Genomic DNA, 57,671 nt, shown 5'->3' with positions numbered 1-57,671 from the left:
CTCGCCGTCGACCGGCTCGACGACATGGCCGGTGAGCTCGCCCGGCCGGTACTGGACGGCACCCTCGAGGATCGCCCCGTGCTGGTCGTGGTGGCCCCCGGGGCGTCCGACGAGGACGTCAGCGCCGCCGTCGACGTCATCGGTGCGGCCGGCGGCATCGCCGCAGGACGGGTGACACTCACCGACAAGGCCGTCGACCCGGATGCCGACGCCGAGGTCCAGGCACTCGTGGCCAACCTGCCGATCGGAGACGCACCGGCCACCGATGCGGACCTGGGGACCCAACTGGGCACCGCCGTGGGCCGTGCCGGGTTGCTGCGGACCGAGGACGCGGAACCACACCTCGACGACGACGACCGCGAGACGGTCCTCACCACCCTGTCGGACGCGGGACTCGTCGAGTTCGAACCCGGCACCCTGAGACCAGGTCAGCTGGCGCTGGTCGTCACAGGCCCCGGCGAGGCCGAGTCGACCGCGGTCCGGGTGGCCTCGTTCGCGCGGACCCTGGACCGCGAGGGCGCGGGAGCGGTCGTGTCGGCCGAACTCACGGGCGCTCAGGGGTACGACGCGGTCACCGTGCTGCGCTCCTCCGGCGAGGACGGTGTCTCGACCGTCGACTCCGCGGGCTCGGACTCCGGCCGGCTGGCCACGGGGCTCGCGCTGGCGGAGCAGCTCGCGCGGGGGCAGGGACACTACGGGCTGCGCCCGGATGCGACCGCGGCGGTGCCGTCGCTCCCCACCGCGCCCGCTCGGTGATAGCCTGAAGCCCCGTGGGGTGCACCGGAGCCACACCAGCATTCATCCATTCCGGCGTCTGGACACGGGAGTCCCCTTGGCACTGAACCGAGCCGCATCGCGGTCCGCGACCAAGCACATCTTCGTCACCGGTGGCGTGGCGTCGTCGCTGGGTAAGGGGCTCACCGCCTCCAGCCTGGGGCAGCTTCTGACCGCGCGCGGACTCCGCGTGACCATGCAGAAGCTGGACCCGTACATCAACGTGGACCCGGGGACGATGAACCCGTTCCAGCACGGGGAGGTGTTCGTCACCGAGGACGGTGCGGAGGCCGACCTCGACCTGGGGCACTACGAGCGCTTCCTCGACCGCGACCTGAGCGCCAACGCCAACGTCACGACCGGCCAGGTGTACTCGGCCGTCATCGCCAAGGAGCGTCGCGGCGAGTACCTCGGGGACACCGTCCAGGTGATCCCGCACATCACCGACGCGATCAAGGAACGCATCATCGCGATGGGCGCGCCCGATGAGCAGGGCCGCCGCCCCGACGTGGTGATCACCGAGGTCGGTGGCACGGTCGGCGACATCGAGTCCCAGCCCTTCCTGGAGGCCTGCCGGCAGGTCCGCCACGAGGTCGGACGCGAGAACATCTTCTTCCTCCACGTCTCACTGGTCCCGTACCTCGCACCGTCGGGTGAGCTCAAGACCAAGCCCACCCAGCACTCCGTGGCGGCGCTGCGGTCCATCGGTATCGTCCCGGACGGCCTCGTCCTGCGGTGCGACCGCGAGGTGCCGGACGGGCTCAAGTCCAAGATCGCGCTCATGTGCGACGTGGACCTCGAGGGCGTGGTCTCCACCCCCGACGCCCCGAGCATCTACGACATCCCGAAGGTGCTCTTCGGTGAGCATCTCGACACCCACGTCATCCGCAAGCTCAACCTGCCCTTCCGGGACGTCGACTGGACCGTGTGGGGTGAACTCCTCAAGCGAGTCCACGAACCGCGCGAGGAGGTCGAGATCGCCCTGGTGGGCAAGTACATCGACCTGCCCGACGCCTATCTGTCGGTGACCGAGGCCCTGCGCGCAGGCGGGTTCGCCCACCGGGCGAGGGTCAACATCCGGTGGGTGGAGTCCGATGCCTGTGCCACCGAGGCCGGCGCGCGGGAGGCCCTCCGGGGCGTCGACGGCATGCTGATCCCCGGCGGTTTCGGTATCCGTGGGATCGAGGGCAAGCTGGGCGCCATCTCGTGGTCGCGGAAGAACCGCATCCCGTTGCTCGGACTGTGTCTGGGCCTGCAGTGTTCGGTCATCGAGGCGGCCCGGTCGGTCGGGCTCGACGGGGCCTCGTCCAGTGAGTTCGAGCCGGACACCGAGCATCCGGTGATCTCCACGATGGCGGACCAGGTCGACGCGGTGGCCGGCAACGCCGATCTCGGCGGGACGATGCGCCTGGGTGCGTACCCGGCGGTGCTCACCAAGGGCTCGCTGGTGGCGGAGGCGTACGGCGCCACGGAGATCTCGGAACGGCACCGGCACAGGTTCGAGGTCAACAACGCCTACCGCGACAAGATCGCCGAGTCCGGTCTGCGGTTCTCCGGCACCTCGCCCGACGGTCACCTGGTGGAGTTCGTCGAGTACCCGCCGGAGCAGCACCCCTTCTTCGTGGCCACCCAGGCCCACCCCGAGTACAAATCGCGGCCGACACGCCCCCACCCGCTGTTCGCCGCGTTCATCAAGGCGGCCCTGGACTACGAGAACGAGATGCGGCTGCCGGTCGAGCCGTGGCGGGCCGATCAGTCGGGGGAGTCCGCTCACGCGACAGTCGCCGCGCCGGACGCCGAGACGTCCAGCGTGCGCGCCGATGACGTCGCCGCCGGGCTGACCTCCGACGTCCGCTCGGGCGGGAGCTGATCGCCGGTGTCGGATTCCGGTGCCCCCGGGTCGCACGAGTACCGCACCGTCGCCAGTCGGGAGGTCTTCGACGGCCGGATCGTCCGGCTGCGGGTGGACACCCTCACGATGCCGGGCGGGGGCACCGCCGACCGTGAGATCTGCGGTCACGACGACGCGGTCGCGGTGATCGCGCTCGATGACTCCGATCAGGTGACGCTCGTCCGCCAGTACCGCCACGCGGTGGGGGAGCGGCTCTGGGAGCTGCCGGCCGGGCTGTGCGACGTCGACGGCGAACGGCCGGTGGAGACCGCGCAGCGCGAACTGGTCGAGGAGACCGGTCTGGAGGCGAGATCCTGGGAACCGGTGATCTCGATCGTTCCGTCACCGGGGTTCTGTACCGAACGCGTCCACGTGTTCCTGGCCAGGGACCTGCGTGAGGTGACCCGGCCGGAGGCCCGGCACGAGGAGGCGGACATGGAGGTGGCCCGGATGCCGTTCTCCGAGGCCGTGGACGCGGTCCTGGACGGGCGCATCGTCAACGGCATCGCAGTGGCCGGGATCCTCGCCGCGCGCGCGTCGATCGCCGGGCGCTGACGGGGCGTCCCCCGATGACGCCGGCCGTACCGCGATGACCCGGTCGGACGGCGCCGCGGTCCAGATCCGCGGATACCTCGACCACCTCGCCGTCGAACAGGGGGCCTCCGCCCACACCCTGGCCGCCTACCGTCGTGACCTCGAGAAATACCGGCTGTACCTCGCGGAGTCGGGCGTCGGGGACCTCGGGGCGGTGACCGAGTCCCATGTCGAGGAGTTCCGGGCGCGGCTCGCCACCGCGGATCCGGACGCTGGTAGGAGGGCGCTCGCGCCCAGTTCGGTCGCCCGTGCCCTGGCTGCGGTCCGGGGACTGCACCGGTTCGCCACCAGGGACGGGGTGACCCGTGTCGACGCCGCGGCGGCCGTGACCCCGCCGCGGCCACCACGACGGCTGCCCAAGGCGCTACCCGTGGACCGGATCATCGCGGTGATCGAGGCCGCCGGCGGGACCGAGGTGGACACCGACCCCGCGCGATTACGGGACCGGGCGATGCTCGAACTCCTCTACGCGACCGGCGCGCGGGCGGCCGAGCTCGTGGGTCTCGACGTGGACGACCTCGACGGTCTCGACCTCCCCGGCGGGGGCACGGTGATCCTGCGCGGGAAGGGGGGCAAGGAGCGGGTGGTCCCGGTGGGGCGTCCTGCCTGCGATGCGGTCGGCGCCTACCTGGTGCGTGCCCGTCCCGCACTGGCGGTCCGAGGCGGCCCGGCGCTGTTCCTCAACGCCCGGGGCGGCCGCATCACCCGGCAGTCCCTGTGGAACGTGGTGTCGGTGTCCGCGGAGCGGGCGGCGGTCGGCCCCGACGTCTCGCCGCACTCCTTCCGACACTCCTTCGCGACCCACCTGTTGGACGGCGGGGCGGACATACGGGTGGTCCAGGAGCTGTTGGGGCACGCCTCGGTCACCACGACGCAGGTCTACACCCTCGTCACCGTCGACACGCTCCGCGAGGTCTGGGCCGAGTGCCACCCCCGGGCACGGTAACGTGACCGGGGACCGGCCTGAGCGCAGGTGACGACGAAGCGAGAGGAGACGCGGGTGGCGCAGGACTCTGGGACGATGGATCCCGCACTGTTCTCCCGCGCGGAACTCCTCGGCGCCGACGACCCGGCGGCGGGCGAGGGCTTCTCGGCCATCCCCGAACCGCAGCCGCTGACCTCCCACGGCCCCGCCATGGTGCTCTCGATGTGCAACCAGAAGGGCGGGGTCGGCAAGACCACCAGCACGATCAACCTGGCCGCCGCCCTCGCGGAGTACGGCCGCCGGGTCCTCGTGGTGGACCTCGACCCCCAGGGCGCGCTGTCCGCGGGCCTGGGCATCCCGCACCACCAACTCGACCTGACGGTCTACAACCTCCTGGTGGACACCACCGTGTCGACGGAGGAGGTGCTGGTCCGCACCCGGGTGGAGGGGGTGGACCTCATCCCCGCCAACATCGACCTGTCCGCCGCGGAGATCCAGCTGGTCAACGAGGTGGGGCGCGAACAGGCGCTGGGCCGTGCGCTGTACCCGGTGCTCGACCGCTACGACTACGTCCTGATCGACTGCCAGCCGTCACTGGGGCTGCTCACCGTCAACGCACTGGCCTGTTCGGACGGCGTGTTGATCCCGATGGAGTGCGAGTACTTCTCGCTGCGTGGGCTCGCCCTGTTGACGGACACCATCGACAAGGTCCGCGACCGGATCAACCCGCGTCTGCACCTGACCGGGATCCTGATCACGATGTTCGACCGCCGGACGGTCCACGCCCGCGACGTCCTCGGCCGCGTCGTCGAGGTGTTCGGTGACCAGGTCTTCGACACCCTCGTCACCCGTACGGTCCGCTTCCCGGAGACCACCGTCGCCGGCGAACCCATCACCACGTGGGCGCCCAGATCTGCAGGTGCGCAGGCCTACCGGGCGCTGGCTCGCGAGGTCATCCAGCGCGGCAGGTGAGCGGTCCGGTGACCGGGGTCGGGCACCCGCCGGGGGAGGGACCCGGCGAGGTAGACGCCGCCCAGGTTGATGCCACCGAGGTCGAAGACCCGCGCGCGTTCACCGTCCACCTGACCAACTTCACCGGCCCGTTCGACCTTCTCCTGAAGTTGATCGACTCGCGCCGTCTCGACGTGACCGAGGTCGCCATCCACTCGGTCACCGACGAGTTCATCGCGCACGCCCGCGAGCTGGGTCGGGAGGCGGGCCTCGAGGAGGTCACCGAGTTCCTGGTGGTGGCGGCCACGCTGCTCGACCTCAAGACCGCACGCCTCGTGCCGTCCGGTGAGGTCCAGGACCTGGAGGATCTGGCGCTGCTCCAGGCTCGGGACCTGCTCTTCGCCCGTCTCCTGCAGTTCCGGGCGTTCCGGCAGGTGGCCGAGTTGTTCGCCGAGCTCGACAGGACCGCCCGTCACTCCCACCCGCGGACGGCGGGTCCGGACGACGAGTTCCTGGACCTGCTGCCCGAGGTGGAGCTGGGCGTCGACGTCGAGCAGTTCGCCACCATCGCCGCCGTGGCGTTCCGACCCCGGCCGGTGGAGGAGGTGGGGGTCTCGCACGTCCACACCCCGGCCGTGTCCGTCCCCGAGCAGGCCGCCCGCGTCCTGGAGTTACTGAAGTTCCGGGGCCGGGACCAATGGGTCGACTTCCGGGAGCTGGTCTCCGGGTGCGGCGAATCCCTCGTCGTCGTCGCCAGGTTCCTCGCCCTGTTGGAGTTGTACAGGGCGCGCGCCGTGGCGCTCGCCCAGGACGAGGCGCTCGGTGACCTGTTGGTGAGTTGGACGGGCGAGGAGGCGGCTGAGGTGACGCGCGGGAGGGACGAATGGACGTGACGGAGGACGACGACGTGCGTGCGGTGGGACCGAACGGTGACGACGACGACGAGCTCGACGAGCCCGGGGCCCCGCCGCTGCGTGCCCGACTCGAGGCGCTTCTGCTGGTCGTGGACCAGCCGACCGCCGAGGGGTCGCTGGCAGCCGCGGCGGGCTCGACGCCCGCGGAGGTGGCGGCCGAGATGCGTGGGTGGCGGGATGACCTCACGGCGGTGGGCAGCGGGATCGACCTGAGGCGGACCGACGAGGGCTGGCGTCTCTACACCCGTCGAGAGTACGCACCGTACGTGGAGCGCCTACTCACCGACGGCACCCGGTCCACCCTCACCCGTGCGGCGCTGGAGACCCTGGCGGTGATCGCGTACCGCCAACCCGTCACCCGGGCGCGCGTGGCGGCCGTCCGCGGGGTCAACGTGGACGGCGTGATGCGGACCCTCGTGGCCCGCGGTCTGGCCGTGGAATGCGGCACCGACGCGGACACCGGGGGCATCCTGTATAGGACCACGGAGCTATTTCTGGAAAGATTGGGACTGACGTCGCTCGACGAGCTCCCGGACATCGCCCCGTTGCTGCCGGATGTCGACCTGGTCGACGAGATGAGCGACGATCCCGCGGAGGACCCGCGGATACCCCTGGGGCGGCGCAGGACCGCTGCGCCCGACCCCGCCCATGAACACCAGAACGAAGAGATGTGACGCACTCATGACTGAGTCCGCTGGCCGAGACGGCTCACCGGTCCGCCTCCAGAAGATCCTGGCGCAGGCCGGGATCGCCTCCCGCAGGGCCTCGGAGGACCTCATCGCCCGCGGGCGGGTGGAGGTCAACGGGAAGATCGTGCGCGAGATGGGCGTCAAGGTCGATCCCACCACCGCGGTGATCCGCGTGGACGGCACCCGGATCGTCCTCGACGACGACCTGGTCTACCTGGCGCTCAACAAGCCCCGCGGGTACCACACCACCATGTCCGACGAGATGGGCCGGCCCTGCGTGGGCGACCTGGTCGCCGACCGCGTCGACGCCGGACAGCGGCTCTTCCACGTAGGCCGCCTGGACGCCGACACCGAGGGGCTGCTGTTGGTGACGAACGACGGCGAGCTCTCGCACCGGCTGATGCACCCGTCCTACGAGGTGTCCAAGACCTACATGGCCACCGTGACGGGAGTCGTCGGCAAGGGCGTCGGCAAGAAGCTCCGCGACGGTGTGGAGCTCGAGGACGGCCCGGCCAAGGTCGACCAGTTCGCGATCGTCGACGTCCACGAGGGACGCTCGCTGGTCAAGGTCGTGCTCCACGAGGGGCGCAAGCACATCGTCCGCCGACTTCTCGACGAGGTCGGGTATCCCGTCGAGTCGCTGGTGCGGATCCGCTTCGGCGCCGTGGCACTGGGCGACCAGCGCGCGGGGAGCTTCCGCAAGCTCAACCGCAAAGAGGTCTCGGATCTCTACGCCGCGGTGGGCCTGTGAGCGCGCAGGCCGGACCCACCGGCGTCCCGCGGCGACGGATCGCGATCGACGGTCCCGCCGGCACCGGTAAGTCGACCCTCGCCCGGACGCTCGCCGAGCGGCTCGGCGGGGCGTACCTCGACACCGGTGCGATGTACCGGGTGGCGACGCTGCAGGTGTTGCGCGCCGGGATCGACCCGGAGGACGCCGCCGCGGTGATCGCCGCGTCCGCCGATCTGCCGATGGAGATCGGCACCGATGCGGGATCCGAGCGGATCCTGCTCGCCGGCGAGGACGTGAGCGACGAGATCCGCACCGCCCGCGTCACCGCGGGCGTCTCGGCGGTCTCCGCCGTACCGGAGGTCCGGGCCAATCTGGTCGGGCTCCAGCGTCGGCTGGCCTCCGGGGGCGGCACCGTCGTCCTCGAGGGCCGCGACATCGGCACGGTGGTGCTCCCCGACGCCGAGGTGAAGGTGTACCTCACCGCGAGCCCGGAGATCCGGGCCCGTCGCCGGACCGAGCAGGACCTCGCGGCCGGACGTGACGCCGACTACGACGAGGTGCTCGCCGCGGTGATCGAGCGTGACCGCAAGGACTCCACCCGCGCGGCGAGCCCGCTCCGGCCCGCCGAGGACGCGATCGTCATCGACACCTCAGACCTCACCCTCGACGAGGTGCTCGACCGGTTGGTCGCACTCGCGGAGGGCGCCGACGCGTCGCACGGCGACGCCGCAGAAGGGAACACACAGTGAGCAGCAACGAGGACTTCGACCTCCCCACGGGCCCGGTCGAGGAGACCGTCGAGGACGCCTGGAACGACGACACGGACTGGGACGCCGTGGCCGAGGAGTGGGCCGACGAGATCGGCGCCGAGGTCGACGGGGTGGAGATCCTGCCCACCGTCGCCATCGTGGGGCGCCCCAACGTGGGCAAGTCCACCCTGGTCAATCGGATCATCGGCCGTCGCGAAGCCGTGGTGGAGGATGTCCCCGGAGTGACCCGGGACCGCGTCTCCTACGAGGCCCTGTGGAACGGCCGCACTTTCATGGTTCAGGACACCGGCGGGTGGGAGCAGGACGCCAAGGGCATGCACCGCTCCATCGCGCAGCAGGCCGAGATCGCCATGGGCACCGCCGACCTCATCGTCCTGGTGTGCGACGGGAACGTGGGGATCACCTCCGCGGACGAGACCGTGGCCAAGAGCCTGCGCCGCTCGGACACCCCGGTGATCCTGGCGGTCAACAAGGTGGACAGTGAGAAGGCCGAGCTGCAGTCGGCGGAGTTCTGGGGGCTGGGCCTCGACCAGCCCTATGCCATCTCCGCCGCGCACGGCCGCGGCACCGCCGACCTGCTCGACGAGATCCTGCGCCAGCTGCCCTCCAAGGCCCGGATGCGTGAGGCGACCAACGCGCCCCGGCGCGTGGCGCTGGTCGGCAAACCCAACGTCGGCAAGTCGAGCCTGCTCAACAAGCTCACCGGCGAGGAGCGGTCGGTGGTCGACAACGTCGCCGGCACCACCGTCGATCCCGTGGACTCGTTCGTCGAACTCGGCGGCAAGACGTGGCGCTTCGTCGACACCGCCGGTCTGCGGCGGAAGGTCAACCAGGCGTACGGGCACGAGTACTACGCCTCGCTCCGCACCCGCGGTGCCATCGAGGCCGCCGAGGTCGTGGTGCTGCTGCTGGACGCCTCGGAACCGATCACGGAACAGGACCTGCGGGTCATCTCCATGGTCGCCGACGCCGGTCGGGCACTGGTGATCGCCTTCAACAAGTGGGACCTGGTGGACGAGGACCGCCGGTACGACCTGGACAAGGAGATCGACAGGGAGCTGTCCAAGATCCTCACGTGGGCCTACCGGGTGAACATCTCGGCCACCACGGGCCGCGCCCTGGCCAAGTTGGTGCCGGCGATGGAGGGTGCACTCGACTCCTGGGACAAGCGCATCCCCACGGGGCCCCTCAACACGTGGATGAGCGAGGTCGTGGCCGCCACCCCGCCGCCGATGCGGGGCGGGAAGCTGCCGCGGATCCGCTTCTGCACCCAGGCCACCACCCGGCCCCCCACGTTCGTGTTCTTCTCCACCGGATTCCTGGAGGCGGGTTACCGGCGATTCCTGGAGCGGCGGCTGCGCGAGACCTTCGGCTTCGACGGCTCTCCGGTCCGGGTGAACGTGCGCGTCAAGGAGCGTCGACAGCGCAAGTGACCAGGCGATTGGAGCGCTCCTACAGGCGTGCGCTAGTCTGATCCAGTCGCCGCGCGAGACGCGGTGGCGGGCGGGCTGTGGCGCAGCTTGGTAGCGCACTTGACTGGGGGTCAAGGGGTCGCAGGTTCGAATCCTGTCAGCCCGACACAACACACGAGCAGGGCGGTCTTCCACGAGGGAGACCGCCCTGTCTCATTTCTCGCCTCGGGGCAGCACGCCGGTGTCTAGATGGGGCGACGGATCACCGAGGAGTCCGGGGGAGACGTCCGGGTGCCGATGCGGGCCGGGGATCCGCGCGAGACCTAGTGCCGCGAGGCGGGACGTCCGGCGTCTCACCTCCGAGCGAGTCCAGCCCGGTGGGCACGGCGGCGGCTGCTCGTGGCGTGGCAGTGCTGCCCGGACGCCCGCACGAGGGGCTATCTGCTGATAGCGCCGTGATGTAGCTCACCTGAGAGTACGGTCGGGTCACCGAGGCGGCCGTAGGGTCAGTCGGTCGTCGCCGCCATGAGGAGGCTTCATGCCCGAGGTGACTCGCGATCCTGTCCCGGACTCCGGGGACTGGGCGGGCGTCGATCGTCCAGCGGTCGACGCCGCCGTCGCCGACGCCGTCGCGGCGGCCGAGGCGTTCCGTGCCCTCGACCAGCGGCAGGTCGACACCATCGTCGAGGCGATGTCGCGGGCGGGTATCCGGGCGGCAGGGGAGCTCGCCGCCACCGCGATCGAGGAGACCGGTTTCGGGGTGTTCGAGGACAAGGTGGTCAAGAACTACGTGGCCACCGAGTTCCTCTACGACTACCTCCGGGACAAGAGATCCGTCGGAGTGATCGAGGAGGACATCTCCCGCAACATCGAGCTCGTCGCCGAGCCGATCGGGGTTGTCCTGGCGATCACGCCGGTCACCAATCCGACCTCGACCGTCCTCTACAAGGCGATCGTCGCGGCCAAGACCCGCAACGCGGTCATCTTCCGCCCGTCGCCGATGGCCGTGCGGTCGTGTGAGCGGACCGTGGAGATCCTGCGCGAGGCGGCGGAGGCAGCCGGAATGCCGCCGGGCGCACTCCAGGTGCTCCCCGATGCCGCGCACGAGGTCACGCACTACCTGTTCACGCACCCCGGGATCGACTTCATCTGGGTGACCGGTGGGCAGAAGATCGTCGCCCTCGCCAACTCTGCCGGTAAACCCGCGCTGGGGGTGGGGCCCGGGAACGCGCCCATCTACCTGCACCGGACGGCAGACATCAAGGGCGCCGTCGTTGACATCCTCATCTCCAAGACGTTCGACGCGTCCGTCATCTGCCCCGCCGAACAGACCTGCATCATCGACGAGCCGATCTATGACGAGACGGTGGCCGAGTTCCGGCGGATGGGCGCGCACCTTCTCTCGGACGAGGAGGCCAGGGCACTGGCGGACTTCGCCTTCGGGTGCGGCGACAGGGTGAACGTGGAGGCGTTGGGCCAGCAGGCGCCCGAGTTGGCCGCGCGCGCGGGCATCACAGTTGATCCCGCAGTCAAGATCCTGCTGGCGGAACTGCCATCGGATCTGGAGGCACTCGCCGCCCACCCGTTGGTGCAGGAGAAGCTCATGCCGGTACTGGGTCTCGTCAGGTCTCCGGACTCGGCCCACGGCATCGACGCCGCCGTGCTCGTGACCGAGCACGGGGGACTCGGGCACACCTCGGCGATCTACGCGCGGGACTCCGATGTCATCGACGCGTACGGGCTGGCCGTCCGTACCGGGCGGATCCTCGTCAACGCCCCCACCGCGGTCGGCGCGCTCGGAGGTATCTACAACAACCTGACCCCCACCTTCTCCCTGGGGTGCGGCACGTGGGGAGGCTCGAGCACGACGGAGAACGTCAATTACATGCAGCTGCTCAACATCAAGACCGTCTCCCACCGACGCACCCCGCCCCAGTGGTTCCGTGTCCCGGCGAACACGTTCTTCAACGCGGGTGCGCTCGAGAACCTTCGCGAGGTGCCGTGCACCAGCGTGGTGGTGGTCACCGATGTGCTCAGCGAGCAGCGGGGGGTGGTCGACGAGGTGAGGCGGCACCTGCGGGTGGAGCGGCTGCGGGTGTTCAGCGAGGTGGAACCGGAGCCGGACGAGGCCACCATCCACCGAGGTGTCGACATGCTCCGGGAGGCCGGTCCGGACCTGCTCATCGCGATCGGCGGCGGCTCGGTGATAGACGCGGCCAAGGCGATCCGACTCTTCTACGAGCACCCGGAGGTCACCCTGGACAAGCTCGCCCTCCCGTTCCTCGATCCCCGTAAACGGATGGCGGACTATCCGCAGGAGCCCCACACCCTGCGGCTGGTGGCGGTCCCGACGACTTCCGGGACGGGATCGGAGGTGTCGCCCGCCGCGGTCATCACCGTGGGCGACCGCAAGGAGACCCTGGTCGACTACTCGCTGGTGCCGGACATGGCGATCGTCGATCCCATGCTCACGCTGTCCATGCCCCGCACCCTCACGGTCGACACGGGCGTGGACGCACTGACCCACGCGCTCGAAGCGGCGGCGTCGATCTTCGCCTCGCCCTATACCGACGCGTTCTGCGTGCAGGCCGCCCGGCTGATCTTCGACGCCCTCCCGCGGGCCTATGACCACCCGGACGATCTCGAGGCACGGACGGACATGTCCAACGCCGCCACCCTCGCCGGCCTCGCGTTCTCCAATGCGTTCGTCGGGGTCAACCACGCCCTCGCGCACGCGGTCGGCGCCCGGTTCGGCATCGCCCACGGTCGTGCCAACGGGATCTTCCTGCCGCACACTCTCAGATACAACGCGAGTCTGCCGAGCAAGTTCATGCCGGCACCGGGGTACTCGGCCTACATCGCGCCGGAGAAGTACGCCCAGCTCGGCCGCGTCGTGTTCGGCGGTCGCGAGCCCGAGGAGAGCCGGCGTCGGCTCTTCGACGGAGTCGACGCGCTCCTGCGCCGTCTGGAGATTCCCCGTACGCTCGCGGAACTCGACATCGCCGAGGACAGGTTCCTCGAGGCGCTGCCGGGACTGGCGATGACCGCCTTCCAGGACCTGAGCAATCGCACCAACCCGCGCATGCCGATGGTCGCCGAACTCACCGAGCTGCTCCGGCTCGGCTACTACGGGGAGGCCTCCGGTGCCCACTGACACCGCACACCGGACGGTCGAGATCGCCGCGCCACTGGCCACGGTCCTCGACACGATCCGCGACCTCGAGGGTCAGACGGAGTGGGTCCCCGAGATCCTCGAAGCCGAGGTCCTCGAGGTCTACGAGGACGACGGGCTGCCCGCCACCGCCAGGTTCAAGGCGTCGGCCACGGTCGGCACCGACGCCTACACCCTGACCTACGAGCACCGGGACGACGGGATGGACTGGTCGATGGTCGAAGGCCGCCTGCAGACCGGGCAGGAGGGGGTGTACGACCTGGTGGAAACCGGCCCGGAGTCGACCTCGGTCTCGTTCCGGCTCACCATCCACCACAACCTCCCCATCCCGGGACTCCTGCGCCGACGGGTGATCAGAGGACTCGTCGACAACACGGTCAACGGACTGAGAGAGCACCTCGAATCCTGACGGTGTGACCTGCGCCCCCCGATGGTGGCACCGGGGAACACGGGGCCGCAGCCTACAGTTGTAACCGGTGAGGCAGACCCGTGACACTTGACGCGCCCACGGGGCGCGGGGCGAGGAGAGGCGCATGGTTGACGAGCGCACGCCGCAGACGGCCCGGGAGGGGATCGTGTCGGACGTCGACCGGATGTGTCGGGGAGTCGGTGCGGCTCCGGTCGCGGAGCTGTCCGACCGTGCCGCGCTCCTGGTCGCCTGCGGGCTGGTCGAACCGCGGATCGTCGACGTGGTGCTGGCACGCCTCCACCGCAACCTCCCCTTCCCGTCCGTCGGCGGTTTCCACCAGGTGCGGATCATCGAGGAACAACGCCACGACCTCAGGCGCATCCTCGGCACCCCGGTCCCGTCAGTTCTCCGCGTGGCGCTGCGCACGCGCCTGGCAGACCTCGACCGGAAGTACCTCGTCCTGCGCACCGGTTTCACCCGAGGCGCGGGTGTGTTCGCGTTCCGGATCAAGGACATCCGGGTCGACCGGAGGCGCGGCGTCCATCTGGACACCGACGACCGGGGTCGGCTGTTCGACGCCCTCGCCTCCACCCCCACGATGGCGCCGGTGCCGATGGTGCCCAGGACCATCACCGAGCTGGGGACAGTGGCGGCCGCCTACGGGCAGCGCGAGATGGGGCGGGTGGTCCTGCCGCACCGTGTCCAGGCAGTGGTGGAGTCGTTGCCCTCGCTCCCACGGATCCGGGCGGACAACCGCCGACTCCCCGAGATGTACACCGCGCTGCTCATGGAGGTCGGCGGTCTGTACGACCGACTCATCCGGGCCTACGTCCGCGGCGGGCGGTCGGTGGAGGAGATCCGGTTGCAGTTCGACGCGGAGACCGAGGTGGTGGGGCTCGCCGGAGACCTCTGCCGGCTGCGGGAGACGGCGGCGACGCCGGGTGTCCCGCCCGCGCGTGACGGGTTCACCACCCTGACCGGTATGGGTGCGGCGATCGACGAGGTCTGGGCCGAGGTGGTCGAGCGGGCGGTCGCGTTCCGCGAACTGGTGGAGTCGGTGGAGACCCGCGCCGACGCCGCGGTGTCGGAGGCCGCGCGGCTCGACGACATCGCCCGCGAGCACGGTGTGAGGCCTCCGTCGACCGTGCACGCGCCCAGTCCCGCCGACCTCACGGCCGAGCACCTGGCCGCACGCGCCGGTGACCGGATGCTCTCCACCGAGGCCATGCGCAGGCTGCGCGGACAGATCGACCCTGAGCGCTGACGCAGAGACCAGCGGGGTGCGCCGCCGACCCCGTCAGCCCCTGCGTACGGTGGCATCAACTGTTCTGTAGACCGGGAAGGACTCCACGCGTGGGATTCGCCAACCGCTTCTGGAAGCTGATGGGCTCCACCCAGGGCCGGGACACCTCGCGCGCGCAGAGTGCGGTCGAGGCGTCCCACGGCTTCGACGACTGGGCCTCGGGAATGGAGGACACCGAGTTCGCGGACGCCGCCCACGATCTGCAGCTCTTCGGCGAGTCCCCCGAGGACCTCGCACGATTCCTCGCCCTGGCCCGGGAGGCCGCGTCCCGGGCCGTCGGACTGAGGCCGTTCGACGTCCAGCTCCAGGGCGCACTGAGGATGTTCGCGGGGGACGTGGTGGAGATGGCGACCGGAGAGGGCAAGACCCTCTCTGGTGCGGTCGCGGCGGCCGGGTACGCACTCCAGGGGCACACCGTCCACGTGATCTCCGTCAACGACTACCTCGCGGCCCGTGACGCGCGGTGGATGGGGCCGATGTTCGAGCTCCTGGGGCTGACGGTGGGTCATGTCACCGAGTCGTCGACGCGCGAGGAACGTCGCGGTGCCTACGCCTGCGACATCACCTACGGGTCCGTCTCCGAGATCGGTTTCGACGTCCTGCGGGAGCAACTGGTCACCGATCCGGCGGACCTCATCGCGCCCACGACCGACGTCGCCCTGGTCGACGAGGCGGACTCGGTGCTCGTAGACGAGGCGTTGGTCCCCCTGGTCCTCGCCGGGTCCACCTCCGGCGAGGCGCCCACGGGGGAGATCCTCTCCGCGGTCCGGAAGCTGCGAGCGGGCCGTCACTACGAGACCGACTCCGAGCGGCGCAACATCTTCCTGACGGACGACGGTGCCGAGGCGATCGAGGGCGAACTGGGGATCGGGGACCTCTACGACGCGGAGCATGTCGCCACGACGCTGGTCCAGGTCAATGTCGCCCTACACGCCTGTTTCCTGCTGAGGCGGGACGTGGACTACATCGTCCGTGACGGGCGGGTCCAGCTGATCAACGCCTCGCGGGGTCGCGTCGCCGAACTGCAACGGTGGCCGGACGGACTGCAGGCGGCGGTCGAGGCCAAGGAGGGGGTCGCGGTCTCGGAGGCCGGTCAGATCCTCGACAGCATCACGGTCCAGGCGTTCATCGGCCGATACGACCGCGTGTGCGGAATGACGGGAACGGCCCTCGCGGCCGGGGCGCAGCTGCGCGAGTTCTACTCACTGGGCGTGTCCCAGATCGACCCGAACACCCCCTGCGTCCGGGTCGACGAGGCCGATCGAACGTATATCGACGTCGACAGCAAGACCCGCGCCGTCGTCGAGCACATCGCCGCCGTCCACTCGACCGGCCAGCCGGTGCTCGTGGGTACCCACGACGTCGCGGAGTCGGAGGAACTCGCCGCACGACTGTCCGAGAAGGGCGTGGAGTGCGTGGTGCTCAACGCCAAGAACGACGAGGAGGAGGCGGCCATCATCGCCGAGGCGGGGGACGTGGGCAACGTCACCGTCTCCACCCAGATGGCGGGCCGCGGCACGGACATCAGACTGGGTGGGTCCGACGAATCCCGCCGCGACGAGGTCGTCGAACTCGGTGGACTGCACGTGGTGGGGACCGGGCGGCACCGGACGGAGAGGCTCGACAACCAGCTGCGCGGGCGCGCCGGACGCCAGGGAGACCCCGGAAGTTCGGTGTTCTTCGCCGCGATGGACGACCCGGTCGTGACCTCGGCCCTGGAACCCGAGAAGATCCCCACCGCGCACGACAGGATCAGCGGGCTGCTCAAGGGCAACCGTGGCCGGGACGCGGTCGACCACGCCCAGCGTGTCACCGAGGGCCAGATGCTCGCGATCCACTCCAACACCTGGCGGTACAGCCGACTCCTCGCCGAGCAACGCGCCATCCTCGCCGAGCGTAGGGCGGCCCTGTTGGTCACGGAGAAGGCGTTCGAGGAACTCACCGCGCACGATCCCGGGCGCAGCGCCGAACTCGTGGAGACGCACGGCCGTGACGCCGTGGTGCAGGGGTGCCGGGACATCATGCTGTGGCACCTCGACCGGGGCTGGGCCCGTCACCTGGAGACGATGAACGACGTCCGCGAGTCCATCCACCTCAGGGCCCTGGGGCGGGAGAACCCCCTCGACGAGTTCCACAGGATCGCGATCGATCACTTCAGGGACCTCGCCTCGGACGCGGTCCGGGAGTCCGAGACCACGTTCGCCGAGATCGAGTTCACCGATTCGGGGGTGGATCTGGTGGCCAACGCGATGGCGCGGCCCACCTCGACGTGGACGTACATGGTCCACGACAACCCGATGGCGGCGGGTGGCAACGTCTTCTCCGGGATGATGTCGACCTTCCGATGAGCGCGGCGCGGGAGGGAAGGCGTGAGACCGATCTGCGCGAATGGCGGACCGGCGAGGGCAAGGTTCTCGGTGCGCGCATCCCGCAACCGCGCGACGGGCACCTCTCCGCCGCGGTGCCACCCGGTCTCGGGTACGAACCGCCGCCGCGTGACCCCCAGGTCAGCGACAGATTCTGGACGCTCCCCAACGTCATCTCGCTGGCGCGCATCGCGCTGATCCCGGTGCTCGTGGTGAGCATCCTGGTCTGGGACGACCCGCCGCTGGCGCTGTGGCTCCTCGGCGCGTTGGTCGTCTCCGACTGGCTCGACGGCAAGATCGCACGACTGTGGAACATGCGGTCCACCTGGGGCGAGCGTCTCGACCCCCTCGCCGACCGCATCCTGGTGGCCGCTGTGCCCGTGGCCTTCGCCGTCGCCGGGTACATCCCTGTCTGGGTCGTGGCGATCCTCCTGGTCAGGGACGCGCTGTTGGTGGGGACCGTCCCCGTGTACCGCCGGAGAGGGATCGAACCGGAGGTCACCTACCTGGGCAAAGCCGCCACGTTCGCGCTGTTCTGGTCCCTTCCCCTGCTCCTCGCCGGGTTCGCGGGAGTCCCCGGCGGGGAGGGTTTCCTGATCCTCGGAGAGGCGTGCCTGTACTGGGGTGTGGGCCTCTACTCCTGGAGCGGGTCGATCTACCTGTGGCAGGCCTGGAGGATCGCGCGGTCCGTCCCCCCGCGCCGTCCCGGATCTACTGCAGTGGGGCCGTCCGGCGGTGTGTAATGTCGCCAGATGTACACGCCAAGTGAGCCACGCGAGAAGGGCACGTCAGTGAGTGACCAGAACATCCCCGACCAGCTCCGGTACACCGACGAGCACGAGTGGGTGGAGCGGGTGTCCGACACCCGAGTTCGCATCGGCATCACCGAGTACGCGCAGTCCAAGCTGGGGGACATCGTGTTCGTCCAGCTCCCGGACGTGGGCGGGGAGACCGAGTCGGGTGAGCCGTTCGGCGAGGTCGAGTCGCCCAAGAGCGTCTCCGACCTGTACGCGCCGCTCAGCGGGAAGGTCGTCGAGGTCAACACCGCCCTCGAGACCTCTCCCGAGCTGGTCAACTCCGATCCGTACGGTGAGGGGTGGATCGTCGTCCTCGAGATCCCGGACGTCGACGATCTGGAGACGCAGCTCGAGCAGACGCTGGACTCGGACGGATACGCCAAGATCACGGAGGGCTGAGGGGTAGGGACCGCCCCCGGCCCCGCGCCCGGGCGGTCCGACATAGAATCGCAGGCACCGCATGGTGAGCCCCACGCCCGGGCTCGGACGAGGAGAGACGAACGTGACCGAGAACAAGAACATGCCCGAGGCGACCGCCGAGACCACCTCGGTGTTCCGCGCGGAGCTTCTCAACGAGTCCGATCAGCAGGCGGCTCAGTCCGAGCCCACCGTCACCGGTGTCGAGGGACTGCCCGAGGGGCAGGCGCTCCTGGTGGTCAAGCGAGGGCCCAACGCGGGCTCCCGTTTTCTCCTGGACCAGGCAACCACGTCGGCCGGCCGTCATCCGGACAGCGACATCTTTCTCGATGACGTCACCGTGAGTCGTCGTCACGCGGAGTTCCGGAGCGAGGGCGGTACCTTCAACGTCGTCGACGTCGGATCCCTGAACGGGACGTACGTCAACCGTGAGCCCGTGGACTCCGCCTCGCTGTCGAACGGCGACGAGGTGCAGATCGGCAAGTTCCGCCTCGTCTTCCTGACGGGTACGCCCGGGCAGTGACAGCCGCCGGACACGGCGCCACCGAGGAGGGACACCTCTCCATCGGCGGCGTCATCGCACTCCTGAGTCCGGAGTTCCCGGACCTCACGGTGTCGAAGGTCCGGTTCCTCGAGAACGAAGGACTGGTCACCCCCGAGCGGACCGCCAGCGGGTACCGCCGGTTCAGCGTCGGGGATCGTGAGCGGCTGCGCTATGTCCTCACGGCGCAGCGCGACCGGTACCTGCCGCTCAAGGTGATCCGCGAGGAGTTGGAGGCACTCGACTCCGCGATCGCGGACGGGTCCACCACCGCCCTGCTCCCGCGCCCCGGTGGGGACGGTGTCCCGGGGTCGACCCCGGACGATTTCCGCAGCGACACCGTCCTGCGACTCACCCGTGAGGACGTGGTCGAGCAGTCGGGGGTGGACGCGGAGCTCGTCGGTTCCCTCGTGGATGCCGGGCTCATCGTGGCCGGCCCCGGTGGCTTCTTCGACCCCGAGGCGGTCCTGGTCGCGCGGACGGCGCACGACCTCGCCGGCCACGGCGTGGACGTTCGTCATCTGCGGGGCTTCCGGACGGCCGCCGACCGGCAGACGGGCCTCATCACCCAGATCGCCGGCCCGGTGGCACGGCAGGGCGACGCGGATGCACGGGATCGCGCGGCCGAGTTGGCCCGGGAGATCGCCGCGCTGTCGGTGGCTCTGCACTCCACGCTCGTCACCGTGGCCGTCCGGCACGCGCTGGAGTCCTGACGCACGCGCCCCGGGACGGATCGGGGCTAGGCTGGACCCGTGGGAGAGGCGGAGGACATGGGAAAGAACATGCGAGAGGTGAGCGTCGTCGGCATCCGTTTCGAGGAGCCGGAGTACGCACCAGTACTGATCCTGCACGAGAAGGACGGTGGGCGGTACGTCCCGATCTGGATCGGGGCGTCCGAGGCCGCCGCGATCAGTCTCCGACAGCAGGGCGTGCAGCCGGGGAGGCCGCTGACCCACGATCTCGTGGCGACGCTCCTCGAGACCTTCGCCCACCCACTCGAGCAGGTCGAGATCGTGGGGGTGTCCGAGGGGACGTTCATCGCGGAGCTCGTCTTCGAGGGCACGCGGATCTCCGCCCGACCGTCGGACGCCGTCGCCGTCGCACTGAGGACCTCGTCCCCGGTCCTGGTCAGCCGTGAGGTTCTCGACGAGGTCGGGATCTCGCTGGTGGAGCAGGGCGAGGAGGAGGTGGAGGCGTTCCGCGAGTTCCTCGACCAGGTGAGCCCGGACGACTTCCTCGGCGGCGGAGACGCGCCGCAGGAGCCCGGCGGCCCCACGCCCTGAGCGCTGCGACCAGGTATTTCCGCCTCCACAGGAGTCACTCCAGCACCAGTGCGCAGGTCGCGGCCAGGTCTCAAGTTCAACTTGAGGTTGAGGTTTACCGCGTGTCCTATTGATCGCGGACCCTCACGGGCCTAGCGTTGCTCCCAGTGAACTACACCGATGGTGTTCACGCGTTCGAGGATCCGGACTCGACAGAGTCCGGCACCGTGTCCCCGCGACAGCGGCGGCACCCCACAGCTTGAGGGAGCAATCGTGGCCGACCACACCCGGGATCCGGAGTCGTCCTCCACCGGTACGCACACGGAGGGTCTCTTCGGAGGCGACGTCGAGGCCACCCAGGCCACGTTCGACGAGGTGCAACCGGGACTGTTCCCCGACGACGGCATCCCGGACGGCACGAGTGGATACCGCGTGCCGATCGCCTGCCAGATCGCCGGCATCACCTACCGGCAACTCGACTACTGGGCCCGGACCGATCTGGTGGTGCCGTCGATCCGCAACGCCGCCGGGTCCGGCAGCCAGCGCCTGTACTCGTTCAAGGACATCCTCGTCCTCAAGATCGTCAAGCAACTGCTGGACACCGGGATCTCGCTGCAGAACATCCGGAAGGCCGTGGACCAGATCCGGTCCCGGGGAGTGAAGGACCTGGCCACCATCACCCTCTTCTCCGACGGTCGCACGGTGTTCGAGTGCACCTCGAAGGAGGAGGTCTTCGACCTCCTCCAGGGTGGTCAGGGAGTCTTCGGTATCGGGATCGGTGGTGCGATGCGGGAGCTCGCGGGGTCGATCTCCGAGTTCCCCGCCGAGACCGTGTCGCCCGAGGACGTCATCGAGCCCCTCGAGGACGAGTTGGCGGCCCGTCGGCGCGCCCGCGCCTCGCGGCGTACGGGCTGATCGAGGGAGTCGTCTAGACTCGGCGGTGCGTTCACGCGACTCACGGGAGAGTCCCGCGGTATCCACCGCGGGCGCCGAAGGAGCAACTCCTCTCCGAGAATCTCTCAGGCACCCGGACCGTGTAGTCGTCGAACGCCTCTGGAGAGCGGTGGAACAGACCACCCGCCCACGGGGAAAGCGCGGCCCGCAGGCGGGCCCCGTGAATCTCTCAGGCGCCGGCGTCAGCCGGTTGGGGACAGAGCGGAGAGGGTAGCACCGGCCCGCAGGCCGCCCGTCCGGGCGGCCCCGCCCTTCGAGGAGCACCTGTGACGACGACCCCGCACACCGCCCGGACCGGAGGCGAGTTCGTCGCCCGCCATCTGGGACCCGACGCCGACGGCCTGGCCCACATCCTGCGGACCATCGGAGTGGACTCGCTCGACGAGCTCGCCGAGCGCGCGTTCCCGTCGGTCATCCTCGACGAGGTGGGTCCCGACGGCCGGGCAGCCGGCATCGACGCGTTGCCCGAGCCCCTGTCGGAGGCCGACACGCTCGCGGCGCTGCGCGTGCTCGCCGACCAGAACGAGGTCTCGGTCTCCATGATCGGGCAGGGATACTACGACACGCTCACCCCGGCCGTGATCCGCCGCAACGTCGTCGAGAGCCCCGCCTGGTACACGGGGTACACGCCCTACCAGCCGGAGATCAGCCAGGGCCGACTCGAGGCTCTCCTCAACTTCCAGACCATGGTCGCCGACCTCACCGGCATGGACATGGCGGGCGCCTCGATGCTGGACGAGGGGACCGCGGCCGCCGAGGCCATGACGATGCTCCGCAGGGCCAACCGGTCCTCGAAGAGCCCCCGCTTCGCGGTCGACACGGACGTCTTCGGACAGACCGCCGCCATCCTCGCCACCCGCGCCGAGCCGCTGGGTATCGAGATCGTCACCGCGAACCTGATCGACGACGGGTTGCCGGAGGGCGACTTCTTCGGAGCACTCGTGCAGACGCCGGGTGCCTCGGGCCGCGTCGCCGACGTCGCCGGGCTGATCGACCAGTGCCACGACCGGGGAGTCCTCGTGGCGGCGGGCGTCGACCTGCTCGCCGCGACCGTCCTCACCCCGGCCGGGGACAAGGGTGCGGACGCCTGCTTCGGCTCGTCCCAGCGCTTCGGTGTCCCGATGGGCTTCGGTGGCCCCCACGCCGGCTTCCTCTCCTGTCGCACCGCCCACGCCCGTAACCTCCCGGGCCGCCTCGTGGGCGTGTCGACGGACGCCGACGGTCGGCCGGCCTACCGGCTGGCGCTGCAGACCCGCGAGCAGCACATCCGCCGCGACAAGGCCACGTCCAACATCTGCACCGCTCAGGTCCTGCTCGCGGTGGTCGCCGCGATGTACGCCTCGTACCACGGAGCGGAGGGCCTGGCGGCGATCGCCCGGCGCGTGCATTCCCATGCCGCGGTCCTGGCCGACGGCCTCGTCGCCGCGGGTGTCCAGGTCGTCCACGCCGACTTCTTCGACACCGTCCTGGCCAGGGTGCCCGGCCGCGCCTCCGAGGTGCTCGCCGCCGCCGCCGAGCGGGGGGTGAACCTGTGGAGGGTCGACGACGACCACGTGTCCGTCTCCTGCGACGAGGCCACCACCGGGGACCACCTCGCGCTCGTCCTCGAGGCGTTCGGCGGTGACGTCGCCGACATCGCGGACGCCGGACAGCTGGAGATCCTCGTCGATCCCGCCTACGGCGACCGGACCTCGCGCTTCCTCCAGCACGAGGCGTTCGTCAGGTACCGGACCGAGACCGCGATGCTGCGCTATCTCCGCGCCCTGGCGGACAAGGACCTGGCGTTGGACCGCACCATGATCCCGCTGGGCTCCTGCACCATGAAGCTCAACGCGACCACGGAGATGGAGCCCATCACGTGGCCGGAGTTCGCCGGACTCCACCCCTTCGCGCCGGTCGAGCAGACCCGCGGGATCCGCCGGCTCGTGGCCGACGTCGAGCAGTGGCTCGTCGACATCACCGGCTACTCCGCGGTGAGCCTGCAGCCCAACGCGGGCAGCCAGGGAGAGTACGCGGGCCTGCTGGCGATCCGGCAGTACCACCGCTCCCGCGGCGACGAGGATCGCAGGGTGTGCCTCATCCCGTCCTCGGCACACGGGACCAACGCCGCGTCCGCGGTGATGGCGGGGATGAAGGTCGTCGTCGTCGGATGTCGACCCAACGGTGACGTGGACGTCGACGATCTCCGCGAGAAGGTCGGCCGACACGCGGCCGAACTGTCGGCGATCATGATCACCTACCCCTCGACCCACGGGGTGTACGAGCACGACATCGAGGAGATCTGCGCGATCGTCCACGACGCCGGCGGCCAGGTCTACATCGACGGGGCCAACCTCAACGCGCTCGTGGGGGTCGCCCGTCCGGGGCGGTTCGGTGGCGACGTGAGCCACCTCAACCTGCACAAGACCTTCTGCATCCCGCACGGTGGTGGCGGTCCCGGGGTCGGCCCGGTCGCGGTGGCCGAGCACCTGCGTGAGTTCCTGCCGGGCCACCCGTACGAGGAGGGTCTCGGTTCGGGCGCGGTGGTCTCGGCCGCGGCCTTCGGATCCGCCTCGATCCTCCCCATCACGTGGGCCTACGTCCGCATGATGGGTGCGGACGGGCTGCGGCGCGCCACCCTCACGGCGATCGCGAGTGCCAACTACCTGGCCCGGCGGATCGGGCCGGACTTCCCGGTGCTGTACTCCGGGGACGGCGGGTGGGTGGCGCACGAGTGCATCCTCGACCTCCGGCCGCTCATCGACTCGGTCGGCATCTCGATCGACGACGTGGCCAAGAGGCTGGCGGACTACGGCTTCCACGCGCCCACGATGAGCTTCCCGGTGCCCAACACGCTCATGGTGGAGCCCACCGAGAGCGAGGACCTGGCCGAGCTGGACGCGTTCTGTGACGCGATGGCCGCGATCCGCGCCGAGATCGACCGGGTCGCCTCAGGGGAGTGGACCGTGGAGGACAATCCGCTGCGCGGGGCGCCCCACACCGCCGAGAGCGTCTCCGCCGACGAGTGGGAGCACGCCTACCCGCGCAGCCTGGCGGGCTACCCGCTGGGGTCGGTGTGGCGCCCCAAGGTCTGGCCTGCGGTGCGGCGGATCGACGGCGCGTACGGCGACCGCAACCTGGTGTGTTCCTGCCCTCCGCTGGAGGCGTTCGCCGAGCACTGAGGCGGCGGGGGCCGGTGTTGTCGTACCCGCGTGACAACCTGCGGAGCATGACGACGACCGGTTCCCGTCCCGTTCCAGACCTCCCCTCTTCGTGCCTGACGTGGTGTCGCGCCCAGCCTCCGGCACTGCTGGTGGCGGACGAGTACGTGGAGATCGACCTCGACCTGTGGAACCTCAGGCTTGCGGAGCGAGGAGTCGACCTGCGACTGGTCGCCGGCGGCCCGGACGGCGGCCGGGTCGAGTCCGGGAACGGATACCTCCGCAGGAGTGACCTCTGGGCAGCGGGCCGAAGGGCGCGCGGCAGCCTGGAGGAGTCCGTGGTCGCGCTCTACATGTGTGCGGCCTGGCTTGCCGGGCATCCGCAGCGATCGGGCGTCCGCAGGGGATTACCGGACTTCCGTGTGCCGGAGCGGGACCGCCCGGCGTGGCGCTCGGTGTCTCCTCACGGGTATCCCCTGGTCCTGCACGAGGTGGCGGACTGGTTGGACGCCCCGGCGGAGGCCATGAATCTACTGCGCAACGGGGCGCCGTACGGCAGGGCCGGCAGGGGGGTGCCCGATCTCGGTTTCCCGCTCGCCTCGCTCTATCTGTCGTCCCTGGGCATGGCGTGGTCGGAGCAGAGCATCGTTCCCGTCGATTCGGCCGGGGTCGCCACGCTGGTCCACGCGGGATGGACCGAGATCGACTCGCTCGGTCGGATGACACCGCGCCGGTATCAGCGGTATCTGGATGTGATCTCCGCGTGGGCGGACGAGGCCGCTGTCGACCCGCTCGTGGTCGAGATGTGGTTGGTGCGCGACTGGCATGACCGGCGCTCGATGGTCGCGCCGACGGGGTCGTCTGCGGAGAGTCCACCCGGCGGCCGCCCGCGGTGAACCACCGGAGAGGATAGTGTCCGCTCCATGGAACCGCAGAGCATGACCGTCGAGATCCCGGTCGGCACCCTCGACGTACTGGACTGGCGTACCACCGGGCCCGAGCGCGGGACCGTGTTGGCGTTGCACGGCTTCCCGGAATCCCCGTGGGAGTGGGAGGCGGTCGCCGGGGTGCTGACGCAGCAGGGACTCAGGGTCGTCGCTCCGGCCCAGCGGGGGTACTCGGCCGGTGCACGCCCGGACGACGTCGGGGCCTATGCGATCGAGCACCTGAGCGCGGACGCCCTGGCGATCGTCGACCATCTCGGTCTGGAGACGGTGCACGTGCTCGGCCACGACTGGGGGGCATCGGTCGCATGGTGGCTCGCCGCCCACAACCCCGGGCGGGTGTCGAGCCTGACGGTGGTGTCCGTCCCCCACCTGTCGGCCTTTGCGTGGGCTCTGCAGTCCGACCCGGACCAGCAGGCCCGATCGGCCTACTTCGCCCTCTTCCGCCAGGAGGGGAAAGCCGAGGACGTCCTGCTCGAGGACGGAGCCCGACGTCTGCGGGCGATGTTCGACGAGCACGTGTCTGACGAGCTCATCGCCAAGCACCTCGAGGTGGTCGGCACGCGGGCGGGGCTGACGGGAGCGCTCAACTGGTACCGCGCGATGCGGCGGTACGACCTGCCGGACGTGTCGGTTCCCACGACCTATCTGTGGGGTGAGGACGACCTCGCGATCGCGCGTGCAGGCGCCGAGGCCACCGCCTCCCGGGTGACGGGGGAGTACCGTTTCGTTCCGCTGTCCGGCATGGGGCATTGGCTCCCGGAACAAGCGCCCGAGGAGGTGGCCGCGGAGGTCCTGGCCCGGATCGGCTGACGCCGGCGACCCCGGTGGGTTGCCGAGGTCCCGGCGTCAGGTCTGGCGCAGTTCCCGCTTGAGGAGCTTGCCCGACTGGTTCCGGGGCAGCTCGTCCACGAAGACGACCCGCTTCGGCACCTTGAACGGCGCGAGATGGGCGCGGGTGCCGTCGATGATCTCGGATTCGGTGGCGTGGACGTCGTCCCTGAGGACCACGATCGCGGTGACGGCCTCGATCCACTTGTCGTCCGGTGTGCCGATCACGGCCACCTCCGCCACGCGCTCATCCTGATAGACCGCGTCCTCGACCTCCCGGGACGCCACCAGGACACCACCGGTGTTGATGACGTCCTTGATGCGGTCGACGACCTCGATGAACCCCTCCGGGTCACGCACCACCAGATCGCCGGAGTGGAACCACCCGTCGCGGAACGCCTCGGCGGTGGCGTCGGGCTTGTTCCAGTAGCCCGTGCACAACTGCGGAGACCGGTAGACGATCTCGCCCCGCTCGCCGTCCGCGACCTCGGCGCCCGACTCGTCGACGACGCGGGCGTCCACGAAGAACACCGGTCGGCCCGCGCTCGCCGGACGGGCGTCGTGCTCCTCGGGGCGCAGGACACTGGCCAGAGGGCCGATCTCCGACTGTCCGAAGCAGTTGTAGAACCCGAGGTCGGGGTACTTCCCCCGCAGTCTCTGGAGCACCGTCACCGGCATGATCGAGGCGCCGTACTGGGCCTTGCGCAGACTCGACAGGTCCCGGGACTCCAGGCCCGGATGGGAGGCCAACGGCACCCAGACCGTCGGGGCGAGGAAGAGTGAACCGATCCTGTCGACCTCGACCCGGCGGAGGATCTCCGTGATGTCCGGGGCGGCCATGAGGTGCACCGTCGCCCCCAGCGAGAGGTAGGGGAGCGCGAACACGTGCATCGCGGCCGAGTGGTAGAGCGGCATGGTCACCAGCGGCTCGTCGTCCGCGGCCAGGTCCAGGGCGAGAATGCAACTCACGTACTCGTGGACGAGCGCCGAATGGGTCATCATCGCGCCCTTGGGGCGTGAGGTCGTCCCCGAGGTGTAGAGGAGTTGCGCCAGATCGTCACCGGTGGCGGGGGACTCCACCGGGGTGCACGGGGAGTCACCCGTCGCCGAGCCCAGTACGGTGCCGTCCGCGGTCTCCCCCTCACGGGGCAGCAGAGGCAGGGAGCGCAGCCCCGGCATGGTCTCGAGTACGTCCGACAACGTGGCGGCCTGTGCCGGGTCCACCAGGACCAGGGACGCCCCCGAGTCGGTCAACAGGTACTCGAGTTCGCCGCCGGTCAGGGCGTAGTTGACGGGCACGTGCGTGAACCCGGCGCGGGAGGTGGCGAGGAAGCCGATGAGATAGGCATCGGAGTTGACCCCGTAGCCGGCAACCCGGGCGCCGTCCTCGAGGCCCTGACCGGCGAGGGTCGTGGCCACCCGGTCGACCGCGGAGTCCAGCGCCGCGTAGGTCCACCGGCGTTCGGCGAAGGTGAGTGCCACGCGGTCCGGGAACCGGGCCGCCGAACGTCTCAGGACGGCGTCGATCGTCGCGGAACTCACGGCGGGACCGGGGAATCGAGGGGGTGTGGTCATCGTCTCAGCCTAGAGGTCAGCCGGCGAGGTCATGGCTCGGCGGCGACGATCTCCAACACCTCCGGGGGGACCGCCCCGTTGCTGTCCCGCGGGGTCCAGTGCTCGCTCGGGACCCACTGGGATCCGCACCCCCGACACGCGAACATGGGCTCCCCGCGCCGTTCCACCGGGGTTCTCGTCCACTCGCACAGGTCGCGGCACGAGCGGACCCGTAGGGGGACGCCGTCGGGATCGGGCTGTCGCCGGGGCCGGAAGGGCAGTGCACGGAAGCTGGACATCTCTGGGCTTGAGGATAACCGGTCGTCGTGTGGGTAGCCTGATCGCGGATGCGGGTGGACGGAGGAGGGCGACGTGAACGCATGTCCCTGTGGGAGCCGGCGCCCGTTCGATCGCTGCTGCGGACCGCTCGTCGAGGATGGTGTCCCGGCCGAGACCGCGGAGCAACTGATGAGATCGCGGTACACGGCCTTCGTTCTGGGTCGGGAGGACCACCTCTGGCGCACCTGGAGCCCGCGGACGCGGCCGGCCCGGGTGGAGGCAGGTGACGTCGAGTGGACCGGCCTCGCGATCCTCGACGTGGTTGCCGGTGGCCCCGCCGACCGGACCGGGACGGTGGAGTTCGAGGCCCGGTATGTCGGGCCCGAGGGCCCCGGTGTCATGCGCGAGCGATCGGCGTTCGAGCGCAGAGGTGGTCGATGGACGTATCTCGAGGGCACGGGATCGTCCTGAGCCCTAGGTGGCGGTCGGGTCTTCCGGCTGGCGGGTCACGGTGACCGAACCGATCGTCCTCGGGGCGGTCACGTCGATGCGCCCGATACGGTTCCCTCTGGGCATCGTCCAGGCGACCATCCCCCGGATCTCCTCGCCGGGGAAGCTCAGGACCGAGGGTACGAGGGGGTCCTCGACCGTCCCCGCGGGGTTCTCGATCCGCTCGAACGGCCGCCCCGACGGGTCGAAGGCCGAGAAGTCCTCCGGGCCCAGTTCCGGCTGACCGGACGCCTGCACCGCGCGGACGTCCACCACCACGACCGCGTCCGAGTACGTGGTCGAGGGCACGATGCGGAGGTCGGACAGGGTCACGGTGGCGTCCCACGATTCTCCGGCCACGGGGAACGGCCTGTCGAACTGCTGCGACGAGGGCAGGGGTCCGGACTGCTGGGCGGTCGGGACGGGGACGCCCGCGGAGTCGTCATCGCCGAACAGGGAGGCCGGTGAACAACCCGACGTGGAGACGGCCGCGGTCACGATCACTGCAGCGAGGACGGCGCGACGCATGTAGGCGCTCCTGGGGCGAGTTCTCACACCGGGCCCGTCCCGGCACGGTCTCAGATCCTACTGCTCACCGGGACGGTGGTCATCAGAGGCGCGCAGGTCACGCCATCGTCTGCCCGCGACCCGGTGCGCGAGATCCGAGTAGACGTCGTCGAGTTCGGCGGAGATCTCGGCCAACTGGATCTTGAAGTTGACCGGGACGAACACCCGGTCGACGAACTCCGCCTCGGCGGAGATCGTCTGGCCGTCGAACACGTACCTGCACCACAGCGAGTCCCGGTTGAGGATCGCGACCTCGGTCTCCGCGGCCGCGGGATCCTCCACGGAGGACACGAGTGGGCTCCGGAACACGACGAGGGGGAGCGAGCGGTGCGCACGGACGAACAGCAGGACACACCCGGCGGGAACGGTGAACACGTCATGCTCGTCGGGTGTGACCCGACGCTCGTAGACCTCCGACAGAGCCGACTGTAGTGCTCTGGTCGCCTCGTCCGGGGTCGCGATGGGCTGCGACCGGAAGTCGGCGTCCGCCGACACGGGTTCACCCGAACCGGCCCCGGTCGCGTCCTCCGGATCGGACACGTCATGGAGGAATACCGGGTGGGGGATCCCGAAGACGCGCTCCATCGTGCCGGCGACCAGGTGCGCCACCTCGGGTGCACGGTTTACCGGGAACGTGAGGTCCGCCCCCGGCGCACCCTGGTCGGTCGGGCGCCGGAGCGCCCAACCGAGGGCCATGAGTTGTTCGAGCCGGACGGGCCCCAGCGGCTCCGGCGAATCCTCGGACCCGCCGCCGGAGACCTCCGCGTGGACGCTGCCGCCGCCGGTGGCGGTGAAACGCACGTACGGGGTGCGGGTGGACGGCGACCCGAGGACGGGAACGGCCAGGTCGAACGTGGCTCCCGGGACGAGGTCACGCAGTAGTCCGGCCAGGCGGGTCGCGAAGCGGTTCCACCCGGCAGCGATCGACGCGTCCACGTCGAACTCGAAATCCCGCATGAGTGGCAGTCAACCACCGCACAGCCGAGCACGTCGGTACTTCGGGATGTCCGGTGGGAGTGATCAGCTCCCCGCCTCCGGCCGGCCCGCCTGGTAGTCGGACCAGTACTCGTCCGAACCGTCGAAGCGCACGCGCACCCCGCCACGGTGCTCGACGACCTCCGGCTGGACGGGAACGATCCTGCGCTCGGAGTCCAGTGCTGCCGCGACGTCGGGGAACCCGGCGAGGACGCGGAGTTGGGTCCACGTCGGGGGGAGGAGCATGGACCGGCCGGCACGGAAGTCCTCGAGGAGGTCGACGGGGCGGGCCCACATGGTCAGGTCGACCTCGGTCGTGAGGTCATCCGGTTCCTGTCCCTCCGGTAGCGCGGCGAGGAAGAACCTCGTGTCGTACCTCCGCGATTCCACCGAGGGCGTGATCCAGTGGTCGTAGGGGCGGAGTCTGCCCGCCGCGAGTGAGAGATCCTCGTCGGCGAGGAACGCGCTGAAGGTCAGCCGGTGGCTCTCGAGCTCCTCGCGGCTCGAGTGGTACCGGCCGGCGTCCGCGACCGGGGAGCCGTCGATGTGGTCGGCGAGGAGGACGCCACATTCCTCGAAGGTCTCCCGCGCCGCCGCGCACACCAACCGGCGCGCTCGAGGCACGTCGCAGTCGAACCGCTCGGCCCACCACGCGGGCGCGGGGCCGGACCAGGCGACATCCGGATCGTCGTCCGAGGCGTCCACGCCCCCGCCCGGGAACACCGTCATGCCGCCGGCGAACGCCATCCCGCGGACGCGGCGTGCGACGAACACCTCGGGTCCGCGATCGGAGTCCCGCATCACCATCACGGTGGACGCGTCCTTGATCGGGCGGGCGGTGGGGTCGTTGCCTTCGGTCATGCGGACAAGTCTCACCCGGCGCGGTGGAGGACGGTTCGTCGGGGTGGCCGGACGGCGCCGTCAGTACGCGCTGTCGGAGGACACCCGACGTGCCAGCACTCCGTGCAGGACACGATCGACGTGCTCGCGGAGGTCGGCTCGGTGGTCGCGACCGGGCGACCGGTCGATCCCCGAACGGACGATGCTCATGTACAGGACGTCGAAGACGGTCTGGGCGGGACCGTCGAGGTCCTCCGCCTCCGGTGCCCGCGGGGAGTGCCGGGCGAGCACGAGTCCGATGATGCCCCGGAGTTCCCCGAGGATGCGCTGCGCCTCCGCCCGGTGCGGGCCGGGTTCCCCGAAGACCGTCTCGCGGTGGTAGGCGACGATGTTCTCCGGCTGGTTCTCGAGGGCGGAGAACAGGGGGTCGCACAGTGTGACCAGATCCTCGACGGGGTCCCCGGTATCCGGGACGGTCTCGACCATGGCGCGGAACTCCTCGTTGGCCACCATGCACAGGAGCTCGCCCTTCGACTGGGCGTACCTGAACAGTGTCCCGGTGCCGACCTCCGCCTGATCGGCCACCTCCTGGGTGGTGACCGACGAGTACCCGTTGCGGAAGAACAGGTCGCGGGCGGCGGCCAGTATCCGGCGTTGTTTGTCCGCCTTGTTCAGCTCCCGGCGTCCCGGCTCACGGGCCAGGGTCACGAGAACCACTCGGTGGGCTTGCCCGCCACCAGGAGGAGCGAGAAGACCACGGCCACCACGATGAGGGTCACCACCAGTGCGACGACCGGGGACCGGAGCGCGAAGGCCAGCGTGCGCTCGGCGAGGGTGCGCGACTGTTCGCCTCCGGGCCCGAGCCGCCAGTGTCCCTCGAGCAGCCCGCGGCGCTCGACGGACCTCTCGAACGGCACGGTGGCGTAGGGGATGACCGCGGACGCCAGGCCCATCAGGCCGGTCCCCGCCGACCAGCGCTTGTCCGTCCAGACCGCGATCGTCGCCACGGTGTAGCACAGGAACACGAAACCGTGGATGCTGCCACCGACCGTGGTGGCCCAGTCGAGACCGAACCCGTACTTGCCGACCATGCCCAGGATCAGCAGCGTCCACGTGATCACCTCCGCGAACGCGAGCCTCTTGTACAGGATGCGGGGGGTCACAGATGTCCTCCAGGGGTCGGATCGGTGTTCGTCGGTCATCGTACGGACACCGGATCCGCGGCCCGGTTCAGCCTCCCCGCCGCGTCACCCCGCGAGGGTCAGCGAGGCGAACCGGACCTCACCCGCCTCGTCGCTGGCGCCGAGGTCCACCACACCCTCGACAGCCCAGCCGTGGTCGTTCTCCGGATCGTCGAGTACCTGCCGGACCCTCCATGTTCCCGGTTCCACCCCGTCTCCCGATTCGGTGACGGAGAAGAGGGCGGGTCCGCGTGCCGTGGGCCCGGTTCCGATCGCGTCGTACTCGTCCCAGTACGCATCGATCTCGGCGTCCCAGTCGGGATGGAGGGGGACGTCGGCGTCGAGTCGCACCAACGTGTCGATGTCGTCTCGCGACAGTAGTTCCACGCGCCGGAACATCGCGTTGCGGACCATCACCCGGAACGCCCGCAGGTTGGCCGTGACGGGCCGGGTGGTGCCGCTCGACTGGCCGAAGGCGAGCTCGGCCACCTGGTCCGGGGAGACGTCGGGGTCGGTGAGCAGTTCCCACTCGTCCAGCAGACTCGAATCGACCTGGCGGACGAGTTCCCCGAGCCATTCGACCAGGTCGTCGAACTCGTCGGTCCGCAGGTCGGCCGGAACGGTCTGCCGCAGGGCGCGGTAGGCGTCGGTGAGGTAGCGCAGGACGGAACCCTCCGACCGGCTGAGACCGTACGCGGAGACCAGATCGGAGAAGGTCATCCCCCGCTCGACCATCTCGCGGACGACGGCCTTGGGCGAGGGCTCGATCCCCGCCACCCACGGGTGCCCGGCGCGGTAGGCGTCGTATGCGTCGGCGATGAGGTCGTCGAGAGGCTTCGGCCACGAGATGTCCTCGACCAGCTCCATCCGTTCCGAGTACTCCACCCCCTCTGCCTTGAGCGCCCCGATCGCCTCGCCCCGGGCGGCCCGCTGCTGTGCGTAGAGGATCGGGCGCGGGTCGTCGAGAACGGACTCGATCACCGAGACCAGATCCAGGACCGGGGTGGGGGAGTCGGGGTCGAGGACCTCCACCGCGGCGATCGCGAACGGGGCGAGGGGCTGGTTGAGCGCGAAGTCCCGTTGGAGGTCCACCGTCAGACGGACGTGCCGTCCGTCGTCGTCCGGCTCCGCCATCCTCTCGACGATGCCGGCGGTCTCGAGCCCGCGGAAGAGTTCGATCGAGCGCAGGACGTGGTGCCGGATCCGGGCCCGGGTCTCGTGCGAGGACAGCAGGAGGTGCCGCATGTGGGCGTAGCAGCTCCCCGGACGCGAGATCACGTTGAGCAGCATCGCGTTGTTGACCTCGAAGCGGCTGGTGAGCTGCTCGGGCTGGGCGCCGACGAGTTTGTCGAACGTCGAGCGGGACCAGTTGACGAACCCCTCCGGCGGCTTCTTCTTGGCCGACTTGCCCTTCTTCTTGGGATTGGCGGCCGACTTGGCCGCGGCCTTGGCGTTCTCGACCTCGTGCTCGGGAGCCAGCACCACCACCAGACCCTCGGTATCGAACCCCGCTCGGCCCGCACGGCCGGCGATCTGGTGGAACTCCCGGGCCTTGAGGACACGCTGCCGGCGTCCGTCGAACTTGGTGAGCCCCGTGAACAGAACGGTCCGGATGGGGACGTTGATACCGACGCCGAGGGTGTCGGTCCCACAGATGACGGTGAGCAACCCGTCCTGGGCGAGCCGTTCCACGAGGCGGCGGTACTTCGGGAGCATGCCGGCGTGGTGGACCCCGATGCCGTGCATGAGCAACTTGCGAAGGTTCCGGCCGAACGCGGTCGTGAACCGGAATCCGCCGATCTCCTCGGCGATGGCGGCCTTGCGCTCCTTGGTGGCCACCGCCACCGAGGTCAGCGCCTGGGCCTGCTCGAGCGCCGAGGCCTGGGTGAAGTGGACGATGTAGACGGGCGCCTTGTCATCCCGGAGCAGGAGTTCGACCGACTCGTGGATACTGCGCAGTGCGTAGTCGAACGTCAGGGGGACCGGGCGCTCGGTGCCCCCGACCAGCGCGCACTCCCGTCCGGTCCGCGTGCGGAGATCCTCGATCAGCCAGTCCACGTCGCCGAGCGTGGCCGACATCAGCAGGAACTGCGTGTCGGGGAGTTCGATGAGCGGGACCTGCCAGGCCCAGCCCCGATCGGGCTCGGAGTAGTAGTGGAACTCGTCCATCACCACCTGACCGATGTCCGCGGCGGCGCCCTCCCGGAGGGCGATGTTGGCCACGATCTCGGCGGTGGCACAGATGATCGGTGCGTCGGCGTTGACCGCGGCGTCACCGGTGAGCATCCCGACGTTCTCGGCGCCGAACACCGCGCACAGAGCGAAGAACTTCTCGCTGACGAGCGCCTTGATCGGCGCGGTGTAATAGCTCCGCACCCCGCGGGCCATGGCGGAGAAGTGCGCCCCCAGGGCGACCAGCGACTTGCCCGACCCCGTCGGCGTGGCCAGGACGACATGGCTACCCGCCGCCACCTCGAGGACCGCCTCCTCCTGCGCCGGATAGAGCGTCAGGCCCTGGTCGGCGGCCCACGCCACGAAGGCGTCGAATACCGCCTCCTCCAGGAGGTCGGAGGGGACGTCGTCGAGGTCGGCGAGGAGTTCGGGCAGTTGCACCCGACCGAGCCTAGTCGCCCGGCCGCGACCGTCCGTCCGTGCTAGCGGGCGCGAGGCTCGTCGTCGCCGGTCTGCTCCGCGAGGAACCGCTCGAACTCGGCACCGATCTCGTCGCCGGAGGGCAGCGGTGTGCCGCCGGGGTTGAGCGAGTCGGAGCCGTGGCGGGACTCCATGAACTCGTCGTACTGCTTCTCCATCAGCTCCACGGCGGTCCGGATCTCCGGGCTGTCGGCGATCTGGGCGGTCACCTGTGCGGTGAAGTCCCGGGCGGCGGTCTCGAGCTCACCGGACGGCAGCTCCAGCTGGGAGATCTGGGCGATGTTGCCGACGAGGTTGAGGACCGCCGCGGGGTAGGCGGTCTGCGACAGGTACTGGGGTACGTGGACGGTGAAGCCCGCGGACGGGATGCCGTGCTCGGCCATCCGGAGCTCCAGCAGCGCGCTCACGTTCCCCGGGACGGAGAACTCCCCGGGCCACGCGGTGAAGCCACGGATGAGGTCGACGTCGCTGGCGTGTGCACTCGACTGGGTCGGGCGGGTGTGCGGTACCCCGAGGGGGATGGCGCCGAGACCGACCGACATCCGGGCCCCGAACGACCCGGCGAGGTCGATCACGGATTCGGTGAACCCGTCCCACCTCAGGTCCGGCTCCAGGCCGGAGAGCAGCAGGAAGAAGGTCCCGCCTGCGTCCTTGACCGCGTGCATCTGGATGGTCGGCTCCGAGTATCCGGCGAAGTGGTCGAAGGAGTACCGCACCTGCGGTCGACGCGAGCGGTAGTCCACCAGCTCATCCGCGTCGAACTCCACGATCAACTGGGAGTCCAGGCTCTCCTTGAGGTGTTCCGTGACGCCCTGGATCGCCTGGCCGGCGTCGGAGAAACCCTCCAACGCATGCACGAGCACCGGACCCTGTCCGGATTCCGATCGCAGATCGGGGACGGGCTCGATCAGTCGGTACAGATCGCTGTGCCTGGCCATGTCGACTCCTCTCGTCGCAACACCCCGAGCCGTCCGGTCCGGTCCGAACTGATCGTCCCACCGGGAGGGGGTTTCTCCTCTTTGCCAACGACGGCGGGCCGCAGTTGATTCCCCACCGTGCCGCGGGCTCCACAGCGGGTCGCCCCCCGCGGGTTTCCTCCGGGACACCGCAGGCGGAGTGTCAGAAAGTTGATCCGGTGCACCGGCACCCGCGGGCCGCCCTCGGCCGGGGAGCGGCCGCGAGACGACGAGACAGGTGGACGACGATGACCGCGAACGGACGGATCGGTGACGACGGTGTGGACGACCCTCGGACGGTGGTGATCTCCTCTCCGGAGGAGCTCATCGCGTCCATCCCGTCGATGTTGGGGTTCCCGCCGGGGCCCGGATCGGTGGTGGTGATATGCGGGCGGACCGCGGACGGTCACGCCGGGCCGGTCGTCAGGATGGATGTCGGCCTGCTCGGAGGTCCCGGATCGCCACCCGGGGAAGGAGACGGACGGGACGGTGCGGACGGGCGGGGCGGTGCGGACGGGTGGGGCGGTGCGGAGGACTGCCGCTCCGGGGAGGGTGAGCCCTCACCGGTCGTGGCCGACGACGGTCCGGCTCGTGGGCTGGCCCGGTTCTGCTCGAGGGAGGGGGTGACCGACGTCCACCTGGTGGTGGTTCACGAGGACTGTGCGGACGGGCACTCCGCCGGTCTCCGCGCGGAGGACGCCGCCGCGGCGTTCGAGTACTGGTTGGGGCTGGCCGGGACGCAGGTCGTCGGCGCCTACGGGGTGGGCGAGTTCGCACACGGCTCGCCGTGGGTCGATCTGTTCGGGATGGTCCGGGGAACGCAGGTCGACCCGGACTCGACGGAGATCGCCGCGGTCCACGCGTTCGACGGGCGGGTCCGGGCCGGTTCGCGGGCAGAGATCGAGCGGCTGTACCAGGTGCGGGACCACGGGGCGTGTGACGACGATCCGCACGGTCGGGGACCCGCACGGCTGGAGGGGGCCCTCGAGGTGGACCGCGCGGTGAGGGCGCACGAGGACGCGGAACGCCGCCTGGAGGACGGGGAGGAACTCGACGACGACGAGTTGGCCGGGATCGGACGCGTCCTGCTGGACATCGCCGTGCGGGACGAGGTCTACCGGCGCCTGGCCCACCGAGGTCTGTGCGATCGCGACGGCCGCCGCCTGCTCTGGTGGTCGCTCGCGCGCCGCCGGCCGGGCCGCGAACGCTCGGTGGCGTTGCTGTTGTTGGGAGCCGCGGCCTACTTCGCCGGCAGCGGGGTCCACGCGCGGTCCGCTCTCGAGGCGGCGGTGGCAGCGGATCCGGCGAACTCGCTGGCCCGACTGCTCCTCCACGGATTGGAGAACGGACTCGCGCCCGAGCGGCTCCGACGGGTGGCCGCGGCCTGAGCGGGTCCGACAGGGCGCCGCGGCCCCAGGAGGCCGGCGCGGTCGGGGCGCTCCCGCCCGCGCCGGCCCGGGACTACCGCGGGGCGGAGTGCGCCCGATCACCCAGGGCCGACGTGAACGCCCACGCATCGCGGACGATGGTGCGGAGGTCGGTGCGGGTGGGGGTCCACCCCAGCTCGGTCATCGCCTTCTGGCTGGAGGCCACGAGGACTGCCGGGTCGCCGGCTCGGCGTGGTGCGACCACGTCCGGGATCGGGTGCCCGGTGACCTCGCGGCACACGTCGATCACCTCGCGGACGGAGAAGCCCTCCCCGCTGCCGAGGTTGAGTACGCGGTGGACGCCGGGTCGGTTGGACTCGAGGGCGAGCAGGTGCGCGTCGGCGAGGTCGGCGACGTGGATGTAGTCGCGGACGCAGGTCCCGTCCGGGGTGGGCCAGTCGTCGCCGAAGACCTTGATGTCGGACCGGTGTCCCAGGGCCACCTGGAGCACCAGCGGGATGAGGTGGGTCTCGACGACGCGGTTCTCTCCCACCGGACCGTGAGCGCCGGCCACATTGAAGTAGCGCAGGCTCGTGGCGGCGAGCCCGTGGGCCACCGCGTACGAGGTGATGGCGTGATCGATCGCCAGCTTGGTGGCGCCGTAGGTGTTGGTGGGCCGGGTGGGCATGTCCTCGGTGATCGGGATCTGCTCCGGCTCGCCGTAGGTCGCCGCGGTGGACGAGAAGACGAGGTTGGTGACGTCGGCGGCGCGCATCGCGTCGAGGAGCGCGAGGGAGGTCACGACGTTGCCCTGCCAGTACTCCCCGGGCTTCTCCACCGATTCCCCGACGAGGGAGCGGGCGGCGAAGTGCAGGACCCCGTCGAATCCCGGGTCCAGGACCTCGCCCGCCAGGGCGGCGACATCCCCCTCGATGAACGTCGCCGCCGCCGGGACGCCCGACCTGTTGCCGGTGGAGAGGTCGTCCAGGACCACGACCTCGTGTCCGCGCTCGACGAGTACCGTCGCGCAGACCCCCCCGACGTATCCCGCCCCACCGGTGACGAGCAGCTTCACGGGAGGATCTCGACCTGGATCGCGTGCGCGTGGTCGCCGTCGAGCTCGACGGTGTGACCGTCACCGGAGTCGAGCTCGACGAGGTGGCCCCGCCGGGTCGCGGTCACGGTCCGCAGTGGTTCCACACCGTGTGCGCGGAGCTCGGAGATGAGGTCGGTGTCGATCTGGACGTTCTCGCCGATCGCCTGGATGCGGACGCTGTGCGGGATGTCCGTGTCCAGCGCCGAGAGGCGGGTGAACGCGCGGTCGTCGGCGATCCGGGAGGTGTACCCGATCCGGTCGAGCCCTGGTATGGGGTTGCCGTACGGCGACGTCCTCGGATCGTCGAGTACCTCGATGAGGCGACGCTCCACGTCGTCACTCATGACGTGCTCCCATCGACACGCCTCGGCGTGGACCTTCTCCAGCTCCAACCCGATCACATCGACGAGCAGTCGCTCCGCGAGACGGTGCTTGCGCATCACGTCCACGGCCAGATCCCGGCCGGTCGTCGTGAGCTGGAGATGACGGTCGGGTGCCACGTGTACCAGGCCGTCGCGTTCCATCCGCGCGACCGTCTGGCTCACGGTCGGACCGCTCTGCTCGAGTCGCTCCGCGATCCTGGCCCGGAGCGGGATGACTCCCTCCTCCTCGAGCTCATAGATGGTGCGGAGGTACATCTCGGTGGTGTCCACCAGGTCTTTCACGCTGAATCCTCCACGTCGGATCGTCGCAGACAGTCGCCCCCGGTGGTCGACGGTCCCATCCGGGTTCTCGGTCGAGACTACCGTCGGGCCTCGAACCGGGGTGGGGAGCGGGCAATCGGGGGTCGGGCCGGGTCCCGCCGCGTAGATTCGTGGGGCGCACACCTCGGTGATCCCATCGGATGTGGGCCGCCGGGAACGTCCCGGTGCGACGGGAGGACGGGTGGCAATGGCCGGTATCCGGGACGGCGTCGCGGCCGCGGTGGTGTGGAGTCCCTCACTGATGGAGTACCGGCACTCCGCCGATCATCCGATGAGTCCGCGCAGACTCGATCTGACCATGTCGCTCGCCACGGAACTGGGGGTTCTGCAGGGCGTGGAGATGCTGGACCCCGGTGCGGCCAGCGAGGAGGAACTGCTGCGCGTCCACACCTCCCGCTATATCAGTGCCGTCCGGGCGGCCGGTGACCTGCCGCCCGGGGAGCATTTCGGGATGAGTCACGGTCTCGGCACGGCGGACAACCCGACGTTCCCGGGCATGCACGAGGCGAGCGCCGCGGTGGCCGGAGGAACCTTGGCCGCAGCGCGGGCGATCGCCAGTGGCGCCGCGACGCGGGCGGTCTCCGTGGCCGGCGGCATGCACCACGCCATGCCCGCGGCCGCCGCCGGCTTCTGCGTCTACAACGACGCCGCGGTGGCCATCAGCTGGTTGCTCGACAACGGGTACGACCGCATCGCCTACGTGGACATCGACGTCCACCACGGGGACGGTGTCCAGGCCGCCTTCTACGAGGATCCGCGTGTGCTGACCATGTCCCTGCACCAGCACCCGGCGACCCTGTGGCCGTCGACGGGCTGGGCATCGGAGACGGGGGTGGGCCGCGCGGAGGGGACCGCGGTCAACCTGGCGTTCCTGCCGGCGGTCACCGACGGGCTGTGGATGCGCGGGTTCCACGCGGTCGTTCCCGGGGTCCTGCGGGCCTTCGAGCCACAGATCATCGTCATGCAGGCCGGATGCGACTCGCACCGCGAGGACCCGCTCGCCGACCTGTCCCTCACGGTCGACGGGCACCGCGAGTCCTACCTCCGACTCATCGCACTGGCGGACGAGCTCTGCGAGGGGCGGATCATCGCCATCGGCGGTGGGGGCTACGAGCTGGTCCGGGTGGTCCCGCGATCGTGGACCCATCTCATCGCCGCCGTCCTCGGCGTCCCCGTGGATCCGGGGACCCGGGTACCGGAGGAGTGGAAGGCCATGGCCGCCCGGTTCACCGTTCCGGACAGGGTCCCGCAGACGATGAGTGACGGCGGAGATCCCGCGCACACGCTCTGGGAGCCCGCCGGTGCCGATCGTGGGGGAGAGGTGGACCGGACACTGGCCCGACTCGACCAGTCGATCCTCGACACCCGCCGCTCGGTGTACCCCCTGCTCGGACTCGACCCGGACGATCCCCGGGACTGACCGCACCACCCCCGCGTCGCGGGTGCCCACCATTCACAACAGTTGTCTCATGGAGGACCACGATGGCCAACCCCGGTGACGGAACGACCGACGGCGGCGCCCCCGAGGGTGACGCGCCGGTCGTCAACCCGCCAGAACACGCCTCCACCGACACGGCGGTCGACGACTATCCGGAGGGCTATCCACACGAGTGGGCGGCGGATGTCCTGGGTTCCGACGGCCGGGCGGTGCGGATCCGGCCGGTCCTGCCCAACGACTCCGAGAAGATCACCCGCTTCCACGCCAGCCTCTCCGAGCGGACCCGCTACCTGCGCTACTTCGGCTCCCACGACGTCCTGTCGGCCAAGGAACTGCAGCGGATGACCAACGTCGACTACCGCGACCGGATGGCGTTCGTCGCGGAACTGGGCGCGGAGATCATCGGGATGGCGATCTACGAAAGGCTCCCGGACTCGACGTTCGCGGAGGTGGCGTTCACCATCTCGGACCAGCACCAGGGCCGGGGGCTCGGATCGATCTTCCTCGAGCATCTCGCGGGGTCCGCCGCCGAGTGCGGGATCGACCACTTCGAGGCGGAGGTGCTCTCGGAGAACCGGTCGATGATCCAGGTGTTCCGTCGGGCGGGGTACGAGATCTCGCGCTCCTTCGACGGATCCACCCTGCATCTCGAGTTCGCGATCGACCCCACCGAGGCGTTGACCAACGTCCGCAACGCCCGCGAGACCGCGGCCGAGGCGCGCAGTCTCGCGAGGGTCCTGACCCCCGCCTCGGTGGCCGTCATCGGTGCCTCGGACCAGGTGGGAAAGATCGGCCACACGGTCCTGCGCAACCTCATCGGGAACGGGTTCTCCGGTCCGGTCTACCCGGTGAACTCCGATGCGACCTCCGTGCAGTCCGTCCGTGCCTATGCCAGTGTCCGCGACATCCCCGATCCGGTCGACCTGGCCGTGGTGGCGGTGCCGGCCGCGTCCATGTCCGAGGTGCTCGACGACTGCCTGTCCAAGGGGGTGTCGACCCTCGTCGTGATCTCGGCCGGGTTCTCCGATGTGGGCAGCGCCGGTGTGGTGTCCGAGCGTCGCCTGGTGAGCGAGGCCCGCGCCCACGGGATGCGGGTGGTGGGGCCCAACGCCCTCGGGGTGATCAACACCTCCCCCGACGTCCAGCTCAACGCCACCCTCGCCGAGGTGGTCCCGGGGCCGGGCCGGGCGGGGTTCTTCTGCCAGTCCGGTGCCCTGGGGATCACCATCCTCGCCGCCGCCGCCCGCCGGGGTCTGGGACTGTCGACCTTCGTCTCCGCGGGAAACCGTGCCGACGTCTCCGGTAACGACCTGCTCCAGTACTGGGATACCGACACCGGGACCGAGGTGGTCCTGCTCTATCTCGAGAGTTTCGGCAACCCCCGCAAGTTCTCGCGGATCGCGCGCCGGGTGGCCCGCAACAAGCCGGTCGTGGTGGTGCGCCGGGCCGCCGACGACCTGGAATCGGGAGTCCAGGGTCTCACCGCCTCGGCCATCCGCGGTCTGTTCCGCGACTCCGGGCTCATTCAGGTGGACTCCATCACCGACATGTTCGACACCGCGACGCTGCTCGCCTATCAGCCGTTGCCGGCGGGCGGCCGTCTGGCGATCGTCGGGAACTCGACCGCCGTCGGGCGACTCGGCGGGGACTCCGCGCGGTTGCAGGGATTCACCGTGGCGCACTCGGTCGACCTGGGGGCCGGAGCGCTACCCGAGGACTTCCGGGCCGCGATAGCCGACGTGGTGGCCCGCGACGAGGTGGACTCGGTCCTGACGGTCTTCGTTCCACCGGTGGCCACCGAGCCGGACGCCTACGCCGAGGCCATCCGCGCCGCGGCGGCCGACAGTTCCAAGCCGGTGGTGAGTACCTTCCTCGCCGGCGAGGGACTGCCCGAGGGGCTCACCATCACCGACGAGTCCGGCGTGGCCTCACGGGGTTCCATCCCCTCGTACCCGTACCCCGAGCGTGCGGTGTCGGCGCTGGTGCGCGCCCGCCGCTACGCCGAGTGGCTGGACCAGCCCGCGGAGGAACCGGCCGAGTACGACGACATCGACCGCGCCCGCGCTCGGGATCTCGTCGATTCGTTGTGTCACTCGAACAGCGGGAGCGAATCGTTCGAACTCACCCAGGGTCAGGTCCGCAGTCTGCTGGAGTGCTACGGGGTCGGGATCGTCGACTACCGTGTCGCGGTCGGGGTGGAGCAGGCGGCCATGGCGGCCGAGGAACTCGGATACCCGGTGGCGGTCAAGGCGATGGGGGAGAAGTGGCGGACCCGCAGTGACCAGTCCGGGGTCCGCTTGGACCTGACCGACGCGGGAGCCGTTCGTCACGCGTTCGACGACCTCCGGGCGACCACCGGCTCCCGGGCACTCCACGTCCAGAAGATGGCCACCAAGGGGGTCGCGGCGACGATCCGGGTGGCGGACCACCCGATCTTCGGTTCGCTTATCTCCTTCGGCCTGTCCGGGATGCTCTCTGACCTCCTCGCCGATCGCGCGTTCAGTACCCTGCCGATCTCCCCCTCGGAGGCCCGGTCACTCCTCGATCGTCCACGGGCCGCGCCCATCCTCGACGGATATGCGGGGGACACCCCGGCTGACAAAGACGCCCTGGTGGACCTCATGGGCCGGATGTCGTGCCTGGTGGAGGACGTCCCCGAGCTCAGACGGCTGTCTCTCGACCCCGCGCTCGCGTCCCCCGACGGTGTGTCCGTGTTGTACGCACAGGTCCATCTGGGGCCGCCCCCGCGGTTCAGCGGGGACGAGGGCCCGCGGAGACTGCGCTAGCTGTCGGTACAGCCGGCGCGGCGTGCGCGGCGGGTCGGCCACTGCGCCGGCGCGGCTCGTCGCCCGGTCCGAACACGACGACGCCCCGGCTCCGGTGGCGGTGTGAACCCGCCTGACCGTGGAGCCGGGGCGTCGTGGTGTCCTCGTCCGGCCCGGACCTCAGACCGCGTAGGAGCGGAGCTTGTCGGCGCGGCGCCCTTCACGGAGCTTCGCCATGACCTCGCGCTCGATCTGGCGGACGCGCTCACGCGAGAGCCCGAAACGCTTACCGATCTGGTCGAGAGTGCGGGGCTGGCCGTCGTCGAGACCGAACCGCAGTGTGATGACCTGCTGCTCGCGCTCCTCGAGCGTGGACAGGACCGCACGGACGTCCGAGTGCATGACGTTGGTGACGACCGTGTTCTCGGCGCTGGTGGCCTCGGCGTCCTCGATGAAGTCGCCCAACGGCGCCTCCTCGTCCGCGCCGACGGGCATGTCCAGGCTCACCGGGTCGCGCGAGTGGTCGAGCAGTTCCTCGATCTTGTGCGCGGGGATCCCCGACTCCTCCGCCAGCTCGTCGAGAGTCGCCTCTCGCCCGAGCTGCTGGTGGAGCTCCCGCTTGATGCGGGCGAGCTTGTTGACCTGCTCGACCAGGTGCACAGGGAGCCGGATGGTGCGGGACTGGTCGGCCATCCCCCGGGTGATGGCCTGGCGGATCCACCACGTGGCGTAGGTCGAGAATTTGAAGCCCTTGGCGTAGTCGAACTTCTCCATGGCCCTGATCAGGCCCAGGTTGCCCTCCTGGATGAGATCCAGCAGCGGCATGCCGCGCCCCGTGTAGCGCTTGGCGAGTGAGACCACCAGGCGCAGGTTGGCCTCGAGGAGGTGTGCGCGGGCGGCCTCGCCCTCCGCGACGATCACCTTGAGATCGGCCTTCTTGGTGGGGCCCATCCGCTTCTTGGTGGCCAGGAGATGGGCGGCGTAGAGGCCGGCCTCGATGCGCTTGGAGAGTTCGACCTCGTCCTCGGCGTTCAGAAGAGCCGTCTTGCCGATCCCGTTGAGGTAGACGCGGACGAGGTCCGCGCTGGGGCTCTGGCCATCCGAATCCGCCTCCGTCCGACGGTCCGATCGGGTGGTGGCTGACGTCATGTCTCCTCCTCCTGCCGGCCCGGGGGATCAGAGTCGGCGGTCGGTTGCTGATGGACGGAACGGACGCGTGTCCGGGTCACGGTCACGTACTGCTACAACGGCGGGGGTGCCGGGAATGTTCCCGGGCCCATGACGTCCGTCACGACGTCCGGGAACCCGAGGTGTCGACGAGGACGGTGAACGGGCCGTCGTTCACGGAGCTGACCTGCATCATCGCGCCGAACGCCCCGGTCTCGACCTCGAGTCCCCGCTCACGGAGACCTCGCACCACCGCATCGACCGCGGCCTCGGCCCGAGCCCCGGGCGCCGCGCGGGACCACGACGGTCGGCGCCCCTTGCTCGTCGACCCCATGAGGGTGAACTGGCTGACCACCAGGACGGGCGCGCCGATCTCGACCGCGCCCGCCTCACCCGGCAGGATGCGCAGCTCCGCGATCTTGCGGACCATCGTGGCGACGTCCACCTCGTCGTCGTCGGTCGACACCCCCAGCAGCACCAGCAGCCCGGCGCGGGGGAGTGCGCCCACGATCTCCCCGTCCACGGTGACCGACGCCTCGGTGACGCGCGTGATGACGGCCCTCACCCGCCCACCGGCCCCGGGGTGGCGGCGGCGCGGACGCCGGGCGGGAGCAGCCCGGGGACCCCGGCGGGGACGACGAAGCCGTGGAGGAACAGATCGGCCACGACCCTGCGCACGGGTTCCGCCAGCTCCTCGGGGTCCCGACCGGCCCCCGCGGCGGCGAGGACTACGAGATCCTCCAGGGGTAGTGCTCCCATGCGCACCCCTCGGAGAACCGTCGCGGTCAGCGGGTCGATCTCGTGGCGCCAGCGCGCACCGGTGACACGCTCGACCACCACCCTCGATCCGGCCGGTGCGGAGGACCCGGACGCCTCGTCCCCCGGGTCACCGGAGCCCGGTGCCAGGCTCTCCGAGACGTGCAGGTGGACGTCGGGGGAGACGGTGAACACCGTCGCGTCCAGAGCCCGCTCCTGCCCGCCCTGTCGGTCCGATGCCGCCCGCAGCCACGCCATGCGCGCGAAGTAGGCCTCGGCCTCGTCCCCGAGCCCCTCGTCGAACGGGTGGGTGAGGTCCTCGCAGAGCACCGACGACGCGCCGTCGATCCGCCTGAGGAAGACGTATCCGAACCCGACACCGTCGACGCCCCGGTCCTGGAAGTGGTCGAGCCAGGCGTCCGCGGCGCGAGCGGTGGACTCGTCCCTCGGGTCCATGCCCTCGTCCGTGAGCCATGTCCAGACGTAGAGCTCCGGGTCCGAGGTGTCGCGGCGGAGCACCCAGGCCTCCACCCCGTCCGAGGGGATCCACGACGCCACGTGGGTCCGCCAGTCGGTGTCCCGCCGCTCCACCCAGGAGGCCAGGATGACCGCGGTGCCGCCCTGGGTCAGGTGGTCGTGAGCCCCGGACACGACCGTCCGGCTCGCCCCGTCGAGGGCGAGCCCCGACTCCCGGTACGAATGGCCGGGGTCCGAGGGGCCCACCACGAACGGGGGGTTGGCGACGACCCGGTCGAATCGACGAAGAGCCACGGGCTCGTACCAGGGACCGGCGAGCAGCTCCCCGTCCAACCCGTTGATGGCGAGTGTGGCGGACGCCAGGTCCAGACACCGCGGGGTGATGTCCGTACCCGTCGCCGTCCTCGCGGTCTCGAGGGCGTGCACGAGCTGGATGCCGCAGCCGGTGCCGAGGTCGAGTACGGAGTCCACGGGGGAGGTGGGTGTGATCCGGAGGAGGGACAGCGTGGCCTGCCCGACCCCGAGGACGTGGTCGGGCCTCGTGGTGGCGTGGGCCATCGACCCGTCGACGTCGGAGAAGACCCAGCGGGTGCCGTGACCGGTGTCCACGGGCCGGAGGTCGAGGAGCGCCCGGAGGGTCCCCTCCGGCGAGGTCTGACGCGTCCACAGGCCGGCGTCGATCCCGTCGGAGACGGGTGTCCCGGGCAGGGCCGCCACGACCTCGCCCTCGGGGACCGCGTCACCCAGGATGAACAACCGGACCAGGGTCCCGACCGGCCCGGCGGAGCGGGCGTGCCTGCGGACGGACGCCGAGTCCGAGCGGGCGAGCGCCGAGATCGCCTCCGGCCCCAGCGCGTCCTCCAGCCCGGGCACCGTGAAATGGCACTGCCGGAATGACTCCGCCAGGACGGGGGCCAGACGGGTGAGTGTGGGAACTGTCGGGGTCACCGGGCGGGATCGCTCTCGTCGGGTCGGTCGGCTGGGTCCGGGATCCCCGAGGCGGGTCCGTCGCCCGAGGGGTCCCCGTGTGGCTGGTCGTCGTGGGTCGGGCCGTCGTGGGCCGGGCTCTGGTGCGAGGGGCCACCTGTGAGGCCCGGCGGCATCGCGCGGGGCGTGTGGTTGGCCAGCGCACCGGCGGTGTACATCCGCGCCTGCCCCTTGGGCAGCGGAGGCCTGTCGTTGGCGCTGATCACGGCGATCCACGGGATCGGTATGGACCCCGCGACGATGGCCAGTGCAATCCACGGGTTGTTCCAGAGAGCCAGGGAACCCGCGGCGAGGAGCAACGCCGGGATCCGGATGGACATCAGGAGGAAGTACCGCTTCTTCCGCGCCGCGAGCTCGTCCCGGTAGGACTCCCGCGCGGCGGTGATCAGAACGGGCCTCGCGGTGCCGTCCCGATCCTTGGACCGCTTGCGACGGGAGTCGGGTGCCATGGCCCCCAAGGTACTCCGGCGTTGGCGCGCCGACCGTGGCGTGCGGCATCATGAGGGGGTGAGCACCACCCGGACCAAGACACTAGAGCGCCCCGAGGTCACGACGACCGAGGAGACGCAGGACGACGCGCCCAAGTTCTTCCATTACGTGGACAAGAGCAAGATCGCCGAGAGCGCGGTCATGGGCTCCTACGTGATCGCCCTGTGCGGCGAGGTGTTCCCGGTCACCCGGTCCGCCAAGCCCGGCTCTCCCGTGTGCCCGGAGTGCAAGCGCGTCTACGAGACCCTGAAGCCTGGTGAGTGAACCCGGCGCGGTCCCGGGCACCGAGGAGCAGACCGCAGACCCCGCCGCGACGACGGCCGCGGGCGCCCCTCTGCGCGCCTGGCAGCGGACCGCGCTGCGCAAGTACCTCATGGCGCGGCCGAAGGACTTCCTCGCCGTGGCCACCCCCGGCGCCGGTAAGACGACCTTCGGTCTGCGCGTGGCCTCCGAACTCCTGGCCGACCGGACGGTCGACGCGATCACCGTGGTGGCCCCCACCGAGCACCTCAAGTTCCAGTGGGCCGAGGCCGCCGCGAGGGCCGGTATCGCGCTCGATCCCGAGTACTCCAACTCCTCCGGCGCCCTCGCACCGGAGTACCACGGCGTGGTGGTCACCTACGCCCAGGTGGCGTCACACCCGTTCAAGCACCGCGAGCGGACCGCATCCCGCCGTACGCTGGTGATCCTCGACGAGATCCACCACGGCGGTGACGCCAAGAGCTGGGGAGACGGAATCCGTGAGGCGTTCGACGACGCCGAGCGTCGCCTGTCCCTGACCGGCACACCTTTCCGCTCGGACGACAGCCCCATCCCGTTCGTCACCTACGAACCCGACGGCCAGGGGCATCAGCGGTCCAGGGCCGACCACTCCTACGGATACGCCGACGCCCTGGCCGACGGCGTCGTGCGACCCGTCGTTTTCCTCGCCTACTCGGGTGAGGCGCGCTGGCGGACGAACGCCGGCGAGGAGTTCTCCGCCCGACTCGGCGAACCGCTCAGCGCGGACCAGAATTCGCGCGCCTGGCGGGTGGCACTGGATCCCCACGGCGACTGGATGCCGGCGGTGCTCCAGGCGGCGCACACCCGGCTCCGGCAGATCCGTGCGGGTGGAGTGCCCGATGCCGGCGGGCTGGTGATCGCCACCGACCAGGAGCGGGCCCGGGAGTACGCGGCACTGCTCACGGAGATCACCGGGCGGGCCCCCGTCGTCGTCCTCTCCGACGACCCCACGGCCTCGAGCCGGATCGGCACGTTCTCCGCCTCGACGGACGAGTGGATGGTCGCGGTCCGCATGGTCTCGGAGGGTGTGGACGTGCCGCGCCTGAGCGTGGGGGTGTACGCCACCAGCGCCTCGACGCCCCTGTACTTCGCCCAGGCCATCGGCCGGTTCGTCCGGTCCCGGAGGCCGGGGGAGACCGCGTCGGTGTTCCTGCCCTCGGTCCCGGTCCTGTTGCAGCTCGCCTCCCAGATGGAGGCCCAGCGGGATCACGTCCTGGGCAAGCCCCACCGCGAGGACGGGCTCGAGGACGAGTTGCTGGCGCAGGCCAACCAGCAACACGACGAGCCCGACGCGGACGACGAGGACAAGGGGTACATCTCCCTCGGCGCGGACGCCGAACTCGACCAGATCGTCTACGAGGGGTCCTCCTACGGCACGGCCACGTTCGCGGGGAGCGAGGAGGAGGCCGACTACATCGGTCTCCCCGGTCTGCTCGGGGCGGACGACGTCAAGGCACTCCTGCGTCAGCGGGAGAAGGAGCAGATCAGGCGGTCGTCCGGTGAGGGGTCCTCCGCGTCCGGAGCCGTGGCGGTGGTGGGCGTGGGGACGGACCCGACCATCTCCGGCACCACCCTCCCGGGCAACGCCGGCGGCCCGGGCGCGAACGCGGGTGCGGCTGCCGCCCGCGTGGCCTCCGCGGCCGAGCTGAAGGATCTGAGGCGCCAACTCAACACGCTGGTGTCCGTGTACTCGGGCCGTCTGGGCAAGTCCCACGGAGCGATCCACACGCAGCTGCGTAACTCCTGTGGTGGTCCTCCGGTGCCCATGGCCTCGGCCGACCAGATCCGGGAACGCATCTCGCTGCTGCGTAGCTGGTAGGGGCAGCTGGAAGGGGACGCTGGAAGGGGCTCAGAACCACGCCTCGCCGTCCCTGTCGGATGAGCATGCGAACGAGCCCGGGCCCCGTCGACATCGACGGGGCCCGGGCTCGTCCGGGGTACCGGACCGGCGGGAGATCAGTCCAGGTAGTCGCGCAGCACCTGGGACCGCGACGGGTGGCGCAGCTTGGACATGGTCTTGGACTCGATCTGGCGGATCCGCTCGCGCGTGACCCCGTAGACCTGGCCGATCTCGTCCAGCGTGCGGGGCAGTCCGTCGGTGAGGCCGAAGCGCAGCCGCACCACGCCCGCCTCGCGCTCGGACAGGGTGTCGAGCACCGAGCGGAGCTGGTCCTGGAGCAGCGTGAAGCTCACCGCGTCCACGGCCACCACGGCCTCGGAGTCCTCGATGAAGTCGCCGAGCTGCGAGTCGCCCTCGTCACCGATGGTCTGGTCGAGCGAGATGGGCTCCCGGGCGTACTGCTGGATCTCCAGCACCTTCTCCGGGGTGATGTCCATCTCCTTGGCCAGCTCCTCCGGGGTGGGCTCGCGGCCCAGGTCCTGGAGCAACTCGCGCTGGATGCGCCCGAGCTTGTTGATGACCTCGACCATGTGCACCGGGATGCGGATGGTGCGGGCCTGGTCGGCCATGGCGCGGGTGATGGCCTGGCGGATCCACCAGGTCGCGTAGGTCGAGAACTTGTAGCCCTTGGTGTAGTCGAACTTCTCGACGGCGCGGATCAGACCCAGGTTGCCCTCCTGGATGAGGTCCAGGAACGCCATCCCCCGGCCCGTGTAGCGCTTGGCCAGGGACACGACCAACCGGAGGTTCGCCTCGAGCAGGTGGTTCTTGGCGCGGACGCCGTCCCGCTCGATCCACTTGTAGTCGCGGCGCTGGGCGGTGGTGAGCTTCTCGCCACGCTCGACGACCTGGGCCATGAACCAGGTGGCGTAGAGGCCGGCCTCGATACGCTTGGCCAGCTCGACCTCCTCCTCGGCGTTGAGAAGGGCGACCTTGCCGATCTGCTTGAGGTACGCGCGGACCGAGTCGGCCGAGGCGGTGAGCTCGGCGTCCTTGCGGGCCTGCCGCAGGGCCTCGGACTCGTCCTCGTCCCAGACGAAGTCACCCGACGCCTTGTCCTTGGCGGTCGGACCCTCCTTGGTCTCCTCGTCGGCCTCCGCGTCATCGACGTCGACGACATCGACCTCGACGTCCTCGAGTTCGGCGGTGTCCGGCTCGACCTCGAGTGCCTCGACCGGTGCGTCGTCGATCGGAGCGGTGTCCGTGAGCGCGGGATCGCCCGCGGCGGCGGTCTTCTTGGCCGCGGTCTTCTTCGCGGCGGTCTTCTTGGCCGCGGTCTTCTTGGCCGGGGCCGACTTCTTCGCCGCCGTCTTCTTGGCGGGCGCGGCCTTCTTCGCTGGTGTCCTGCTCGCCGCGGTCATCTTGGCGGGGGCCTCGCCCGTGACCTCGGTGTCCGACGGATCGCCGCTCATCGCGGGATCCGAACTGGTGGTCTTCGTGGCTGCCACAAACGCCCCTTCACAACCGGTGAATCGATGGGAAACGGGGATCGATGCCGCATCGTATGCCGACACTCGAGCCGTCCGCCTTGCGGTACCGGGCCCGTCCCCGGCCGGTAGGTGATCCCGGCCTGCGCCATTGTAACGAGGAACCCGCCCGGAGGTCGCATCAGGCGCTGTTGACGAGGGGTCAGTAGCTGCCCGGGGACAGTGTCGACCCCAGATCGACCAGGCCGTCGCGCGCCGCCGAGTACAGCGCCGCCCCGATGATCCCGGCATCGCCACGTCTGATGGCCGCACGAACCGGGGTGCGGTTCTCCAGGAGCGGGAACCACTCCTCGGCGGCCTCGCTGATCCCGCCCCCCAGGACGAATGCGCGGGGCCAGAGCAGGTCCTCGAGGCATCGCAGGACGTTGGACACGTGGGGCGCCCATTCCTCGTAGGTCAGTCCGTCCCGTGCACGTACCGATGCGGAGGCCAGGTGCTCGGCCTCGTCGAAACCCCGGCCGGCGATGTCCTCCACCATGAGGTGTCCGAACTCCGTGTTGGGGACGAGATGGCCGTCCAGCAGCAGTGCCGATCCGATCCCCGTGCCGAAGGTCAGCAGGACCACCAGGCCGTCCACCCCCTCACCGGCGCCGTAGTGCACCTCGGTGACACCCGCCGCGTCGGCGTCGTTGAGCATGACCACCGAGCGTCCGGGGAGGTGCCTGTCGAACAGGGCGACCACGTCGCAGCCGACCCAGGAGCCGTCGATGTTGTGGGCGATCCTCGCGACGCCGTCGTGGATGACGCTGGGGAGAGCCACCCCCACCGGGCCGTCCCATCCGAGTTCGTCGACCATCGCGCGGATGACCCCGGCGACCGCGTCCGGGGTCGCCGGCTGCGGGGTGGGACGTGTCGACCGGGGGCCGAGGAGTTCCCCGGTGCCGAGGTCGACCAGCCCCGCCTTAATCCCTGTGCCGCCGACGTCCACCCCCAGGCCGGTGGAGGAGGCCGGCGCCTGGGTGCTCTCGGTAGGTGTGGGGGTGGGCATCTCGGGCTCCCGGGTGACGGGCCGTGAGGGTCACGGCTGCGGTTGGAGTCCACCGGACCGACGGGGCACGATGGGGGCGACGAGCGCCCGTTCGTCAGCGTATCTGTCCGGTACCACCGTGGGCCGGTCCAATCGGGGACGACGACGAGGGGAGCCGACATGTCGGAGGAGACGGACGGAGGGGTCGCGCGATCAACCCACGCGGACACCGTCGACGAATTGAGGCGGTTCGCGGGTCGGCTCGCGGTCTCGGGCGGTGACGTGGCCCGGCGGATGGTGGAGCAGTTCGGCTCCACCGGGCTCGACGCGCGTGCCAAGAGCTCTGCGACCGACCCGGTGACCGTCATCGACACCACCGTGGAGGAGCACCTCCGTTCGCAGGTGGTCTCCGCCCGGCCCGGCGACCGCGTCCTGGGGGAGGAGGGTGGCGAGGAGGCGACCGCCCCGGGACGGGGGGTCGTGCGGTGGGTGGTGGATCCGGTCGACGGAACCGTCAACCTCCTCTACGGGATCCCCTTCACCGCCGTCTCGGTGGCGGCGGAGGTCGACGGGGTGGTCCTCGCGGGTGCGGTGCACAACATCGTCACCGGCGAGACCTGGACCGCGGGGCTCGGCCGCGGGTCGAGCCTCCGGTCCGCCACGGGCACGCTCACCGAACTGACGGCGTCGGCGTGTGACGACCTGTCGATGGCGCTCGTGGGAACCGGGTTCTCCTACGACTCCGACGTCCGCGCGGAACAGGGGCGGGTGGTCGCGGAGCTCCTCCCGCGGATCCGTGACATCAGACGGTGCGGGTCCGCGGCCCTGGACCTGTGCATGGTGGCCACCGGCCGGATCGACGCCTACTACGAGCGCTGCCTCAAGCCGTGGGATCACGCGGCCGGGGCCCTGATCGCCGCCGAGGCCGGCGCGGTGGTGAGGGTCTCCCACGACGACGAGGTCCCCACTGCCGCCGCCGCACCCGGTGTGGCGGGGGAGTTCCTGTCCGCGATCGAGGCGCTCGGGGGCGCGGTCAGCAGTTGACGGCTCGCGCCGCGTCCAGCTCGGCGGAGATCGGTTGACGTCCCACCTTGAGCTCGTCGAGCGCCCCCACGCTCTCCGCCGAGTCCGACAGTCGCGAGAAGATCGTCCCCAGCACCAGGTCGACGGACTCGTCCGCCCGCCCGTCGGACACCAGCTGCATGCACGGCGCGGCGAGGGACAGTGACCTCGCGCTCGCCTCCCCGGCCTCGCCGTAGCGGATCTGCCCGTGGCACTCGAGGTCCTGGGCGTAGATCGGGTCGTTGCCGGTGGCGTCGGCTCCCGCCGGCTGGAATCCGCGTTCGGCGAGTTGGGCGGCGACCGCTCCCGCCTGACCGCTCTGGCCGTTGGCGTTGAGCACCCGGACCCGCGTGTCCGCCAACAGGGCCGGCTCGACCGAGTCGAGTGCGCCGGCGGGCTGTTCCCGCAGTCCGGCCTCCTCCGCCGCGGGCGTCACGGGGCAGGCGGCGGCCTGGGTCGCCGCATCGCTGCCCATGAGCGCGGAAGCCCACACCAGACCCCCGAGGACCAGCGTGGCCACCACGAACAGCACGTAGGGGCTGCGTAGTCGTCCCATCCCCCGAGTGGGGGTCGGACTGGGTGTCGCCTGGGCGCTGAGGTGGACGACCATGAGGGTCCTTCCTGCAGGTGTCACGGTGCGGGAGCCCTGTCCGGGTCCGCCTCACCACTGTAATCGTCGGGGAATCGGCGTCCCGGTGGGGACACGGTCCGGAAGCGCGGATGAAATCCCTGCTAGTTTCCGTTAATATGCGTGCGCCGGTCGGTCCACGATCGAACCGACCGCCCCTCGCCACCTGACCGCTAGAGAAGAGACACATGGCAACCGACTACGACGCACCCCGCCGGACCGAAGCTGACGAGCTGGCCGGTGATTCGCTGGAGGAACTCAAGGCCCGGAGGGCGGAGGGGGCTACCGGCGAGGTCGACGTGGACGAGACGGATACCGCCGAGTCCTACGAACTCCCGGGGGCGGATCTCTCCGGAGAGGAACTCACGGTCCGTGTGGTTCCCGAGCAGGACAATGAGTTCACCTGCGGAGACTGCTTCCTCGTCCATCACCGGAGCCGGTTCGCCGAGGAGAGGGACGGACTGCCGATCTGCGTGGACTGCGCGGGCTGATCGCTCAGCTGTAGTGGTTGTCCGGGAGGGCCGCCGCGAGTCCTTCCGGGTCACGGGTGCTGATCAGCCAGTAGGGCGTGGGGTCCAGCGGGTCGTCCAGGACGACGATCACCATGGTGGGGACATAACCGCGGTGGACGACGAACGCCTCCGGATCGAGTTGGCGCCCCATCGCGGCCTGCTTGGCGGTCGCGGGCACGACGGCGCTGCGCGAGATCGCCTCGAAGGGCAGACGCGCGCGGCCCGCGTACAGGGTCCCTCCGCCCTGACCGTCGGACTCGACCTCGATACGCTCGCGACCGACGGTGACGAAGAGCCACGCGAACAGGGCGGGCACGACCACGGTGAGCAGCCACAGCCACCACGGCGCGCCGAGTACCGAGGCCACGGCGGCCACGAGGACGGTGATGGCGGCGAGAAGCACCCACCACCATCCCGGTACCCGGAGTCGTTCCGAGTGAACAGGGCGCGGGACCCGGTCGGGCGACGGTCGGAGATCTTCTTCGGTCACGACATCAAGACTATCCATCACCCGGGCTCCACCCGGCAGGAGGGCGGCCAGCCATGAACCACCCCGACCACTCGTCCGGATCACGCGGACCGCTGCGGCTACGGAGGTTGGACCCCGGTCTTCCGGTGCCGTCCCGCGCCCACCCCTCCGACGCGGGCATCGATCTGTTCTCGGCCGAGAACTGCGCACTCGAACCCGGGCATCGTGCGCTGGTGGGCACAGGGGTGGCCGTCGCCATCCCGGAGGGGTACGCCGGGCTCGTCCACCCCAGATCCGGTCTCGCCGCACGGGCGGGACTGTCGATCGTCAACGCCCCGGGCACCATCGATGCCGGGTATCGCGGCGAGATCAAGGTCAACCTCGTCAACCTCGACCCGTCCGAACCGGTTCACATCGGACGAGGTGACCGGATCGCACAGTTGATCATCCAGAGAGTCGAACTCTGGGACGTGCAGGAGGTCGACGAGCTCGACCAGACCGACCGGGGAGAGCGGGGCCACGGCTCGACCGGAGGTCACCACCGCCTGACCTGACCGGCACCACACCACGTTGGGTAGCGTCAAGAGGCACGGTCCCGACCGGGACCGGGTCGCACGCGGAGAGGATTCGACCATGTTCGGACGCAAGAAGTCGGTGACCGGGGACCGCGACGCCGCCACCCCCGGGGAACCCACGGACTCCGCACCGTCCACGACCGGTCCGCATGACCGCTCGTCGGTCGGGGACGTGGCCCGGTACTACACCGACCTCGGGTACGGACACCTCGACCTCGGTTCCCTGGTGATCGGCGTCCCCAAGGGGCGCGATCTGAACGTCGCGCTGGACCCGAACGGTCAGCCGGAGTTCCACGTGGTCACCACCGTGTCGCGGGTGATCCCGCGCGCCTTCGCCGCGCCGAAGTCGGCCGGGCAGTGGCGGACCATGGTCGTCGCCATGCGCGAGCAGCTCGAGGGTCAGGGCGCCGAGGTGACCGTCGAGGACGGTCCGTGGGGGCGCGAACTCGTGGCCGCGATGCCGGGGGCGGTGTTCCGCGCGATCGGGGTCGACGGGCACCGGTGGACCGCCGAGGTACGCATCATGGCCACCCCGGAGCTGGCCGAGCAGGCCGCCGAGGAGGGCCGGGAGGTCTTCAAGCATCTCCTGGTGAACCGAGGCGACGGACCGATGCCCGTCCGGGAGGTGCTTCCGCTGACCATCCCTGACGAGATCCAACAGGCGCTGGTCAAGGCGCAGTCGCAGTTGGCGGCACAGCAGCAGGCGCAGGCCTACCAGCAGCAGATGGCGGCAGGTCAACAGGGTCAGGGGGCCGCGCAGACCCGGCCCCAGAACCCGCCGGCCCCGACACCGGGATCCCCGGCCCCAGCACCGGCATCCCCGGCCCCGAGCTCGAGCCGGAACCCCTCCCGGGAACAACCCCAGCAGCCGGATTCCCGGCCCCGCAGGGACGGCAGCGCCATGGACCGGCTCCGCTCCACCGACGATCTCTGACCGACCGACGTGCTGAGAGGGGAGCCATGCCCGTCACGCGGATGTTCCGTGGTCTCTCAGCTCGACTGACCGCGCCGCTTGAGTCGCTCGACGCGGTGGACCTGGCCGGTGCGGTACAGGGCATCGGCTGCTCGCCGGTCGAGGACGCCCAGAGGGGGCAGATGGTCACCCTGGCCGGGCGCGTGCGCACAGTCCTGTCCGGTGGGGGAGAGCGGTTCCTCGGGGTGACCGCCGAGGTGTACGACGGCACGGGTGCGGTGGACGTGTGTTGGCTGGGACGTGGTTCGATCCCGGGTATCGACACTGGCCGCTTCGTCAAGGTGACCGGGCGCATCGGCGTCCGGTCCGGCCAGAAGATCATGTTCAACCCACGGTACGAATTGCTCAGCGGGCAACCGCGCGCTATACGCGGAGGAGAAGTGTGACCGAGTCTGAGCGGGCCGGCGAGCAGTCCACCGGGGAAGTCCCCCCGGAGAGCACGGGAGGTAAGCGGAAATCCGCGTTCGGTGACCCGGACGCCTCGCTGCTCGAGCAGATGGGCGGGGTCCGTGGCCTCGTCTACTCGTCGATCCCCATCCTGACCTTCGTCCCCGTCAACGGTTTCTGGGGACTGACGGTGGCGATCTGGGCGGCGCTGGGGGTGGCGGTCGCCATGCTCGCGTGGTCACTGGTCCGACGGGAGAACCCCCAGCCGGCGATCTCCGGCTTCTTCGGGGTCGCGATCGGTGTCCTGATCGCCTGGCGCACCGGAAGCGCAAAGGGATACTTCCTCTACGGGATCATCACGCAGGCGGTGTACGGCGGGGTGTTCGCCCTGTCCGCGCTCGCGCGGTGGCCACTCGTCGGGGTGATCTGGGGCCTGCTCGACGGAAAAGGGATGTCCTGGCGCCGTCACCCGAAAGCGCGTCGGTGGTACGCCGTCGCCACGTGGATCTGGGCAGGGCTCTTCGCGATACGCGCAGTGCTACAGTACGCGCTCTATCTGAACGACGAGGTCAACTGGCTCGGGGCCGCCCGCATCGCGATGGGCTGGCCGCTCGCGCTGCTGGCGTTCGCGGCGACGATCTGGGCGGTGCGGCGCGCGATGGTCTACGAGAGGGAGCCCGCGGAGGTCCGGGAACCCACCACGCACGACTGACACGCACGACCGATACGGCATCACCTCGGATGGACGACGGGCCCCGGCGAGTTCGCCGGGGGCCGTCGTCTGCCCAGCTCGTGTCCGTCAGCCGCGAGCGCGAGTGACGCGGTGGTCAGACCGTGCTCGTCGCCATCCGCGAGAACTCGCTCGGGCCCGTGATGGTGCGGTAGGCGAACACCGAGGCCAGGGTGGCCACGGGGATCGCGATGAGGAGCCCGACGAACAGGGCGAGGAAACCTGCCACGACGACGAGGATGTTGAGCACTGCGAGAGCGAACAGGTTTCCCGCGTCGGACTTGATCGCGTTGACGCTGGACTTCATGGCGTCGATCGCGGTCATGTTGCGGTCCACGACGAAGTGGAGGGTCCAGTACAGGAAGAAGGCGACCACGAGTCCGGGAATGATGAGGAGGACGAAGCCGATGGTCGTCGCGATTCCCACGAGGATCGCCGCGATGGCGAACGCCCCGAAGTTGTGCAACTTGAAGAAGTCACCGATCTCCGGCTTGTGGCCGTCCACCTCCAGTAGCGCGCCCCGGATGACGAAAGCCTGGAACAGGAAACTCACGGCGATCGTCAGTATGGAACCCAGGAACGCCACCGACATCGACTGAGAGTTGGATATCGAACTCGCGATGCCGTTGGCGAGGAACATGGCCAACGTGACCAGCACCCAGGGCAGAGGATTGTTCTTGAACATCTGCCAGCCGGCCCCGATGGCGTCGGTGGCGGACACCCTACCTGTCATCACCGGTCCGCCCCCGTGGCCGGACTGGGGGTATGGGTCCCCGTACCCGTGGCCCCCGTTGGGCGGGTAGCCGAAGTCCTGACCTCCATAGCCCTGCTGGCCATAACCCTGCTGGCCATAACCCTGCTGGCCATAGCTCTGTTCGCCGTAGCCCTGCTGGCCGTAGCCCTGATCGGGATAGGGCTCCTGGCCGAATCCCTGCGCGTTCCCCTGCCCGCCGAACTCCGGTCCGCCCCAGTTCTGTTGCGCGGCGCCCGTGCCGTTCGGATCGTTCGGGAACCCGTCTCCTGACGGGGTGCCTCCGGTGGTCATGGCATCTCCAGATCTCTTCGCATCGGTGTGAAAGGTTTTTCCACTCGCCTGACTCCGAACCTAGTCCTGTCCGGGCGTTTTGGGGAGGGTCAACCCGCGGCTCGGTCTGAGGGAAATGCACGGAGC

The 57,671-nt window shown here is 70.1% G+C and carries 54 protein-coding genes, 1 tRNA gene, 1 pseudogene and 1 riboswitch (1 of these 57 running past the window's edge); of the genes and pseudogenes, 37 read left to right on the top strand and 19 right to left on the bottom strand.

Annotation, left to right across the window (positions count from 1 at the left end; genetic code table 11):
* The 24 genes from ABD250_RS13960 to ABD250_RS13845 form a co-directional block, all read left to right on the top strand.
* On the top strand, positions 1-756 hold the 3' portion of the coding sequence (locus ABD250_RS13960) for a copper transporter (RefSeq protein WP_241730481.1). Its footprint begins 177 nt before the window's first position; only the last 756 of its 933 coding nucleotides appear in the window; its start codon lies beyond the left edge, outside the window; it ends in the stop codon at positions 754-756.
* Between the two features lie 76 nt (positions 757-832).
* Positions 833-2,644, top strand: coding sequence for a CTP synthase (gene pyrG / locus ABD250_RS13955; RefSeq protein ID WP_182657899.1), 1,812 nt, complete (start codon positions 833-835; stop codon positions 2,642-2,644).
* Between the two features lie 6 nt (positions 2,645-2,650).
* A complete protein-coding gene (locus tag ABD250_RS13950) occupies positions 2,651-3,220 on the top strand; it encodes an NUDIX domain-containing protein (RefSeq protein WP_182657900.1) in 570 nt (189 codons plus the stop codon).
* A gap of 34 nt (positions 3,221-3,254) precedes the next feature.
* The gene (locus ABD250_RS13945) at positions 3,255-4,205 is read left to right on the top strand and encodes a tyrosine recombinase (protein WP_182657901.1); all 951 of its coding nucleotides are present in this window, start codon (positions 3,255-3,257) and stop codon (positions 4,203-4,205) included.
* A 75-nt stretch (positions 4,206-4,280) separates the two neighbouring features.
* Positions 4,281-5,156: a ParA family protein gene (locus ABD250_RS13940; protein ID WP_182640715.1), complete on the top strand. Its 876-nt coding sequence runs from the start codon at positions 4,281-4,283 to the stop codon at positions 5,154-5,156.
* Between the two features lie 8 nt (positions 5,157-5,164).
* Positions 5,165-6,028, top strand: coding sequence for a segregation and condensation protein A (locus ABD250_RS13935; RefSeq protein WP_422110514.1), 864 nt, complete (start codon positions 5,165-5,167; stop codon positions 6,026-6,028).
* Positions 6,019-6,723, top strand: coding sequence for an SMC-Scp complex subunit ScpB (gene scpB, locus ABD250_RS13930; RefSeq protein WP_182657902.1), 705 nt, complete (start codon positions 6,019-6,021; stop codon positions 6,721-6,723). Before ABD250_RS13935 ends, scpB begins: the two co-directional genes overlap by 10 nt.
* On the top strand, positions 6,635-7,489 hold the full coding sequence (locus ABD250_RS13925) for a pseudouridine synthase (protein ID WP_422110515.1): 855 nt from the start codon (positions 6,635-6,637) through the stop codon (positions 7,487-7,489). The genes scpB and ABD250_RS13925 overlap by 89 nt, the downstream gene beginning before the upstream one ends.
* Positions 7,486-8,220 carry a (d)CMP kinase gene (gene cmk / locus ABD250_RS13920; protein ID WP_182657904.1) on the top strand — a complete coding sequence of 245 codons (735 nt, stop codon included), beginning with the start codon at positions 7,486-7,488 and terminating at the stop codon, positions 8,218-8,220. Before ABD250_RS13925 ends, cmk begins: the two co-directional genes overlap by 4 nt.
* Positions 8,217-9,674 carry a ribosome biogenesis GTPase Der gene (der, locus tag ABD250_RS13915; RefSeq protein WP_182657905.1) on the top strand — a complete coding sequence of 486 codons (1,458 nt, stop codon included), beginning with the start codon at positions 8,217-8,219 and terminating at the stop codon, positions 9,672-9,674. Before cmk ends, der begins: the two co-directional genes overlap by 4 nt.
* 71 nt (positions 9,675-9,745) lie before the next feature.
* Positions 9,746-9,819, top strand: a tRNA-Pro gene (locus ABD250_RS13910).
* Between the two features lie 372 nt (positions 9,820-10,191).
* The gene (adhE, locus tag ABD250_RS13905; RefSeq protein ID WP_182657906.1) at positions 10,192-12,807 is read left to right on the top strand and encodes a bifunctional acetaldehyde-CoA/alcohol dehydrogenase; all 2,616 of its coding nucleotides are present in this window, start codon (positions 10,192-10,194) and stop codon (positions 12,805-12,807) included.
* On the top strand, positions 12,797-13,234 hold the full coding sequence (locus tag ABD250_RS13900; protein ID WP_182657907.1) for an SRPBCC family protein: 438 nt from the start codon (positions 12,797-12,799) through the stop codon (positions 13,232-13,234). Before adhE ends, ABD250_RS13900 begins: the two co-directional genes overlap by 11 nt.
* Positions 13,235-13,358: 124 nt before the next feature.
* The gene (locus tag ABD250_RS13895; RefSeq protein ID WP_182657908.1) at positions 13,359-14,498 is read left to right on the top strand and encodes a hypothetical protein; all 1,140 of its coding nucleotides are present in this window, start codon (positions 13,359-13,361) and stop codon (positions 14,496-14,498) included.
* Between the two features lie 89 nt (positions 14,499-14,587).
* Positions 14,588-16,885, top strand: coding sequence for an accessory Sec system translocase SecA2 (secA2, locus tag ABD250_RS13890; protein WP_182657909.1), 2,298 nt, complete (start codon positions 14,588-14,590; stop codon positions 16,883-16,885).
* Complete coding sequence (locus ABD250_RS13885; RefSeq protein ID WP_182657910.1) at positions 16,882-17,646, top strand: CDP-alcohol phosphatidyltransferase family protein; 765 nt, start codon at positions 16,882-16,884, stop codon at positions 17,644-17,646. Before secA2 ends, ABD250_RS13885 begins: the two co-directional genes overlap by 4 nt.
* A gap of 9 nt (positions 17,647-17,655) precedes the next feature.
* Positions 17,656-18,099, top strand: coding sequence for a glycine cleavage system protein GcvH (gcvH, locus tag ABD250_RS13880; protein WP_182609311.1), 444 nt, complete (start codon positions 17,656-17,658; stop codon positions 18,097-18,099).
* 121 nt (positions 18,100-18,220) lie between these two features.
* On the top strand, positions 18,221-18,640 hold the full coding sequence (odhI, locus tag ABD250_RS13875; RefSeq protein ID WP_182657921.1) for an oxoglutarate dehydrogenase inhibitor Odhl: 420 nt from the start codon (positions 18,221-18,223) through the stop codon (positions 18,638-18,640).
* A complete protein-coding gene (gene ftsR / locus ABD250_RS13870) occupies positions 18,637-19,371 on the top strand; it encodes a transcriptional regulator FtsR (protein WP_095718998.1) in 735 nt (244 codons plus the stop codon). Before odhI ends, ftsR begins: the two co-directional genes overlap by 4 nt.
* Positions 19,372-19,440: 69 nt before the next feature.
* Entirely contained in the window at positions 19,441-19,941 is a 501-nt protein-coding gene (locus ABD250_RS13865) for a bifunctional nuclease family protein (RefSeq protein ID WP_182657922.1), read from the top strand.
* 252 nt (positions 19,942-20,193) lie between these two features.
* A complete protein-coding gene (locus ABD250_RS13860) occupies positions 20,194-20,835 on the top strand; it encodes a MerR family transcriptional regulator (RefSeq protein ID WP_182657911.1) in 642 nt (213 codons plus the stop codon).
* 33 nt (positions 20,836-20,868) lie between these two features.
* Positions 20,869-20,965: riboswitch (glycine riboswitch) on the top strand.
* A gap of 175 nt (positions 20,966-21,140) precedes the next feature.
* On the top strand, positions 21,141-24,035 hold the full coding sequence (gene gcvP / locus ABD250_RS13855; RefSeq protein WP_182657912.1) for an aminomethyl-transferring glycine dehydrogenase: 2,895 nt from the start codon (positions 21,141-21,143) through the stop codon (positions 24,033-24,035).
* 47 nt (positions 24,036-24,082) lie between these two features.
* Positions 24,083-24,910 carry an 8-oxoguanine DNA glycosylase OGG fold protein gene (locus ABD250_RS13850; protein ID WP_182657913.1) on the top strand — a complete coding sequence of 276 codons (828 nt, stop codon included), beginning with the start codon at positions 24,083-24,085 and terminating at the stop codon, positions 24,908-24,910.
* Between the two features lie 27 nt (positions 24,911-24,937).
* Positions 24,938-25,771, top strand: coding sequence for an alpha/beta fold hydrolase (locus tag ABD250_RS13845; protein WP_182657914.1), 834 nt, complete (start codon positions 24,938-24,940; stop codon positions 25,769-25,771).
* Between the two features lie 36 nt (positions 25,772-25,807).
* Here ABD250_RS13845 and ABD250_RS13840 read toward each other — a convergent pair whose 3' ends face one another.
* Positions 25,808-27,364 (bottom strand): fatty acyl-CoA synthetase, encoded by a 1,557-nt coding sequence (locus tag ABD250_RS13840; RefSeq protein ID WP_182657915.1) that lies wholly within the window; start codon positions 27,362-27,364, stop codon positions 25,808-25,810.
* Between the two features lie 351 nt (positions 27,365-27,715).
* Here ABD250_RS13840 and ABD250_RS13835 point away from each other — a divergent pair.
* Positions 27,716-27,769, top strand: a pseudogene (locus tag ABD250_RS13835) (SEC-C metal-binding domain-containing protein); the annotation flags it as partial.
* Positions 27,770-27,808: 39 nt separating this feature from the next.
* On the top strand, positions 27,809-28,093 hold the full coding sequence (locus ABD250_RS13830) for a YchJ family protein (protein ID WP_277815223.1): 285 nt from the start codon (positions 27,809-27,811) through the stop codon (positions 28,091-28,093).
* A gap of 3 nt (positions 28,094-28,096) precedes the next feature.
* Here ABD250_RS13830 and ABD250_RS13825 read toward each other — a convergent pair whose 3' ends face one another.
* The 7 genes from ABD250_RS13825 to ABD250_RS13795 form a co-directional block, all read right to left on the bottom strand.
* Positions 28,097-28,639, bottom strand: a complete 543-nt coding sequence (locus tag ABD250_RS13825; RefSeq protein WP_095719006.1) for a hypothetical protein — start codon at positions 28,637-28,639, stop codon at positions 28,097-28,099.
* 57 nt (positions 28,640-28,696) lie between these two features.
* Positions 28,697-29,635: a TY-Chap domain-containing protein gene (locus ABD250_RS13820; RefSeq protein WP_182616407.1), complete on the bottom strand. Its 939-nt coding sequence runs from the start codon at positions 29,633-29,635 to the stop codon at positions 28,697-28,699.
* Between the two features lie 63 nt (positions 29,636-29,698).
* The gene (locus tag ABD250_RS13815; RefSeq protein WP_182657916.1) at positions 29,699-30,514 is read right to left on the bottom strand and encodes an NUDIX hydrolase; all 816 of its coding nucleotides are present in this window, start codon (positions 30,512-30,514) and stop codon (positions 29,699-29,701) included.
* Between the two features lie 60 nt (positions 30,515-30,574).
* Complete coding sequence (locus ABD250_RS13810; protein WP_182657917.1) at positions 30,575-31,201, bottom strand: TetR family transcriptional regulator; 627 nt, start codon at positions 31,199-31,201, stop codon at positions 30,575-30,577.
* Positions 31,198-31,656: a DUF3817 domain-containing protein gene (locus ABD250_RS13805; protein WP_182657918.1), complete on the bottom strand. Its 459-nt coding sequence runs from the start codon at positions 31,654-31,656 to the stop codon at positions 31,198-31,200. The genes ABD250_RS13810 and ABD250_RS13805 overlap by 4 nt, the downstream gene beginning before the upstream one ends.
* An 84-nt stretch (positions 31,657-31,740) precedes the next feature.
* Positions 31,741-34,287 carry a DUF3516 domain-containing protein gene (locus ABD250_RS13800; RefSeq protein ID WP_182657919.1) on the bottom strand — a complete coding sequence of 849 codons (2,547 nt, stop codon included), beginning with the start codon at positions 34,285-34,287 and terminating at the stop codon, positions 31,741-31,743.
* A 41-nt stretch (positions 34,288-34,328) separates the two neighbouring features.
* A complete protein-coding gene (locus tag ABD250_RS13795; protein WP_179525203.1) occupies positions 34,329-35,264 on the bottom strand; it encodes a PAC2 family protein in 936 nt (311 codons plus the stop codon).
* A 266-nt stretch (positions 35,265-35,530) separates the two neighbouring features.
* Between ABD250_RS13795 and ABD250_RS13790 the strand changes: the two genes are divergently transcribed.
* Positions 35,531-36,670, top strand: a complete 1,140-nt coding sequence (locus ABD250_RS13790; protein WP_344392818.1) for a DUF4192 domain-containing protein — start codon at positions 35,531-35,533, stop codon at positions 36,668-36,670.
* Positions 36,671-36,743: 73 nt separating this feature from the next.
* Here the strand turns inward: ABD250_RS13790 and galE are convergent, their stop codons facing one another.
* Both galE and ABD250_RS13780 read right to left on the bottom strand, forming a co-directional pair.
* Complete coding sequence (galE, locus tag ABD250_RS13785) at positions 36,744-37,724, bottom strand: UDP-glucose 4-epimerase GalE (protein ID WP_182657831.1); 981 nt, start codon at positions 37,722-37,724, stop codon at positions 36,744-36,746.
* Positions 37,721-38,410, bottom strand: a complete 690-nt coding sequence (locus tag ABD250_RS13780) for an iron-dependent transcriptional repressor DtxR (protein ID WP_182657830.1) — start codon at positions 38,408-38,410, stop codon at positions 37,721-37,723. Before ABD250_RS13780 ends, galE begins: the two co-directional genes overlap by 4 nt.
* A 226-nt stretch (positions 38,411-38,636) precedes the next feature.
* Between ABD250_RS13780 and ABD250_RS13775 the strand changes: the two genes are divergently transcribed.
* The gene (locus tag ABD250_RS13775) at positions 38,637-39,869 is read left to right on the top strand and encodes an acetoin utilization protein AcuC (RefSeq protein WP_182657829.1); all 1,233 of its coding nucleotides are present in this window, start codon (positions 38,637-38,639) and stop codon (positions 39,867-39,869) included.
* A gap of 62 nt (positions 39,870-39,931) precedes the next feature.
* A complete protein-coding gene (locus tag ABD250_RS13770) occupies positions 39,932-42,673 on the top strand; it encodes a bifunctional acetate--CoA ligase family protein/GNAT family N-acetyltransferase (RefSeq protein ID WP_182657828.1) in 2,742 nt (913 codons plus the stop codon).
* Between the two features lie 159 nt (positions 42,674-42,832).
* Here the strand turns inward: ABD250_RS13770 and ABD250_RS13765 are convergent, their stop codons facing one another.
* From ABD250_RS13765 to ABD250_RS13750, 4 genes are all read right to left on the bottom strand, one after another.
* Positions 42,833-43,801, bottom strand: a complete 969-nt coding sequence (locus tag ABD250_RS13765; protein ID WP_179525209.1) for a sigma-70 family RNA polymerase sigma factor — start codon at positions 43,799-43,801, stop codon at positions 42,833-42,835.
* Positions 43,802-43,940: 139 nt separating this feature from the next.
* The gene (dtd, locus tag ABD250_RS13760; protein WP_182640123.1) at positions 43,941-44,384 is read right to left on the bottom strand and encodes a D-aminoacyl-tRNA deacylase; all 444 of its coding nucleotides are present in this window, start codon (positions 44,382-44,384) and stop codon (positions 43,941-43,943) included.
* Positions 44,381-46,000 carry a DUF7782 domain-containing protein gene (locus tag ABD250_RS13755; RefSeq protein ID WP_425551914.1) on the bottom strand — a complete coding sequence of 540 codons (1,620 nt, stop codon included), beginning with the start codon at positions 45,998-46,000 and terminating at the stop codon, positions 44,381-44,383. Before ABD250_RS13755 ends, dtd begins: the two co-directional genes overlap by 4 nt.
* A complete protein-coding gene (locus ABD250_RS13750; protein WP_182658566.1) occupies positions 45,997-46,488 on the bottom strand; it encodes a DUF3099 domain-containing protein in 492 nt (163 codons plus the stop codon). The genes ABD250_RS13755 and ABD250_RS13750 overlap by 4 nt, the downstream gene beginning before the upstream one ends.
* A gap of 58 nt (positions 46,489-46,546) precedes the next feature.
* On the opposite strand from ABD250_RS13750, the gene ABD250_RS13745 reads away from it, so the two are divergent.
* Both ABD250_RS13745 and ABD250_RS13740 read left to right on the top strand, forming a co-directional pair.
* Positions 46,547-46,792: a DUF3039 domain-containing protein gene (locus ABD250_RS13745; protein WP_017837712.1), complete on the top strand. Its 246-nt coding sequence runs from the start codon at positions 46,547-46,549 to the stop codon at positions 46,790-46,792.
* Positions 46,785-48,629 (top strand): DEAD/DEAH box helicase, encoded by a 1,845-nt coding sequence (locus ABD250_RS13740; RefSeq protein ID WP_425551912.1) that lies wholly within the window; start codon positions 46,785-46,787, stop codon positions 48,627-48,629. The genes ABD250_RS13745 and ABD250_RS13740 overlap by 8 nt, the downstream gene beginning before the upstream one ends.
* A gap of 137 nt (positions 48,630-48,766) precedes the next feature.
* Here the strand turns inward: ABD250_RS13740 and ABD250_RS13735 are convergent, their stop codons facing one another.
* Together ABD250_RS13735 and ppgK are read right to left on the bottom strand one after the other, a co-directional pair.
* Complete coding sequence (locus tag ABD250_RS13735) at positions 48,767-50,158, bottom strand: RNA polymerase sigma factor (RefSeq protein WP_182658417.1); 1,392 nt, start codon at positions 50,156-50,158, stop codon at positions 48,767-48,769.
* A 181-nt stretch (positions 50,159-50,339) separates the two neighbouring features.
* Positions 50,340-51,185, bottom strand: coding sequence for a polyphosphate--glucose phosphotransferase (gene ppgK, locus ABD250_RS13730; RefSeq protein WP_182617248.1), 846 nt, complete (start codon positions 51,183-51,185; stop codon positions 50,340-50,342).
* A 159-nt stretch (positions 51,186-51,344) separates the two neighbouring features.
* On the opposite strand from ppgK, the gene ABD250_RS13725 reads away from it, so the two are divergent.
* Positions 51,345-52,208 carry an inositol monophosphatase family protein gene (locus ABD250_RS13725; RefSeq protein ID WP_179525216.1) on the top strand — a complete coding sequence of 288 codons (864 nt, stop codon included), beginning with the start codon at positions 51,345-51,347 and terminating at the stop codon, positions 52,206-52,208.
* On the opposite strand, the gene cei is transcribed toward ABD250_RS13725, so the two are convergent.
* The gene (gene cei / locus ABD250_RS13720) at positions 52,198-52,836 is read right to left on the bottom strand and encodes an envelope integrity protein Cei (RefSeq protein WP_179525217.1); all 639 of its coding nucleotides are present in this window, start codon (positions 52,834-52,836) and stop codon (positions 52,198-52,200) included. The genes ABD250_RS13725 and cei overlap by 11 nt on opposite strands.
* Before the next feature lie 206 nt (positions 52,837-53,042).
* On the opposite strand from cei, the gene ABD250_RS13715 reads away from it, so the two are divergent.
* A complete protein-coding gene (locus ABD250_RS13715; protein ID WP_179525218.1) occupies positions 53,043-53,345 on the top strand; it encodes a DUF4193 domain-containing protein in 303 nt (100 codons plus the stop codon).
* 4 nt (positions 53,346-53,349) lie between these two features.
* Here the strand turns inward: ABD250_RS13715 and ABD250_RS13710 are convergent, their stop codons facing one another.
* A complete protein-coding gene (locus ABD250_RS13710) occupies positions 53,350-53,856 on the bottom strand; it encodes a DUF3093 family protein (protein WP_179525219.1) in 507 nt (168 codons plus the stop codon).
* 53 nt (positions 53,857-53,909) lie between these two features.
* Here ABD250_RS13710 and dut point away from each other — a divergent pair, with 53 nt between their 5' ends.
* The 4 genes from dut (at position 53,910) to ABD250_RS13690 (ending at position 56,482) form a co-directional block, all read left to right on the top strand.
* Positions 53,910-54,389, top strand: a complete 480-nt coding sequence (gene dut / locus ABD250_RS13705) for a dUTP diphosphatase (RefSeq protein ID WP_179525220.1) — start codon at positions 53,910-53,912, stop codon at positions 54,387-54,389.
* Positions 54,390-54,468: 79 nt separating this feature from the next.
* Entirely contained in the window at positions 54,469-55,344 is an 876-nt protein-coding gene (locus ABD250_RS13700; protein WP_182658418.1) for a DUF3710 domain-containing protein, read from the top strand.
* A gap of 26 nt (positions 55,345-55,370) precedes the next feature.
* Entirely contained in the window at positions 55,371-55,769 is a 399-nt protein-coding gene (locus ABD250_RS13695) for an OB-fold nucleic acid binding domain-containing protein (RefSeq protein WP_182658419.1), read from the top strand.
* The gene (locus tag ABD250_RS13690) at positions 55,766-56,482 is read left to right on the top strand and encodes a DUF3159 domain-containing protein (RefSeq protein WP_338404163.1); all 717 of its coding nucleotides are present in this window, start codon (positions 55,766-55,768) and stop codon (positions 56,480-56,482) included. The genes ABD250_RS13695 and ABD250_RS13690 overlap by 4 nt, the downstream gene beginning before the upstream one ends.
* Before the next feature lie 115 nt (positions 56,483-56,597).
* Here the strand turns inward: ABD250_RS13690 and ABD250_RS13685 are convergent, their stop codons facing one another.
* Complete coding sequence (locus ABD250_RS13685; protein ID WP_182658420.1) at positions 56,598-57,545, bottom strand: DUF2189 domain-containing protein; 948 nt, start codon at positions 57,543-57,545, stop codon at positions 56,598-56,600.
* Positions 57,546-57,671: the final 126 nt, after the last annotated feature.

Source organism: Dietzia cercidiphylli, assembly GCF_039531545.1.
GTDB classification, from domain to species: Bacteria; Actinomycetota; Actinomycetes; order Mycobacteriales; family Mycobacteriaceae; genus Dietzia; species Dietzia natronolimnaea.
This window is presented reverse-complemented; position numbering and strand designations above follow the sequence as displayed.

Bases quoted from the DNA above. Each gene is read 5' to 3' on its own strand.
- ABD250_RS13945 (WP_182657901.1), top strand. From the start codon at position 3,255: ATGACCCGGTCGGACGGCGCCGCGGTCCAGATCCGCGGATACCTCGAC.
- ABD250_RS13940 (WP_182640715.1), top strand. From the start codon at position 4,281: ATGGATCCCGCACTGTTCTCCCGCGCGGAACTCCTCGGCGCCGACGAC.
- scpB (WP_182657902.1), top strand. From the start codon at position 6,019: ATGGACGTGACGGAGGACGACGACGTGCGTGCGGTGGGACCGAACGGT.
- adhE (WP_182657906.1), top strand. From the start codon at position 10,192: ATGCCCGAGGTGACTCGCGATCCTGTCCCGGACTCCGGGGACTGGGCG.
- ABD250_RS13895 (WP_182657908.1), top strand. From the start codon at position 13,359: ATGGTTGACGAGCGCACGCCGCAGACGGCCCGGGAGGGGATCGTGTCG.
- ABD250_RS13885 (WP_182657910.1), top strand. From the start codon at position 16,882: ATGAGCGCGGCGCGGGAGGGAAGGCGTGAGACCGATCTGCGCGAATGG.
- gcvH (WP_182609311.1), top strand. From the start codon at position 17,656: ATGTACACGCCAAGTGAGCCACGCGAGAAGGGCACGTCAGTGAGTGAC.
- odhI (WP_182657921.1), top strand. From the start codon at position 18,221: ATGCCCGAGGCGACCGCCGAGACCACCTCGGTGTTCCGCGCGGAGCTT.
- ABD250_RS13865 (WP_182657922.1), top strand. From the start codon at position 19,441: ATGCGAGAGGTGAGCGTCGTCGGCATCCGTTTCGAGGAGCCGGAGTAC.
- ABD250_RS13850 (WP_182657913.1), top strand. From the start codon at position 24,083: ATGACGACGACCGGTTCCCGTCCCGTTCCAGACCTCCCCTCTTCGTGC.
- ABD250_RS13845 (WP_182657914.1), top strand. From the start codon at position 24,938: ATGGAACCGCAGAGCATGACCGTCGAGATCCCGGTCGGCACCCTCGAC.
- ABD250_RS13840 (WP_182657915.1), bottom strand. From the start codon at position 27,364: ATGACCACACCCCCTCGATTCCCCGGTCCCGCCGTGAGTTCCGCGACG.
- ABD250_RS13825 (WP_095719006.1), bottom strand. From the start codon at position 28,639: ATGCGTCGCGCCGTCCTCGCTGCAGTGATCGTGACCGCGGCCGTCTCC.
- ABD250_RS13820 (WP_182616407.1), bottom strand. From the start codon at position 29,635: ATGCGGGATTTCGAGTTCGACGTGGACGCGTCGATCGCTGCCGGGTGG.
- ABD250_RS13815 (WP_182657916.1), bottom strand. From the start codon at position 30,514: ATGACCGAAGGCAACGACCCCACCGCCCGCCCGATCAAGGACGCGTCC.
- ABD250_RS13795 (WP_179525203.1), bottom strand. From the start codon at position 35,264: ATGGCCAGGCACAGCGATCTGTACCGACTGATCGAGCCCGTCCCCGAT.
- ABD250_RS13790 (WP_344392818.1), top strand. From the start codon at position 35,531: ATGACCGCGAACGGACGGATCGGTGACGACGGTGTGGACGACCCTCGG.
- ABD250_RS13775 (WP_182657829.1), top strand. From the start codon at position 38,637: ATGGCCGGTATCCGGGACGGCGTCGCGGCCGCGGTGGTGTGGAGTCCC.
- ABD250_RS13770 (WP_182657828.1), top strand. From the start codon at position 39,932: ATGGCCAACCCCGGTGACGGAACGACCGACGGCGGCGCCCCCGAGGGT.
- ABD250_RS13765 (WP_179525209.1), bottom strand. From the start codon at position 43,801: ATGACGTCAGCCACCACCCGATCGGACCGTCGGACGGAGGCGGATTCG.
- ABD250_RS13750 (WP_182658566.1), bottom strand. From the start codon at position 46,488: ATGGCACCCGACTCCCGTCGCAAGCGGTCCAAGGATCGGGACGGCACC.
- ppgK (WP_182617248.1), bottom strand. From the start codon at position 51,185: ATGCCCACCCCCACACCTACCGAGAGCACCCAGGCGCCGGCCTCCTCC.
- ABD250_RS13725 (WP_179525216.1), top strand. From the start codon at position 51,345: ATGTCGGAGGAGACGGACGGAGGGGTCGCGCGATCAACCCACGCGGAC.
- cei (WP_179525217.1), bottom strand. From the start codon at position 52,836: ATGGTCGTCCACCTCAGCGCCCAGGCGACACCCAGTCCGACCCCCACT.
- ABD250_RS13715 (WP_179525218.1), top strand. From the start codon at position 53,043: ATGGCAACCGACTACGACGCACCCCGCCGGACCGAAGCTGACGAGCTG.
- dut (WP_179525220.1), top strand. From the start codon at position 53,910: ATGAACCACCCCGACCACTCGTCCGGATCACGCGGACCGCTGCGGCTA.
- ABD250_RS13700 (WP_182658418.1), top strand. From the start codon at position 54,469: ATGTTCGGACGCAAGAAGTCGGTGACCGGGGACCGCGACGCCGCCACC.
- ABD250_RS13695 (WP_182658419.1), top strand. From the start codon at position 55,371: ATGCCCGTCACGCGGATGTTCCGTGGTCTCTCAGCTCGACTGACCGCG.
- ABD250_RS13685 (WP_182658420.1), bottom strand. From the start codon at position 57,545: ATGACCACCGGAGGCACCCCGTCAGGAGACGGGTTCCCGAACGATCCG.